Annotated in this window: 54 protein-coding genes, 3 tRNA genes and 1 riboswitch; of the genes, 25 read left to right on the top strand and 32 right to left on the bottom strand. The window is 61.3% G+C overall.

Going from position 1 to position 55,510, the window contains the following annotated elements; genetic code table 11:
- A partial coding sequence (locus NW848_RS09840; RefSeq protein ID WP_414511088.1) for a hypothetical protein occupies nt 1–941 on the bottom strand: 941 nt, incomplete at its 3' end.
- Nucleotides 942–1,180: 239 nt separating this feature from the next.
- Between NW848_RS09840 and ccsB the strand changes: the two genes are divergently transcribed.
- From ccsB to tig, 3 genes are all read left to right on the top strand, one after another.
- Entirely contained in the window at nt 1,181–2,188 is a 1,008-nt protein-coding gene (ccsB, locus tag NW848_RS09845; RefSeq protein WP_041438997.1) for a c-type cytochrome biogenesis protein CcsB, read from the top strand.
- An 84-nt stretch (nt 2,189–2,272) separates the two neighbouring features.
- On the top strand, nt 2,273–2,656 hold the full coding sequence (locus NW848_RS09850) for a lipopolysaccharide assembly LapA domain-containing protein (protein WP_011430103.1): 384 nt from the start codon (nt 2,273–2,275) through the stop codon (nt 2,654–2,656).
- Between the two features lie 88 nt (nt 2,657–2,744).
- Nucleotides 2,745–4,418: a trigger factor gene (gene tig / locus NW848_RS09855; protein ID WP_414402821.1), complete on the top strand. Its 1,674-nt coding sequence runs from the start codon at nt 2,745–2,747 to the stop codon at nt 4,416–4,418.
- A gap of 69 nt (nt 4,419–4,487) precedes the next feature.
- On the opposite strand, the gene NW848_RS09860 is transcribed toward tig, so the two are convergent.
- From NW848_RS09860 to hisG, 6 genes are all read right to left on the bottom strand, one after another.
- A complete protein-coding gene (locus tag NW848_RS09860) occupies nt 4,488–5,612 on the bottom strand; it encodes an extracellular solute-binding protein (protein ID WP_099812185.1) in 1,125 nt (374 codons plus the stop codon).
- Entirely contained in the window at nt 5,584–6,042 is a 459-nt protein-coding gene (locus NW848_RS09865) for a Holliday junction resolvase RuvX (RefSeq protein WP_049749742.1), read from the bottom strand. The genes NW848_RS09860 and NW848_RS09865 overlap by 29 nt, the downstream gene beginning before the upstream one ends.
- Complete coding sequence (locus NW848_RS09870) at nt 6,039–7,418, bottom strand: DUF3084 domain-containing protein (RefSeq protein ID WP_011430099.1); 1,380 nt, start codon at nt 7,416–7,418, stop codon at nt 6,039–6,041. Before NW848_RS09870 ends, NW848_RS09865 begins: the two co-directional genes overlap by 4 nt.
- 409 nt (nt 7,419–7,827) lie before the next feature.
- Nucleotides 7,828–8,028 (bottom strand): hypothetical protein, encoded by a 201-nt coding sequence (locus NW848_RS09875; protein WP_099812186.1) that lies wholly within the window; start codon nt 8,026–8,028, stop codon nt 7,828–7,830.
- 105 nt (nt 8,029–8,133) lie between these two features.
- Nucleotides 8,134–8,928: a photosystem II manganese-stabilizing polypeptide gene (locus tag NW848_RS09880; protein ID WP_011430097.1), complete on the bottom strand. Its 795-nt coding sequence runs from the start codon at nt 8,926–8,928 to the stop codon at nt 8,134–8,136.
- 199 nt (nt 8,929–9,127) lie between these two features.
- Nucleotides 9,128–9,877 carry an ATP phosphoribosyltransferase gene (hisG, locus tag NW848_RS09885; protein ID WP_414402822.1) on the bottom strand — a complete coding sequence of 250 codons (750 nt, stop codon included), beginning with the start codon at nt 9,875–9,877 and terminating at the stop codon, nt 9,128–9,130.
- Between the two features lie 262 nt (nt 9,878–10,139).
- Here hisG and NW848_RS09890 point away from each other — a divergent pair, with 262 nt between their 5' ends.
- The gene (locus tag NW848_RS09890; RefSeq protein ID WP_011430095.1) at nt 10,140–11,261 is read left to right on the top strand and encodes a sugar phosphate nucleotidyltransferase; all 1,122 of its coding nucleotides are present in this window, start codon (nt 10,140–10,142) and stop codon (nt 11,259–11,261) included.
- On the top strand, nt 11,239–11,985 hold the full coding sequence (locus NW848_RS09895) for a GvpL/GvpF family gas vesicle protein (RefSeq protein ID WP_041438253.1): 747 nt from the start codon (nt 11,239–11,241) through the stop codon (nt 11,983–11,985). Before NW848_RS09890 ends, NW848_RS09895 begins: the two co-directional genes overlap by 23 nt.
- Here the strand turns inward: NW848_RS09895 and NW848_RS09900 are convergent.
- On the bottom strand, nt 11,964–12,449 hold the full coding sequence (locus NW848_RS09900; RefSeq protein ID WP_414511089.1) for a hypothetical protein: 486 nt from the start codon (nt 12,447–12,449) through the stop codon (nt 11,964–11,966). The genes NW848_RS09895 and NW848_RS09900 overlap by 22 nt on opposite strands.
- 98 nt (nt 12,450–12,547) lie before the next feature.
- Between NW848_RS09900 and NW848_RS09905 the strand changes: the two genes are divergently transcribed.
- Nucleotides 12,548–13,189: an exopolysaccharide biosynthesis protein gene (locus NW848_RS09905; RefSeq protein ID WP_011430093.1), complete on the top strand. Its 642-nt coding sequence runs from the start codon at nt 12,548–12,550 to the stop codon at nt 13,187–13,189.
- Nucleotides 13,190–13,346: 157 nt separating this feature from the next.
- Here NW848_RS09905 and NW848_RS09910 read toward each other — a convergent pair whose 3' ends face one another.
- From NW848_RS09910 to NW848_RS09920, 3 genes are all read right to left on the bottom strand, one after another.
- Nucleotides 13,347–14,567 carry an S-layer homology domain-containing protein gene (locus NW848_RS09910; RefSeq protein ID WP_414508747.1) on the bottom strand — a complete coding sequence of 407 codons (1,221 nt, stop codon included), beginning with the start codon at nt 14,565–14,567 and terminating at the stop codon, nt 13,347–13,349.
- 500 nt (nt 14,568–15,067) lie between these two features.
- Nucleotides 15,068–15,982, bottom strand: coding sequence for a S1 RNA-binding domain-containing protein (locus tag NW848_RS09915; protein ID WP_011430091.1), 915 nt, complete (start codon nt 15,980–15,982; stop codon nt 15,068–15,070).
- Between the two features lie 153 nt (nt 15,983–16,135).
- On the bottom strand, nt 16,136–16,576 hold the full coding sequence (locus NW848_RS09920) for an RrF2 family transcriptional regulator (RefSeq protein ID WP_011430089.1): 441 nt from the start codon (nt 16,574–16,576) through the stop codon (nt 16,136–16,138).
- Between the two features lie 129 nt (nt 16,577–16,705).
- On the opposite strand from NW848_RS09920, the gene NW848_RS09925 reads away from it, so the two are divergent.
- A complete protein-coding gene (locus NW848_RS09925; RefSeq protein ID WP_011430088.1) occupies nt 16,706–17,701 on the top strand; it encodes an AAA family ATPase in 996 nt (331 codons plus the stop codon).
- 53 nt (nt 17,702–17,754) lie between these two features.
- Entirely contained in the window at nt 17,755–18,165 is a 411-nt protein-coding gene (locus NW848_RS09930; protein WP_099812188.1) for a hypothetical protein, read from the top strand.
- Between the two features lie 58 nt (nt 18,166–18,223).
- On the opposite strand, the gene NW848_RS09935 is transcribed toward NW848_RS09930, so the two are convergent.
- Nucleotides 18,224–18,655 (bottom strand): DUF1818 family protein, encoded by a 432-nt coding sequence (locus NW848_RS09935; protein ID WP_049749741.1) that lies wholly within the window; start codon nt 18,653–18,655, stop codon nt 18,224–18,226.
- A gap of 66 nt (nt 18,656–18,721) precedes the next feature.
- Here NW848_RS09935 and NW848_RS09940 point away from each other — a divergent pair, with 66 nt between their 5' ends.
- From NW848_RS09940 to NW848_RS09950, 3 genes are all read left to right on the top strand, one after another.
- Complete coding sequence (locus NW848_RS09940; RefSeq protein ID WP_011430086.1) at nt 18,722–20,461, top strand: SpoIID/LytB domain-containing protein; 1,740 nt, start codon at nt 18,722–18,724, stop codon at nt 20,459–20,461.
- 8 nt (nt 20,462–20,469) lie between these two features.
- A complete protein-coding gene (gene era, locus NW848_RS09945) occupies nt 20,470–21,546 on the top strand; it encodes a GTPase Era (RefSeq protein ID WP_011430085.1) in 1,077 nt (358 codons plus the stop codon).
- Between the two features lie 71 nt (nt 21,547–21,617).
- Nucleotides 21,618–22,220 (top strand): glutathione S-transferase family protein, encoded by a 603-nt coding sequence (locus NW848_RS09950; RefSeq protein WP_011430084.1) that lies wholly within the window; start codon nt 21,618–21,620, stop codon nt 22,218–22,220.
- Nucleotides 22,221–22,405: 185 nt separating this feature from the next.
- Here NW848_RS09950 and smpB read toward each other — a convergent pair whose 3' ends face one another.
- On the bottom strand, nt 22,406–22,870 hold the full coding sequence (gene smpB / locus NW848_RS09955) for an SsrA-binding protein SmpB (protein WP_011430083.1): 465 nt from the start codon (nt 22,868–22,870) through the stop codon (nt 22,406–22,408).
- A gap of 35 nt (nt 22,871–22,905) precedes the next feature.
- Complete coding sequence (gene der / locus NW848_RS09960; RefSeq protein ID WP_011430082.1) at nt 22,906–24,285, bottom strand: ribosome biogenesis GTPase Der; 1,380 nt, start codon at nt 24,283–24,285, stop codon at nt 22,906–22,908.
- A gap of 165 nt (nt 24,286–24,450) precedes the next feature.
- Here der and NW848_RS09965 point away from each other — a divergent pair, with 165 nt between their 5' ends.
- Complete coding sequence (locus tag NW848_RS09965) at nt 24,451–25,647, top strand: aspartate aminotransferase (RefSeq protein ID WP_414508748.1); 1,197 nt, start codon at nt 24,451–24,453, stop codon at nt 25,645–25,647.
- 22 nt (nt 25,648–25,669) lie between these two features.
- Here NW848_RS09965 and NW848_RS09970 read toward each other — a convergent pair whose 3' ends face one another.
- Together NW848_RS09970 and NW848_RS09975 are read right to left on the bottom strand one after the other, a co-directional pair.
- Nucleotides 25,670–26,878, bottom strand: a complete 1,209-nt coding sequence (locus NW848_RS09970) for a Coenzyme F420 hydrogenase/dehydrogenase, beta subunit C-terminal domain (protein ID WP_011430080.1) — start codon at nt 26,876–26,878, stop codon at nt 25,670–25,672.
- 199 nt (nt 26,879–27,077) lie between these two features.
- A complete protein-coding gene (locus NW848_RS09975; protein ID WP_099812190.1) occupies nt 27,078–27,710 on the bottom strand; it encodes a response regulator transcription factor in 633 nt (210 codons plus the stop codon).
- 380 nt (nt 27,711–28,090) lie between these two features.
- Here NW848_RS09975 and NW848_RS09980 point away from each other — a divergent pair, with 380 nt between their 5' ends.
- Nucleotides 28,091–30,142: a ribonuclease catalytic domain-containing protein gene (locus NW848_RS09980; RefSeq protein ID WP_414508749.1), complete on the top strand. Its 2,052-nt coding sequence runs from the start codon at nt 28,091–28,093 to the stop codon at nt 30,140–30,142.
- Between the two features lie 92 nt (nt 30,143–30,234).
- The gene (locus tag NW848_RS09985) at nt 30,235–31,248 is read left to right on the top strand and encodes a phosphate ABC transporter substrate-binding protein (RefSeq protein WP_011430077.1); all 1,014 of its coding nucleotides are present in this window, start codon (nt 30,235–30,237) and stop codon (nt 31,246–31,248) included.
- An 11-nt stretch (nt 31,249–31,259) separates the two neighbouring features.
- Here the strand turns inward: NW848_RS09985 and NW848_RS09990 are convergent, their stop codons facing one another.
- Nucleotides 31,260–32,381, bottom strand: a complete 1,122-nt coding sequence (locus NW848_RS09990; protein WP_240527680.1) for an LptF/LptG family permease — start codon at nt 32,379–32,381, stop codon at nt 31,260–31,262.
- A gap of 288 nt (nt 32,382–32,669) precedes the next feature.
- Between NW848_RS09990 and NW848_RS09995 the strand changes: the two genes are divergently transcribed.
- Nucleotides 32,670–34,100, top strand: a complete 1,431-nt coding sequence (locus tag NW848_RS09995) for a pyruvate kinase (protein ID WP_414511090.1) — start codon at nt 32,670–32,672, stop codon at nt 34,098–34,100.
- Nucleotides 34,101–34,112: 12 nt separating this feature from the next.
- Here the strand turns inward: NW848_RS09995 and lptB are convergent, their stop codons facing one another.
- Nucleotides 34,113–34,841: an LPS export ABC transporter ATP-binding protein gene (gene lptB, locus NW848_RS10000; protein WP_011430074.1), complete on the bottom strand. Its 729-nt coding sequence runs from the start codon at nt 34,839–34,841 to the stop codon at nt 34,113–34,115.
- Nucleotides 34,842–35,523: 682 nt separating this feature from the next.
- Between lptB and NW848_RS10005 the strand changes: the two genes are divergently transcribed.
- Nucleotides 35,524–36,015 carry a pentapeptide repeat-containing protein gene (locus tag NW848_RS10005; protein ID WP_011430073.1) on the top strand — a complete coding sequence of 164 codons (492 nt, stop codon included), beginning with the start codon at nt 35,524–35,526 and terminating at the stop codon, nt 36,013–36,015.
- A 72-nt stretch (nt 36,016–36,087) separates the two neighbouring features.
- On the opposite strand, the gene NW848_RS10010 is transcribed toward NW848_RS10005, so the two are convergent.
- Both NW848_RS10010 and NW848_RS10015 read right to left on the bottom strand, forming a co-directional pair.
- Nucleotides 36,088–36,168: transfer RNA gene (locus tag NW848_RS10010), tRNA-Leu, on the bottom strand.
- Between the two features lie 74 nt (nt 36,169–36,242).
- On the bottom strand, nt 36,243–37,175 hold the full coding sequence (locus NW848_RS10015; protein WP_414402366.1) for a PLP-dependent cysteine synthase family protein: 933 nt from the start codon (nt 37,173–37,175) through the stop codon (nt 36,243–36,245).
- Nucleotides 37,176–37,367: 192 nt separating this feature from the next.
- Between NW848_RS10015 and NW848_RS10020 the strand changes: the two genes are divergently transcribed.
- The 3 genes from NW848_RS10020 to NW848_RS10030 are packed head-to-tail and all read left to right on the top strand — an operon-like array spanning nt 37,368 to nt 40,032.
- Nucleotides 37,368–38,501, top strand: coding sequence for a cob(I)yrinic acid a,c-diamide adenosyltransferase (locus tag NW848_RS10020; protein ID WP_011430071.1), 1,134 nt, complete (start codon nt 37,368–37,370; stop codon nt 38,499–38,501).
- Between the two features lie 11 nt (nt 38,502–38,512).
- On the top strand, nt 38,513–39,256 hold the full coding sequence (locus tag NW848_RS10025; protein ID WP_011430070.1) for a lysophospholipid acyltransferase family protein: 744 nt from the start codon (nt 38,513–38,515) through the stop codon (nt 39,254–39,256).
- On the top strand, nt 39,244–40,032 hold the full coding sequence (locus tag NW848_RS10030) for an alpha/beta fold hydrolase (RefSeq protein ID WP_011430069.1): 789 nt from the start codon (nt 39,244–39,246) through the stop codon (nt 40,030–40,032). The genes NW848_RS10025 and NW848_RS10030 overlap by 13 nt, the downstream gene beginning before the upstream one ends.
- Here the strand turns inward: NW848_RS10030 and NW848_RS10035 are convergent.
- Both NW848_RS10035 and NW848_RS10040 read right to left on the bottom strand, forming a co-directional pair.
- Nucleotides 40,010–40,735, bottom strand: coding sequence for an HAD-IA family hydrolase (locus NW848_RS10035; RefSeq protein WP_414402367.1), 726 nt, complete (start codon nt 40,733–40,735; stop codon nt 40,010–40,012). The two genes, NW848_RS10030 and NW848_RS10035, sit on opposite strands and share 23 nt — an antisense overlap.
- A complete protein-coding gene (locus NW848_RS10040; protein WP_011430067.1) occupies nt 40,732–41,709 on the bottom strand; it encodes a PhoH family protein in 978 nt (325 codons plus the stop codon). The genes NW848_RS10035 and NW848_RS10040 overlap by 4 nt, the downstream gene beginning before the upstream one ends.
- 573 nt (nt 41,710–42,282) lie before the next feature.
- Between NW848_RS10040 and NW848_RS10045 the strand changes: the two genes are divergently transcribed.
- From NW848_RS10045 to NW848_RS10055, 3 genes are all read left to right on the top strand, one after another.
- Nucleotides 42,283–42,789: a hypothetical protein gene (locus NW848_RS10045; protein WP_228375466.1), complete on the top strand. Its 507-nt coding sequence runs from the start codon at nt 42,283–42,285 to the stop codon at nt 42,787–42,789.
- Nucleotides 42,790–42,895: 106 nt separating this feature from the next.
- A tRNA-Ser gene (locus NW848_RS10050) sits at nt 42,896–42,986 on the top strand.
- Nucleotides 42,987–43,034: 48 nt separating this feature from the next.
- A complete protein-coding gene (locus tag NW848_RS10055) occupies nt 43,035–43,793 on the top strand; it encodes a DUF92 domain-containing protein (RefSeq protein WP_041438244.1) in 759 nt (252 codons plus the stop codon).
- A gap of 257 nt (nt 43,794–44,050) precedes the next feature.
- Here NW848_RS10055 and NW848_RS10060 read toward each other — a convergent pair whose 3' ends face one another.
- From NW848_RS10060 to clpP, 4 genes are all read right to left on the bottom strand, one after another.
- Entirely contained in the window at nt 44,051–44,383 is a 333-nt protein-coding gene (locus tag NW848_RS10060) for a ribulose bisphosphate carboxylase small subunit (RefSeq protein ID WP_011430063.1), read from the bottom strand.
- An 8-nt stretch (nt 44,384–44,391) separates the two neighbouring features.
- Complete coding sequence (gene rcbX, locus NW848_RS10065; protein WP_011430062.1) at nt 44,392–44,799, bottom strand: RuBisCO chaperone RbcX; 408 nt, start codon at nt 44,797–44,799, stop codon at nt 44,392–44,394.
- A 70-nt stretch (nt 44,800–44,869) separates the two neighbouring features.
- Entirely contained in the window at nt 44,870–46,294 is a 1,425-nt protein-coding gene (locus NW848_RS10070) for a form I ribulose bisphosphate carboxylase large subunit (protein ID WP_011430061.1), read from the bottom strand.
- Between the two features lie 508 nt (nt 46,295–46,802).
- Nucleotides 46,803–47,405, bottom strand: coding sequence for an ATP-dependent Clp endopeptidase proteolytic subunit ClpP (clpP, locus tag NW848_RS10075; RefSeq protein WP_011430060.1), 603 nt, complete (start codon nt 47,403–47,405; stop codon nt 46,803–46,805).
- A gap of 326 nt (nt 47,406–47,731) precedes the next feature.
- Between clpP and NW848_RS10080 the strand changes: the two genes are divergently transcribed.
- Nucleotides 47,732–47,804, top strand: a tRNA-Glu gene (locus NW848_RS10080).
- A 118-nt stretch (nt 47,805–47,922) separates the two neighbouring features.
- On the opposite strand, the gene NW848_RS10085 is transcribed toward NW848_RS10080, so the two are convergent.
- From NW848_RS10085 to cobO, 3 genes are all read right to left on the bottom strand, one after another.
- Nucleotides 47,923–48,270, bottom strand: a complete 348-nt coding sequence (locus NW848_RS10085) for a DUF1815 family protein (protein WP_011430058.1) — start codon at nt 48,268–48,270, stop codon at nt 47,923–47,925.
- 750 nt (nt 48,271–49,020) lie between these two features.
- Nucleotides 49,021–50,427: a cobyrinate a,c-diamide synthase gene (locus tag NW848_RS10090; RefSeq protein WP_099812197.1), complete on the bottom strand. Its 1,407-nt coding sequence runs from the start codon at nt 50,425–50,427 to the stop codon at nt 49,021–49,023.
- A 17-nt stretch (nt 50,428–50,444) separates the two neighbouring features.
- Nucleotides 50,445–51,131, bottom strand: a complete 687-nt coding sequence (gene cobO / locus NW848_RS10095) for a cob(I)yrinic acid a,c-diamide adenosyltransferase (RefSeq protein WP_011430056.1) — start codon at nt 51,129–51,131, stop codon at nt 50,445–50,447.
- 189 nt (nt 51,132–51,320) lie between these two features.
- Here cobO and NW848_RS10100 point away from each other — a divergent pair, with 189 nt between their 5' ends.
- Together NW848_RS10100 and metK are read left to right on the top strand one after the other, a co-directional pair.
- Nucleotides 51,321–51,689, top strand: coding sequence for a hypothetical protein (locus tag NW848_RS10100; RefSeq protein ID WP_011430055.1), 369 nt, complete (start codon nt 51,321–51,323; stop codon nt 51,687–51,689).
- Nucleotides 51,690–51,757: 68 nt separating this feature from the next.
- A riboswitch (SAM riboswitch) is annotated at nt 51,758–51,868 on the top strand.
- Nucleotides 51,869–52,170: 302 nt separating this feature from the next.
- Entirely contained in the window at nt 52,171–53,430 is a 1,260-nt protein-coding gene (gene metK / locus NW848_RS10105) for a methionine adenosyltransferase (RefSeq protein WP_414508752.1), read from the top strand.
- A 284-nt stretch (nt 53,431–53,714) separates the two neighbouring features.
- Here metK and NW848_RS10110 read toward each other — a convergent pair whose 3' ends face one another.
- The 3 genes from NW848_RS10110 to NW848_RS10120 form a co-directional block, all read right to left on the bottom strand.
- Nucleotides 53,715–54,266: a hypothetical protein gene (locus NW848_RS10110; protein ID WP_099812198.1), complete on the bottom strand. Its 552-nt coding sequence runs from the start codon at nt 54,264–54,266 to the stop codon at nt 53,715–53,717.
- Nucleotides 54,267–54,433: 167 nt separating this feature from the next.
- Nucleotides 54,434–55,009: a tetratricopeptide repeat protein gene (locus NW848_RS10115; RefSeq protein WP_143596960.1), complete on the bottom strand. Its 576-nt coding sequence runs from the start codon at nt 55,007–55,009 to the stop codon at nt 54,434–54,436.
- Between the two features lie 89 nt (nt 55,010–55,098).
- Nucleotides 55,099–55,458, bottom strand: a complete 360-nt coding sequence (locus NW848_RS10120) for a methyltransferase domain-containing protein (RefSeq protein ID WP_143596959.1) — start codon at nt 55,456–55,458, stop codon at nt 55,099–55,101.
- Between the last annotated feature and the right edge of the window lie 52 nt (nt 55,459–55,510).

Genomic DNA, 55,510 nt, shown 5'->3' on the forward strand with positions numbered 1-55,510 from the left:
GCGCCGTGCCTGTGCCCGGCCGCGGGCGACTCGGGGCTGTGGCTCTGCGCGGGGTGGGTTGGTGTTGTGGGGGTGGGTGTTGGGGTCGGCGTGGGCTGAGGCTGCACAATGGCCAGGGCCTCTTCCGCTTTCAGCTCGCCGCGGATCAGCTTGGAGAGCGTGTCTTGGCCCCCGGGGGTGTAGGTGATCTCGCGGGCAGCGCTGTTGAACACATTGCGGATGGGATCCCCTTTGCTGTCCACCAGCTCCACCACCATCACGTTGCGACCGGGCCTCAAGCCCTTCAAGTAAAAAGACTCCCAGCGATCCAGCAGGCCGGACTGGCCGTTGAGGGTGTAGCGGATGCGCCAATCCCGCGGCAGGTCGGTCAGCAAACTTTCGCGCACCGGGGCGTTGGCCAGCCAAAAATCCACCAAGATCGGCTCGGCACCGTAGCTGCCGCTGGGCTGGTTGTAGGTGAGCAGGGGCAACTGCGGTTGCGGCACATATTCCGGTGTGGAGGCGAGCACGTGGAAGCTGACCTGGGCGTAGGCCTCGGAGTTTTTAAAGCTCTCGTGCCAGGGCTTGCCGGCAAACACCCGCAGAGTATGGGATCCCGGCTCCAAATCTTCGAAAACGAGGGGAGCATCGGCGTCGTAATGGGCGATATAGGGCCGGTTGTCCAGCACCACGTGCAGATGGGGGCCAAGGCCCAGTTGCGGATCTTTAAAGAGCGGGTACCCCTGCACCGCAAAGCGAACGGTTACTTGCCGCTCCGACAACACCTCTCCGGGTTGGGGGCTGAGGATCTGTACTCGCGGACGGCAGTGCTCCAAGTAGGCATCCAGCTTGGCGATCTCCGGCGGCACCGGTACCCGCTCGAGCTGAGGTAGCTGTTCCTGGGGCTGTTCAAGCGGGGATCCAGCGCAAGCGACCAGCACAAGAGCCGCCACCAGAGCCATCCACCATCCCCATCTCCAGGTTCTGGCCTTTCCCGCGTGTCTTTGCATGAGCCTCACATCCCAACACTTTCGGTATCCTGCCGAGCTGCAGATAAGCCATCCCCACATTACCAGCATGTGTCCTTTGGGGAAGATCCCCTCCCCCGCCCTAGAATGGGATCAGCGGTCTGGCCCAAGCCAGGTCAGGAGAACTTCTGAGGTCAGGTATGGCTGTGTTGGCGATAACGGCCCTTGCAGGCCTGGATCTAGCTCAGTGGCAGGCTTTGCTCAACAACGTGGCCTTTGCCGTTTGCTTAGGGGCCATGCTGTTTTATTGGGGCGGGGCAGCGTTTCCCCAGGTGCAGCTTCTGTCGGAGCTGGGCTTGGCGGGGATGATCGGGGCGAACTTGACGATCGCCGCCCTGCTGACGGCCCGCTGGATCGATGCCGGCTATTTCCCCTTGAGTAACTTGTACGAGTCTTTGTTTTTCTTGGCCTGGGGGATCACCGCCTTGCATCTGCTGGCTCTCCACTGGACTCGTAGCCGTTGGGTGGGGGTGACGACCGCCCCGCTGGCGACGGGCGTTGTGGCCTTTGCCGCCCTGGCCCTGCCGGCAGATATGCAGGAGGCCCAGCCACTGGTGCCGGCTTTGCAATCCAACTGGCTGATGATGCATGTAACGGTGATGCTTCTGGCCTATGCAGCCCTCTTGGTGGGATCCCTTTTGGCCATCGCTTTTCTCATCGTCACCCGCGGCCAGGAAGTTCAGTTAAAGGGCAACTCCCTCGGCCTGCAATTTGGACCCTCCCAGCCTGCAACCCACCCCGAATGGACAGAAGCCACCCTGCCATCGCCCGCTGCAGAACTGGTCTACGCCGGGATCCGCTCCCCCCGACCGGCTGAACCCCCTCCCCAACCGGCACCCGAAGGGATCCCGCTGCAACGGCTGAGCCTGGCGGAAATCTTAGACAACACCAGCTACCGGCTAATCGGGCTGGGGTTCCCGCTGCTGACCATCGGCATCATTGCCGGCGCCGTCTGGGCCAACGAAGCCTGGGGCACCTACTGGAGCTGGGATCCCAAAGAAACCTGGGCCTTGATCACCTGGTTGGTCTTTGCCGCCTATTTGCACGCCCGCATCACCAAAGGCTGGCAGGGCAAGCGCCCCGCTCTCTTGGCCAGCTTGGGCTTTGGGGTGGTTTGGGTGTGTTATCTGGGGGTGAACTTTCTGGGCAAAGGCTTACACAGCTATGGCTGGTTCTTCTGAGATCTCTTGGGCCAACAAATCAACCCCCGTTTGTGGGTATTCTGGTGCTGGCAAGCCGTCGTGGATCCCTCTGAGGAGAAAAGCATGCGACTGTTCAACTACCTGATCCTGTTCTCGGCCCTCCTGGGAATCGCTCTTTTCGCCATGCAAAACGCCAGCCCGGTCACGATTACCTTTGCCCCCGGCGTCAGCGTTGAAAGCCCGCTGGCGATCGAACTGTTGGCCTCTGCCGGGATCGGGGCCGCCCTTGCCTGGCTCTATAGCCTCTGGATGCGTCTCCAATTCAGCATCGAAGCCCGCGAGAAAAATCGGCAGTTGCAAGAAAAGGAAGTCACCATTAGCGAGCTGAAGGAAATGGTGGTGGAGCTGGAAGCCAAAGTCAAGCAACTGCCCCCCAGCAAGCGTGCCGAGCCCCAGGAAGACATTCAGGACGTTAAGGAAGTCACCACAGAGGGATCCCCTGCCTAGAACTGTTCCGAATGGATCCCGTCGATCTCCAAGCAGTTGGGGTAAAATTGAAATTCTGCTTGCCTCTTCCACTAGCCCATCACTTCCTATGCAGGTCACACAAGAAAAACGTCCTGGCAGCCGGGTTGGCCTCAAGATCGTGGTAGAAGCCGACCAGGTTAAGCGCTCCTACGAAAAAACCTTGCGCCAACTGGAGCGGAATATCCAGATCCCCGGATTTCGCAAGGGCAAAGCTCCCCGCAACCTGGTGATACGCCAGGTGGGCCGCGAGCGCGTCATGGCCAGTGCCGTCGATGACCTGATCAACGAGGCCATCCAACAGGCGCTCAAGGACACCCAACTGCATCCCATCAGCCGCTTCGAGCTGGACGACAAGGTGGAGCAGCTTCTGGATCGCTTCAACCCGGAGGCCGACTTCAGCTTCTCGGGGTATGTGGAGGTGTACCCCGAAGCCCGTGTCGGCCAATACAAGGGCCTGACCGTCACGGCCACCCGCGTCACCGTCAAGCCCGAACAGATCGACCAGCTCATCGACCGGTGGCGGGATCAGCGGGCCACCCTCTTGCCGGTGGAGGATCGGCCCGCCCAGTTGGGGGATGTGGTGGTGATCGATTTTCAAGCCCGCGATGCCGAGGGCAATCCTCTGGAGGAAATCGCCGCCCAGGACTTTCAGTTGGAGCTCAAAGAGGAGAACTTCATCCCTGGTTTTGTGGCGGGCGTGGTCGGCATGCAGCTCGACCAAACCAAGGAGATCACAGCTACTTTCCCCGACGATTACTTCAGAAAAGAGTTGGCCGGGAAAACGGTTACGTTCACCGTCTGCCTCAAAGAGATCAAGACCAAAGAGCTGCCGGAGCTGGATGACGCCTTTGTGCAGGAGATCAGCGAGTTTCAGACGGTGGCCGAACTGCGGGAACACCTGCAAAAGCGCCTCGAGCAAGATGCCCTGCGGCAATCTGAGGAGAACCTGGAGACGGCCATCCTCAATGCCATCTTGGAAACCACCGAGGTGGATCTGCCGGAGACCCTAGTCGAGCAAGAAACGACACAACTGCTGGCCCGAAGCCTTCAGTCGCTGCAGCAGCAGCAAGGGGTCACGCCGGGAGAGATCCGCAAGTTCTTGTCCCAACTGCCGCCGGAAACTCTCAACCAGTTGATGGAGCGCCACCGGCCCGAGGCCATCAACCGGCTGCGGCGCACCTTGGCTCTGAGCGCTATCGTCCGGCAGGAGCAGATTGCCGTAGGCCCCAACGAATTGGAAGTCGAGGTGGAAGAGGTGATGGCGGCCTATGCGCAGCAAGGGCAGAAGCTGGATCGGGAGCGAGTCCGCCAAGCAGTCCACGAAGATCTGCTCGCCAACAAGGTGATGGCCTGGCTGAAGTCCCAAACCACGGTCAACTGGGTCGATAGCGAAGGCAACCCCACCGAACCGCCCACCCTCTCGCCCCGCTCTGAGGGTGAAGACCGGCAGGAGAGGTCTGAGTCGGCTAGGGCAGGGGTGCCGGAGACGGAGTTTGAGGCCGAGAAGCCAGAGGGATCCGCGATCCCCGAGGCAGTTGAGCCTCCTGTCGATGCGAAAGCTGAGGGGGAGGTTGCAACAGAGCCGCAGGCAGCTCTCCCTTCTGTAGAAGCAGAGGCGTCTGGGATCCCTGAGGCGGTTGAGCCTTCTGCAGAGGCGGCCACAAACCCTGCTGGCTTGCAACTGGAACAGGCCGTCGCGGAGACACCCAAAGCGGGCAAAAAGAGCAAAAAGGACAAGTAGAGGGTCCTGGTTGCCTCCCTAGACTTGCCGGTTCTCACACCTTGGCCGCCGGGGTCGGAAAAAGCCGGGCTACAAGAGGCCGCGCCGCATCTGGTCCCAGAGGCGGAGGTAGGACTCGGCTTCGGCGGGGCTCAGAGGCCGCCAAATCTCGGCGCGCTCCCAGGTAGAAGGCTGAAAGTCAGCCCTGCGACGCAGCCGAGGAGAGAGTTGGGCCAAATCCAGCGGCCAAACCGAAGGGATCCCGCTCAAGTTCACCAGGCGGGGGGCGAACTCTGGGGTTAGGACGAAGTCAATCCAGTCGGCCAGCAGGGATCCTTCCAGCTCTGGGGAAGCGTTGTGAGCTCTATGCGGCCGCACCCAGACATCCCACCAGATGGCGGATCCCGAAGCCGGGATCGCCACCTCCAGCTCGGGGTAGTTGGCCTGGGTGGCATAGAGATCCTGCGACCAGCCCACAGCCACCCAGCTATCGGCCAGGCGCAACATGGGCAAGTAGTCGGCGGAAGTATAGGCCAGAACCTGGCGGTGCAGGGATCCCAGCTCTCGCCGCAGTTCGGCCTCTTCGGGATCGAGGGGATCGTTGTAGGAGCGGCCCAGCTTTTTGAGGACGAGCCCGATCACCTCCCGGGGGTGATCTGGCAGGGTGAGTTTGCCGGCCAGCTCAGGCCGCCACAGATCCGCCCAGTCCCGGATGGGGTCGCTCACCCGGTCGCGGCGGTAGGCAATGGCCGTTACCCCCCAGCGCCAGGGCACGCCCCAGATCTGCCCCTCTCGCCGGGCAGCAGCCTGCCAGCGGCGATCCAAGTGCTGCCACCGTTCTCCCAAGAGGTCAGGTGGCAAGGGATCCAGCCAACCGGCAGCAATGGCCCGATCCAAGGCGTCAGCTCCCAACAGGCTCAGGGCCGCTGCTGGCGGCTGTCGCCGGAACCATCTCCCCGGCTCCCACCAGGCCGGCTCAGGCGGCTGGACGCTCTGCTGCAGGTAGGCCAGCAACTGGGCCCGCTCGTCCAACAGTTGCAGCCGAAAGCGAACCTGGGTGCGGCGGCGAAACTCGTTCACCAAGCTGGCCGGGATCCCCTGTTTAAGGGCGAGAATGAGGGGCAGAGAGCCCCTAGGCCCGCCACAGCCGGCCACCGCCAGCCCCAGCAGGAGCCCGTACAGAAATTCACGTCGGCTCAGCCCTTGCTTGCCCACGCCAGTACCGCTCCACCAGAATCAGGGCCACCAGATCATCGTAAGCCTTGTCCGGCACCCGCATCCCCTTGGGCAACAGCCGCTCCCATCCCCGCGGTGGGTAAAAATCCCAGTAGCGCCGCCGGGCTTCTTCTGAGCTGTGCCTCTCGTCCACCAGAACAATCTGTTGGGGTGGGAGGAGCGACTCCAGTTGCCGTTTCCAGCCTCGCGCCGTTGTCTGATTTCCCAGGATGAGCCGCTCCGCCCCAAACTGCTGCCAGAGGGCCTGCAACCTGGCCAAGGCCTCCCCGGCTGAGACCACCTCCCGATGCAAGACCTGCCACGCCGGCTGAACTTGCACCACGGCAAGGCCGCACTTGTCCCGCCCCGGGTCAAAACCCATCAGCACTCGCCCCTCTTCCAGCCCGCCCAGATGGAGTGGATCCCTCATCCCCCAATCTGCCCCGCCTGCTGAACGGGGGTGGTGCCCTGCTGGCCAGAGGCCTCCGCCATCAGGAAACTCACCCGCAGCGGCCCCGCCGTGTAGATGTCGGTGTCAGCAACCAGCTTCACATCCAGGGGGGTAGTGCTCTGGCGGAGATGCTGCACAACTTCCAAGAACTTCACCTGCGAGAATTCTCCGACAGTGCCGGTGATGGGATCCGAGAGGAGGCCTTCTGCCTGGGAGCGCTGATTGGCCTGGTTGAGGAGCTCCAGCAGCCGCTGTTGGATTTCGTTCTCGCTCAAGCCTGGCTGGATTACACCCTGCGCCAGCACGGATCCCCTGGCGAAGATGCGCTGGTTGGGGTAAATCTCCACCAGCACAGGCACAGGCTCTCCCTTAAGCCGATTGGTGAGGGAGAGGATGCGCACTGCCCAGCTACCAGGTTCCTTCAACTTTTCCAGAGCTTGGTCGGCCTCCTCGCGGCGGATGAGGATGGCGTTCTCCAGAGGGGGGATGGGCCGGGAGCCGAGGGCAAGGGCCCGCTGTTCTGCCTGGGCCAAAACTCGCTCAAACTGCCGCCGGACTGCCGCCGGGTCTGCCCCTGCTGGCGTTTGCACAACTCCTGTAGCCAGGACTTCTCCCGCCAGAATGGCCAGCTCTCCCCGCCGCAGCCGCACCGCTAACTGGTTGAGCTGCGCGATCTCCTGCTCAAGCTGCTTTTTTTGAGTTTCCAGTTGGCTCAGGGCCGTCTGCGCCGTATCCAGAGAGCGCTCCAGTTGATCCCGATCCAGTTGCAGAGCCTGCTTTTGCGACTCCAGATCGGCAATCATCTTTCGGGCCGCCTCCACCTCTGCCTTCACCGCCTCCAACTCCGCCTGGGCCCGCTCCAGGCCGGGCTGCACTTGGGCCAGTTGCTCGTTGGCTGCCGCCAGCTTCGCCTCCGCCTCTTGCCGCTCTTGTAGCGCCATAGCCAGTTGATCCCGGACTTCGCTCAGGCGTGTCTGGGCTGCCGATTGCTGACTGCGAAATTGGTCGAGATCCAGCTTGAGGCGGTCTCGCTCGGCTCTGAGAGTGGCATTCTCCGCTTCCAGCAGAGCTTTCTGGCGGTTGAGGGCCCGCAGCTCCTGCTCTGCCTGGGCAATTTGGTTGGTGTAGCTGAACAGGGCTTCCGAAAGAGAGCGGTTGAGGAGCAGCAGCGTGCCCAAGGTCAGCGCCGAGATGCTCACGCCGGTAATCACGGCTACCAAAACGGCCGTGTGGCGGGGACGCAGGTTAAACCAGGTGAGGCGCTTTTTGCCAATCCGATACCCGACCCGATCCCCGACAACGGCAATCAGGCCACTGACAAACAACATGTAAAGGATCAGCAGTACGCCTTGCATAGCCCGGGATCCCTGCCATGGAAATCTTAGCAAGGTTACCCTGAAGGTCTGGGAAGTTGAGGGCAGGCCGAGCCAGAGAAGTGCGGCCCCGCGTAAGCGGATGGGGTTGAAGGACTCCGTCCGGCTGACGCGAACAGTAGCCCTGAAGCATGCTCGCTTAGAGAGCAAGCAAGCCCCGAACCCCCCCGTATACGCGGGGCAGGGGGGCTGGTTTATAGAACGCCCCAAAAGGGCGGTAACCTTTGCACCGTTCAGGTCGGCGTCACCCCTCCAGCCGCAATGTCCACAAGAAAACCCTTCCTACAAGACTTGCCTGGCTCTGGGTGGATGCGCAGACACCTACCTGCCGCCGCTACCTGCTGCACATGAGCCCCTTGAGAAGGCTTCCACCTGCTCAGCTAACGTCCGTTTAGAAATATCGACGCCGCAATAGGAGTAGCCACGCCGAATCAGTCCCAATGCCCACCTCGAGAAAATAGGTCTCAGGAGTGGCTCCCCCTGTCGCCAAGATGGCATCGGCGATCTCTTCCTCTACAGCGGGGAAAAAGCTGCGGGTAGCATCGTAAAAGTCGGCAGCCCGATCAAAACAAACGCTGTGGGATCCTGCCATCGCCGCCCTCTTCCCCAACAGGCAAACCCAGACAGACAGAGTATCAACAGGAGTGAGCAGGGATCGACCGGATCCCTGCCCCCTCAAGCCCAAAATTTGCTCTCTTCAAGACTCCGGCGCCAGGCGGGCATAGAACAAGCCCTGGACACGGACGGTGCGGGGTTCCAGTGCCCCTTGCTCGGTGCTGGACTGCTGAATGCTAACGAAGGAGCCGCCCATCTCTCCCGTGCTGGGATCCACGCGGGCAATGCGCAGCGACAGTTTCCCCCGCGAAACCTCGTCCACCTTGCGGTTGGTGGCGAAGTCGTCCTTGGCCGCCTGTAGCCCTACGGCTGTGTCGTAGCCGGTGTTAGAGCCGCGCCCGCGCGCGTCGAGGAAGGTGCTGGTGTGGTAGCCGGGCACCAAGAACTCCCCTTCAAAGTCGGTCGAGGGGTCAATGGCGGAGCCCTGAGCTGTGGCCACCAAATCTTTCACGCTAAACAAAAATGGCACCAGCTCGCGGCGGGGCAACTGACCGGTGGTCGGCTGAAAGGTGATCCCGTCCACCACTTTGAGCTCCAACCCGCCGTCTTTGGGGGTGACCTCAGCCTTAATCGGCCCCAGCGTGGCTGCCGAGATCATGATGTTTTTGGCCTTGATAAACTCTTTTTCCCCGTTCCGTTTCTCTTCTTCCACCTCAATTTGCACCGGCTGGAAGCAGACGTCTGTCAACTTTAGGGATCCCCCCTTGGGCACCTCGATGCGGCCGCGGGCATCGTCCGAGACGGAAGGGCATATGGCCGCCTTGCCGGTGTTGCGGATCTGGTCGTAGGTTAAGGGGGCCTTGGCCGCCTCCGCCGGCAGGGCGAAGACGCTCAAACAGAGCGCCAACAGGATGGCGAGTAGTGGACGGTACCGCATAATCAACCTCGAAAAACCTGTTTTAATCTCAATGCTGCTGGGGAAAATAAGCCCGAATGCCCCTATTGTACGCAATAGTGATCCCCTCTTTGGCCGGGCTTGCAGAAGTTTCCTGGCCAGGCAGAGCTGTCGGGTAGCTGCGTTTTCCTACTTCTTGGATTGCCGACCCCTGCCCTTCTACAAAGACCTCGCGGCCCCCTCAAAGCGGGCCACTCGCCACCAGGGATCCCAGCCAGCGCTCCCGAATCTGGTTCACCAGCTCGCCGATGGGCTGTTGGTTGACGCGGTAGCTGGTGGGATGGGCGATCAAGCGGGCGGTGCTCTCGAAAAGGCAGTCCCGTTCCACCAGGCCGTTTTCCCTCAGGGTACGTCCGGTGGCCACCAAGTCCACAATCGCATCGGCCATGCCGGTGATGGGAGCCAGTTCCACTGAGCCGTAGAGGGAGATAATTTCCACCGGCAAATCCAACCGGTCAAAATACTCGCGGGCGCAGCCGACAAACTTGGAAGCCACGCGGGCATGGGGAGGCAACTGGGCCGCCGAGGTGTAGGGACTTTCTTGGCGAAGAGCCACCGACATGCGACAGTGGCCGAACTTCAGATCCAGCAGGTGGGCCACTCGCACCTCGCTGCCGGCATAGCGCTCCCGCAAGACGTCGTAGCCGACGATGCCCAGTTGGGCCTGGCCGTACTCCACATACACCGGCACGTCGTGGTTGCGCACCAGCAGCGCCTCGTAGCGTTGCCCGTTGAGCTGGGTGGGCGATTCAATCCGCAGCAGGCGGTTGCCGGGATCCAAAAAGCGACTGAAATCGATCCCCACCTGTTGCAAGCAGCGGATAGCGTCGGCCAGCAAGGCTCCCTTGGCCAGGGCAATGGTGATCGGCTGGCCGGCGGAACGGCAAGCTGGGGTATCGGGATGCGGGGCGGGGCTGAGGCCGAAAGCCATCGACATAGAAGGATGTCCGGGATCCCTGCTCTTGCCAGGGCTAGATAGAGAGTAAAGCCTTGACAGCGGCAGAGCAGTTGCGGGCGTTGCTTCCCCTCGATTGTAGAGGATCGGCCTCTTGGCGGCGATTCCCCCCTCTATCCCCCCGTACACGGGGGGACTGGGGGGCCAGCCCAGAGCGAAAACCCTCTTCTGTTATCCAGACTGCCGATCCTGGGATGATAAAGTCAGGAGACGATAGACCCGGAGGAGAGAGGACGGCATGAAAGCCATGATCCTGGCAGCCGGCAAAGGGACGCGGGTACGGCCCATCACCTACATGATGCCCAAGCCGATGATCCCGATTTTGCACAAGCCGGTCATGGAGTTCTTGGTGGAGCTGCTGCGGGAACATGGGTTCGACCAAATCATGATCAACACCAGCCACCTCGCTCACCAGATCGAAGACTACTTTCGCGATGGCCAGCAGTGGGGAGTACACATCGGCTTTTCCTTCGAGGGCCACTTCGAGAACGGCCAGCCGGTGGCCGAACCCCTGGGATCCGCCGGTGGCATGCGCAAGATCCAGGATTTTTCCGGTTTTTTCGACAGCACCTTCGTGGTGCTCTGCGGCGATGCCCTGATCGACCTCAACCTGACCCAGGTGGTCAACTTTCACAAATCTAAGGGGGCATTGGCCACGGTGGTGTTGCGAGAGGTGGATCCCAGCCAAGTCTCCAGCTATGGCGTGGTGGTAACCGATGCGACGGGCCGGGTCACCGCCTTCCAAGAAAAACCCAGGCAGGAAGAGGCCCTCAGCAACACCATCAACACCGGCATCTACGTGTTCGAGCCAGAAGTCCTGGACTACATCCCCCCCGGCTGCCCCTATGACATCGGCAGCGATCTCTTCCCCGCCTTGGTGAAAGCCGGCGCCCCCTTCTACGGCCTCAAGGCCGACTTCCAGTGGGTGGACATTGGCCGTACCCCTGACTACTGGCTGGCGGTACAGAAGGTGCTGCGCGGCGAGATCAAGGGGGTCAAGGTGCCCGGGATCCAGATTCGGCCCGGCGTCTGGACGGGGATCAACATCCGCGCCAACTGGGATCGCATCCATATCGAGCCGCCGGTCTACATTGGGGCCAGCACTTACCTGGCAGACGGGGTGAAGCTCATCGGCCCCACAGCCATTGGCTACGGCTGTGTGTTGAACGAAGGGTGTACGCTGGATGGCAGCCTCATCTTCAACTACACCCAAATCGCTGCAGGAGTTACCCTGCGCCACCAGATGGTGATGGGTCGCTACTGTATTTCCTCCGATGGCAATGCCATCGACACGGAAGAGTCCAACCTCACCTGGTTGATCGGAGATGCTCGCAGCCATGCCAACGGCAAATCCCAATAGCACCCTCTATCTCTACGGGATCGTCGCTGCCCCCGGCCCGCGCCACCTGAATGTGGTGGGGCTGGACAAGCAGCCGGTGGGGATTCACGTGCTGGGATCTTTGGCCTTTCTCTATTCCCAGGCTCGCCAGGAGCGCTACTTGGCCAGCCGGGCCAATCTGCTGGCCCACGAAGCTGTCCTAGAAACCGTGATGAGCGAGGGATACCGCGCCCTGCTGCCGCTGCAATTTGGCCTGGTGGTGAGCGGCTGGGATCAGGTAGAGCAGGATTTGATCAAACCGCACCTGGCCGATCTGCTGGCCCTGCTGCAGCGCCTGGAGGGCAAACGGGAGGTGGGGGTAAAAGTCTTCTGGGATCCCCAGCAAGAGCTCCAATTGGGGCTAGAGGAAAACCCGGCCCTGAAAGCCCGGCGGGACGAGATGGCTGGCACCCCCTTGGGGCTAGATGCAGTAGTGGAAATTGGGCAGGCTCTGGAGCAAATGCTGGAGCAACGGCGCCAACACATTGCCCAAACCTTCACAGCCGCCCTCGGCTCTCTGGCCAGCGATCGCGTCGAGGGAGAGCTGCTTACGGAAAACATGGCCTACAACAGCTCGTTTCTCATCAACTGGGAAGATGAGCCGGCTTTTGCCCAAAAAGTGGAGGAGCTGGATCGAGCCTTTCAGGGACGGCTGCGCATTCGCTACAACAATTTCACCGCTCCCTACAATTTCGCCAAGCTTTGACCGGCCTGTACTCCCCCCCCTATATCCCCCCGTCTACGGAGGGACTGGGGGGCCAGCCGCTTGGGACAGGCAGCGCGGATGTGGGACTCGCTCAGGTCGGGCATGAGGGCCAGGGCCCGTTGGGGATCGATTTGCGCTTCGCACACCGCCTCCAGCACCTGCTCGGCCAGAAGGGAAAGGGGCATATCGGCGGTTTGCTCAGGATCGGTATCCTCTCTAATTTGTCGAACTCCCACCGGCGGGGGAGGCAACACCGGCGGCGCCGCCTGCGGGGGCAAGGTGGTGGAGGTACCCACCTCCAACTGCGCTTCGGCCAGGGCCACACCGCGCCCTGCCACCAACAGGGATCCCAGCAACAGCGTCCCCCCCAACCTGCCTATTCCCTTGCTGAGCGGAGCACGCTTCCCCAGACCTTCTCCAAGGCTACCGCTAGCCAACCTTTTGCCCAGCGCTTCGCCGCTCATCTTACCCCTCCAAGACCACCCCTTTGTTCAAGATATCCAACAAACCTTGGATTTGCAGTAGGCTATCGTTGGCTCCCAAACCGTTTGCAGCCCCCCCTATGGCTCGTCTATCGCAAGAGCTGGCCCGATTTGCCTGCCTTCCCGCCCATCCAGAGCAGCCCGAGCCTTACCCAGAGGGATCCCCACCCATCCGCCTTGAAGAGATTCTCAAACTGGCGGGCGAGCGCAGCTTTGGCTTGTTTTTGGCGGTGCTCTCCTTCCCTTCTGCTCTGCCTCTGCCAGCTCCTGGCTATTCCACTCCCTTTGGCGTGGTTATTCTGCTGCTGGCCCTACAAATGCTGGCGGGGCGAACCACCCCCTGGCTGCCGCCATGGGTGCTGCAGACATCCATTGAACGGAAGCAATTTCAAAAGTGGGTGCAGGCCGGGATCCCGTGGTTGCAGCGCATTGAAAAAGTTGCCTGCCCCCGTTGGCAACCAGTCTGCACCAGCCGCCTGGGCCAGGTCTGGCTGAGCACCTTGATCAGCTTGATGGGTATTTCCATGATCATTCCCGTGCCCGGCACCAACACCCTGCCGGCGATGGGGGTCTTCGTCACCGCCTTTGGCCTCCTCGAAGAGGACGGGATCCTGTGCAGCTTGGGATCCCTGATCTGTGTGGCGGCGGGGCTGCTGACCACTTCCATTTTGGTGGGCCTGTGGCTGGGGGGAACGACTCTGTTGGATTGGCTGAGAAGATAGCCTTTTGCCCTCACTCCCAACCCCGGCCCCCCCTATATCCCCCCGTGTACGGGGGGATACGGAGTTGGGGATCGAGGCAACGCCCAGCTTCACCGATGGAAAGACGGTGACGAAGTTGTATCGCCTGTGTCTTGTTGCAACGGACACCCCCGCGCCGCTAGCGGGATTGAGGGACCAGCGCCAGATCCTGGGTGAGGCGCAGCTCGATCACCTGGTTGGGATCCAAAACTACCACCTGTGGCGCCGTGACGTTGCCGATCACCGCTCCGGCCACCCCAGCCCCCAGCACTTCTTCTGTGGCAATGGCATTGTCGCCGGTCACCAAGCCGAGAATGGCGCCCGCTGCCGCGCCGATGGCCGCATCTTGGATGATTTTGCCCGTGGTGGTGTAGCGAGGATCCTTAACATCGTGGATCACATCCGATTGGGCAGCCAAGGGGAACAGTTGGTTGTTGGCGATGATGCTTTCTGCCACAAAGCGCGTGCCCCCCGGTGCCGGCTCAAAGCGGCCATCCACCCGCGAGCCGAAAGGCACCAGGATGTCCCCCTGGGCGTTGCGAATCGGGGTGCGGACGATCAAGGACAGGGGGCGAGTTTCGTTGGGGGCGATGAAGAGGCGCTCGTTGAAGGGGGTGGTGGTCTGCATCAGGGTGCCCGCCGCCAGCGTGGAAAGGTGCAGGTCAAAGCCCGCCGGGGGGGTGGAAACCCAACTGCTCGGGTTCTGGGCCACCAGGGATCCCCGATTGAGCAGGGCCTGGTGGGTAAAAGCGGCCACCTCGGCACGGGTGGCAGGGCGGTTTGGCTCCAAAAGCATAGGATCCGGGTAATTGACAATCAGGCCGGCACGGTTGGCGGCTGCAAGTTGTGCCAGGGCCCAGTTGGGAATGGCTGCCGCGTCGCGGTAGCGGCTGAACAGCTCGCTCGGCTGAGCCGCGGGGATGGCACTCGTGTTGCCAAGGGCGTTAGTCAGGATCACCAGCGCCTCGGTGCGAGTAACGGGCTGTTCGGGTCGGAAGGTGCCGTCTGGGAAGCCGGCCACCAAGTTGTTGGCTGCCGCCGTGGAGATAGCATTGGCCGCCCAGTGGCTGGGAGGCACATCCCGAAAGCCGATGAAGGTACCAGAGGTGTTGCGAAGGCGAAAGGCAGTGGTGACAAGGGTGGCAAACTGAGCGCGGGTCACCGGCTCGTTGGGACGGAAGGTGCCATCCGGGAAGCCGTTCAACACCCCTTGAGAGGAGAGGGTCTCGATATAGGCTTGCGCCCAGTGGCCAAAGGTGTCGCGAAAAGGAGCGGCCATGGCCACCTGGCAGTGGATGCCCAGTGCGGCTCCCGATAGGAGTAGGCCGGCTGTGCGTGGGGTCAACAGAGAGGGAAACATCGTGCATTCACCAAGTTGTCGTAGCGCCCATTGCTGGGTCAATAGCTACTCTTATTCTGGCTATTTCCTCAGTGGCGGCAATAGCTAAAACCCTTGCTGTGTCCTAATTTGAGCATTTCCAACCTAAGATTTGCATGGAAACGCAATAGCGGAGGATTGGTAAGGAAATCTCTTCATCTCTGTTGCGCCAGCATCGCGTATAGACAACACCCCAGCCTCAGTTGCTGTTCACGGCATTGCCACTCTGTACAAGTTTGAAACAGCCCCCCAGGGCTCCGCAGTGCCAGGGAGTTGATGCTGGCAGGACATAGGATCCAGCCCCCCTCCCAGAAGGAGAGGGAAGCTGAGCATCAGGGATAAGGGGTGCTGTTTCCACAGCCGGTGGCTACGAAAGGTCCCCTGCTGCTGGCGGGATTGGGGGATCGGCGCCAAGTCTTGGGTGAGGCCCAGCCCAGGGATCCGGAAGGCTCGCCCAGGAGCGCCTTGGCAGTCGGTATGGGTTAAATGACCTTGCCCTCGGACGTGATTCTCCCCTTCAGTTTGCCGGCCCGCTCTTCAGCTTCCTCGGTAATGAGGGCCAGTTGCTCTAACACCTCGCCGGGGTATTTTTCCAACACCCGCAGAGAGAGCGCTACCCGCCCTTTGGCCTCATCCACATCGATGACCACGGCCTTGAGCGGCTGACCGGGCTGGAACAAGTCGGATAAGGAGGCGACAAAGCTTTGGCTGACCTGCTTGATGGGCAACAGCCCGCTGCCCCCCTCCTCCAGCTCCACGAAAACGCCGAAGGGCTTGAGGGCGCTGACCTTGCCCCGCACCACCTGACCGGTGGTGTAGATTCCCAGGCTCTCAGCTTGTCGCGCTACTCGCTGGGAGAGCACCAGCTTGTTGGCAGCGGGGTTGACCTCCAACAAACTGGCGGTCAGCGATTGGCCCACCAGCTCTTCTAGATTTTCCCGTTGGTTGAGATGCGAGCGAGGAATAAAGCCCCGCAGCCCCTGCACGTCCACCAGAACCCCGCCCTTGTTGGTGCCGATCACCAGGGCAGTTACCGTCTGGCCGTTGGTCTGTTTTTCGGCCAGCTCCTCCCAAAGTCGCTTCAGCCGCAGCCGCCGCGCCGAGAGTACGATTTGCCCTTCCGAGTCCTCTCGCAAGATGAGAAAATCGGCTTCGCTTTTGAGGGGAAAAAGCTCGCTCAAATCCTCTCCTGAGCGGATCCCGGCTTCTTTCAGGGGCAAAAAGGCCGGCGACTTGCCGCCGATATCCACCAGCGCCCCATCGTTCTGGTGCTGGAAGATGCGGCCTCGCACCACCTGTCCCGGTCGAAAGTCAAGGCTTTGCGCCTCCAGAGCCTTGGCAAAATCTTCCGAAGAAAACGTATCGGCAGCCTGAGAGCGAGGGGAGCGAAAGGTCATGGAATGCAAAGGAAGCAATTCAAGAGGCAATGGGTTTCAGGATAACCCAAAACTTGACAGGGATCCCAGCTCCTCTCGTCCGCCTCGGCGGGAAGAGGTACTCACCCTCTTGAGAGGAGGCCAAGCCCAGGGCATCGACACCGGCAGCTTCCTCTAGATGTAGTACATCAACCTGGCCTGTTGCTGTTGCGCCTGCCGGTCGCAGAGGTCTTGCAAGGTCGTTTTTTGGAGAATGCCCACCGCTGCCGCCTGGGCATCTTGCCAAGCCTGCCAGAGCACCTGGCGCTCCGGCGAGAGATCGCCGCTGGGCAAGTCGCGGGGGCGGGTGAGATCTTCTCCCTCGATGGCCTGAATGATGTCCAATAGGGAGATCTGCCAGGGCGGTCGAGCCAGAGAGTAACCTCCTTTGGCGCCCCGCTGGCTGCGTACCAGGCCCTGCCTGCGCAGCGTGGCCAGCAACTGCTCCAGATAGCGGTCGGGAATCGACTGGTGGGCTGCGATCTCCTTAATCTGCAATACCCGGCCGTCATGGTAGTGCTGGGCCAACTCCAGAAGGGCCAGGAGAGCGTACTCACTTTTACAAGACAGTTCCAAAATACCCATCCTTCCTGCAAGGATCAGGTCTATGATACTCCGGTTTTCCACCGGGGTTTTGTGGGATCCCCTTTGGGTTGCCGGTGGGTTGGGCCTGTATGGTGGAATAGGCCCCTTTGGGAGTGGTTTATGGCAAGTGTTGGCACCCTGTCCGGTTCAGCGCGGATCCCGGCGGAGCGATTGCAAACTTTGCGGCAGCAGATCGGCAAGCTGATCGCCAACGTCGAGTCGGTGTTTCAAGGCAAGCCACGGGTGGTGCAGGCCGTGGTGACGGCCCTGGTGGCGGAAGGCCATGTCCTCCTGGAGGACGTGCCGGGAGTAGGCAAAACCACGTTGGCGCGGGCCATTGCCCGCAGCTTGGGGGCCAAGTTTCAGCGAATTCAATTTACCAGCGACCTCTTGCCGACTGACATTCTTGGCCTCACCCTTTTCAACAAAGAGAAAGGGGAGTTTGAATTTCGCCCAGGCCCCATTTTTGCCCATGTCATCCTGGCCGACGAGATCAATCGCACCTCTCCCCGCACCCAGAGTGCCCTGCTAGAGGCAATGGCGGAAAAGCAGGTTTCGCTGGACAACCGCACCTACCCGCTGCCCAGTCCCTTTATGGTGTTGGCCACCCAAAACCCCTTGGAGTATCACGGCACCTATCCCCTCCCGGAAAGCCAGTTGGATCGGTTTCTGGTGCGGCTGTCCATCGGCTACCCCAGCCCTGAGGTGGAGCGGGCTTTGCTGCTGCAGCGACAGCAGGCAGAGCCGGTGGAGGCTCTCCAGCCGGTGCTTTCCCTGGCGGAGCTGCGGGAGATCCAGGCGGCGGTGGATCAGGTGTACCTGGATGGATCCCTGGCCGACTATCTGCTGCAGGTGGTGCAGGCGACGCGTGCCTCCAGGCTGTTGCGGGCCGGCGTGTCCACCCGCGGGGCGTTGGCCTTGGCAAGGGCAGCACGGGCGCAGGCGTTGGTGAGAGGGCGGAGCTTTTGCCTACCGGAAGATCTGCAAGCTTTGTTTGTGCCGGTGCTGGCCCATCGCATTTCTTTGGCCGGATCTGGGGACATGACGAGCAACCGACGGCAGGAGGCAGAGGCCGTCATCCGCGACATCGTGGCAACGGTTGAGCCGCCAGTTTGAGGAGGGATCCCTTAGGCGATAATAGGAGCCAGCGGTCTTGGGCAGAACTGCGGATGTCGGATCCCAATCAAGAAATTAAAGACCTCATCCTGGCTTTGGACAAAAAGCTGGAGGGAATCGACCGCAAGTTGGAAATCCAGGTGACGGAGATCAAAAGCGAGATCCGGCTGGTCAAAACCGACCTGGAAGCCAAGATCGACCTCACTCGCAACGACCTAGAGAGCAAGATCCAAGGCGCTCGCAACGAGCTGGAAGCCAAGATCGACCTCACTCGCAACGAGCTGGAAGCCAAGATCGACCTCAGCCGTAGCAGCCTGGAAGTGAAAATCGCGGAGCTAAGCGGCAAAATGGATGGCTACAGCAAGCGGCTTGACCAACAGGAGTTCATCAGCCGCGGCGCGATCGTGGCCCTAGTCGTTGGGGTGGCCTCAGGGTTTATCAAGTATCTTTTCTTCAGCAATTGATTGGAGTTTGACCTGAGTTGCCTTGGGTTCCTCCCCAAAACCTGCAAGCGGCGGCGGGTCAGCACTCCTGGAATTGGTCGAGGGCACGACACAGCTCCGGGACAACTTCTGCTGGCCAGAAACCCTCACCCCGCCGGCCCTGGTGCAACTGGAGATAGAGGCCCCAAGCAGTGGCGCTGCCACTGGCAACCAACGTGAGGGCAGGAAAGGTCTGCTCCAGCGTAATGCTCTCCTCGGCCATCAGTTGGGAGGCGACAGCTTCCATATCCTGCTGCAGACGATACACCCCCTGCACAAATGCTTGCCATTCTTCTAGGGTTAGCTCCAACGCCCAAGTCTCTCCTCCCACCAGGGCCACAAAAGGGGAGCGCCCAGGATCCCAGCCCAACCGCCAGCCGGATCCCTTGCGTAGAGCAGGAGGAGGCAGGTTCGAGAATCCACCGTCGTTTCCGGTAAAAAGCAGGGAGGTAGAGGGGAGAGGAGCATCCATCGCTGCGGCTAGGCCAGAAAAGATGCGGGTACAATCGACAGGGTGTGTTGTCAGGATAAAGCGGCCATGGCCAGTTGTCAGTCTCCTACTGCCCAACCTCGCCGGTTTTTAAGGACTCCGCTCCGCTGGCGCAAACAGAGCAGCCTCATTTCCGGCTTGGGCCTGTTGCTGACAGCCTTGGTGCTCCGTGCCGCTGACGCGACCGGGGTTCGCAAAGAGGCCGAAGATCCTGTCTTGCCAGCGCAATTGTCTGCAGCGGCCACCCCCGAAAACCCGATCCTGCACGTGGGCATTGTGCAACGCTTTGGCCGTTCTGAGCAAGATCAGGTGGAGCTGGCAGCGCCGCTGGGGTCTTTCCTCACCCTGGAATTTGCCCAGGCAGACGGCAGCACCCAGAGGCAGCGGCTCCCACAAGTTACGGTTGGGATCGTCAACCGCGCCCTGGCCAGCCCGGAAACCGTGTACCGCCTCATCCTCAGCAGCCACAAAAGCTTCGAGAGCGCCGAGGCCAGCGCCAACTCCTGGGAATCTCTGGGCATCCGCACCGAGATCGCCCAACCGCAGGAATGGCAGGTGTGGGCCAGCCGCGCCTACACTCCCCAACAACTGATCCAGATTCAGCAGTATGCCCAGAAAGAAGGGATCCCTCAGGTGCGGCTGGAGGTGCAGGAGCGGCGCGAACGGGCGGAGCTGAGCTGGGTACATGAGCATTTTCGCTACCATCGCACCCGCCTGAGGGTAACCTCCGATGCCGGCTATCTGCGGGTGAACGACCGCTACTATGCCGGATCCATTACCATTCAGCCCAATGCCTACGGCAGCTATACGGTGGTCAACGCCGTGCCCCTGGAAACCTATTTACGGGGGGTGGTGCCCCATGAGGTGGGGCCAGGGGCCCCCTTTGCCGCCATGGCCGCCCAGGCAATTTTGGCGCGCACCTACGCCCTCAAGAACCTGCACCGCTTTCAGATCGACGACTACCACCTCTGTGCCAATACCCACTGCCAGGTTTACAAGGGGCTGAGCGGCACCCATCCGCGGGCCGACGAAGCGATTCGCCAGACCAGCGGCCTGGTGCTCACCTACAAGGGCGAGCTGGTGGATGCCGTTTATTCTTCCACCAACGGCGGCATCTCGGCAGGCTTTGAAGAGGTTTGGGACGGAGAGCCGCGCCCCTACCTGCGCCCGCAGGTGGATATCGCCCACCAGCCCGATCAGCCCTTCGATTTGCGGCAGGAGAGCGACTTCAAGGCCTTTCTGGCCCGGCGGGAGGGTTTCAACGAAGCAGGGGTATCGCGCCTCTTCCGCTGGGAGTTTTCTCAGTCGCTGGAGGAGCTAAACGCCCAACTGCGGGCCGCTCAAGAGTACCTCGGGATCCCTCTCCCCGAGTGGATGACCATCCAGGGGCTGCACGTCCTGGAGCGCTCGGTCAGTGGTCGGGTGCAGGCGCTGCACGTGGACTTGCAGACGCCCCAAGGGCTCCACTCGATTCTTTTGCGCAAGGATCAGGTGCGCCTGGCTTTTCCCCGCCTGTACAGCACTCTGTTTCGCGTGGAACCCCTGAAACAGAGCGGGCGGCTGACAGGCTACCGCTTTATCGGCGGCGGCTTTGGCCACGGGGTGGGGCTGAGCCAGTACGGCGCCTACACCCTGGCGCGGCGGGGGTTGAACGCGGCGCAAATCCTCGCCTTTTACTACCCCGGCACCACCCTGGCCGAGCTGGGATCCCTCTCCCTGCAGTTGCCTGAGGTTTCCCTGGCCTTTGACAGTAGCCAGGCGCAGTCCTGGTCCGGCTACCAGAGATAGGGGGCACGATGGAAGAAGAGCGACGGGAACGCGGCCATCCCCCTCTTCGGGATCCCGCTCCAGAGGAAGGGTGGCAGGAAGGGGCGGCCCAAGCGCCGCCAGAGCTGGCCCCCCCCTACATCCCCCCGTACACGAGGGGACAAGAGGGTGGCCGGGGGGAGGCGGGGCTGTCGGGGATCCCGGTCGCCCCACCGGGGTTTAAGTCGGGATTTGCGGCGCTCATCGGGCGGCCCAATGTGGGCAAGTCCACCTTGATGAACGCTCTGGTGGGCCAGAAGATCGCCATCACTTCTCCCGTGGCCCAGACCACCCGCAACCGCCTGCGGGGGATCCTCTCTTTGCCGCAAGCCCAGATCATCTGGGTGGACACCCCTGGCATCCACAAGCCCCACCACCGCCTGGGGGAGATCTTGGTACACAACGCCCAGGCTGCCATTGGGAGCGTGGATGTCGTCCTCTTCGTGGTGGATGGCTCGGTGCCGGCAGGGCGGGGGGATGCTTTTATCGCCGAGCGGATCCCCAGCGCGACCCCCTGCATCCTCGTCTGCAACAAAGCCGATCTGCTGCCCAAAGAGTCTGCCGCGCGCCAGGCCCACCAAGAGAGCTACCAAGCCCTGCGCCCCGGTGCCCCCGTCGTCTGGGTGTCGGCGTTGGATCCCGGCAGCTTGGCGCCCCTCATCCAGGCCACCGTCGACCTGCTGCCCCCTGGGCCCTACTACTATCCCCCGGATCTGGTGACGGATCAGCCGGAGCGGTTTATCATGGCGGAGTTGATCCGCGAGCAAGTTCTCTTGCACACCCGCGAGGAGGTGCCCCACTCGGTGGCCGTCACCATCGACCAGGTGGAAGAAACCCCCACCGTCACCCGCGTCCTGGCCACCCTCTACGTGGAGCGGGACTCGCAAAAAGGGATCCTCATCGGCAAAGGGGGGGAAAGGCTCAAGCAAATTGGCCAGGCCGCCCGCCTCCAGATTCAAAAGCTCATTGCCGGCAAGGTGTACCTGGAGCTGTTCGTCAAGGTGCGGCCCCACTGGCGGCGCTCCGAGCACCTGCTGCGCGACTTCGGCTACCGCGTTGAAACGTGAAGGGGTTTTGTGGCTGAGGTTGAGCTATCTGGTGGTATTGATGGGGATGCTGCACGTTGAGGTTAACGGCAATGCTGCGACTGTATGGGATCCCGACCTCCGGGAATTGCTACAAAGTAGAGCTGCTTCTCAAACAGTTGGGGATCCCTTACGAGACGGTTGAGGTCAACTCCAGGGTCGGAGAAAATCGCCGCCCCGAGTACCTGGCCAAGAACCCCCTGGGGCAGATCCCGGCTTTGGAGCTGGAAGACGGCACCGTCTTGGCCGAGTCAGCCGCAATCTTGGTTTACCTAGCAGAGGACACTCCCCTCTATGGCCAGACGCGGCTGGAGCGGGCCGAGATCTTGAAATGGCTCCTTTTTGAACAAACCCGCATTGCCCGCTACATTGCCACCACCCGCTTTTGGGTGCGAGCCGGCCAGGCCGAGGCCAATGCCGAGCTAATTGCCCAGAACCTGAAACTCGGTACCGAGGCTCTGGAGATCATGGAAAGCCACCTACGGGAGAAGGAGTTCTTCGTGGGCAACCGCTACACCATCGCCGATCTGGCCCTGTTTACCTATACCCATGTGGCCGAGCAGGGCGGGTTTGACCTCAAGCCCTTCCCCAACATCCGCGCCTGGTGTGAGCGGGTCAAGGCCACCGACCGCTTCTTTCCTCTCCCCGGCGCCTAGAATTTCCCAGTGGTGCCTTTGCAGCCGACCGAGTCGGATCTCGCTTCCAATCCTAGCGGAGGATTTCTCACTCCCAGCCCCTCTCCCTGAGGGAGAGGAAAACTGGAAATTGTTGCCACGAAGGGCTCCAGCGGCTTTGGGCCACCCCCCTCGGAAAATAGGAGCTGCCAGGAGCTTGTCGGGCCCTAGCGCCCCTTGAGCTCCCGCTGGATCTCCCGCCGCGTCTCCCGTTCCTTAATTGCTTGTCGCTTGTCGTGGAGCTTTTTGCCGCGGGCCACGCCCAGGTGAGCCTTGATCCAGCCGCGGTTGAGCACCAGCCGCAGGGGAACCACAGTCAGGCCTTTTTGCTCCACCAGGCCCCGCAGCCGGTCGATCTCGCGGCGGTGCAACAACAGCTTGCGGCGGCGGGTCGGGTCGTGGTTAAACACCTTGCTGGCAGTTCCGTGGGGGGCAACATGCAAGTTGTGCAGCCAGGCCTCGCCATCGCGAAAGAGGGCAAAAGCGTCTTGCAAGTTGGCTTTGCCCGCTCGGATGGACTTTACCTCTGTGCCGGTCAGTTGGATCCCGGCTTCGTAGGTCTCCAAGATCTCGTACTCGAAGCGGGCGCGGCGATTCTCCACCAGGGTTTTGACGTTGGGATCCACAGCCATACGCTTTCAGAAGAGAGCTTCGTCCACCAGAGGGCCTAACGAGAGGCCAGGGAACCCTCCAATTTTTGCACTGCCCGTCCCACCAGGCGCTCGGATTTGCTGCGCCAGCGAAAGCGAATGGGGGTACCGGTGAAGTCGAGGTTTTGCCGGAAGTGCTTTTCCAGGTAGCGGCGGTAGTTCTCTTTGAACAGATCGGGATCGTTGACAAACAGGAGAAAGGTGGGAGGCCGCTCCGCCACCTGGGTGCCGTAGTAGATTTTGCCCTGCTTGCCCTGGCGGTTGGCGGGGGGTGACTGCCAGGCGAGGGCATCCTGGAGAACTTCATTGACCACGGAGGTGGCGATGCGCTTGCGATGGGCGGCTACCGCTGTGTTGACCTCGGCAAAGATCTTGTGGGTGCGCTGCCCCGTGAGGGCGCTGACAAACAACAGGGGTGCCCAGTCAATGAAATAAAGCCGCTCGCGGATCTCGCGGGTGTACTCGTTAATGGTGTGAGTATCTTTGTTTTCCACCGCGTCCCACTTGTTGACAACGATGATGCAGGCGCGGCCTTCTTCTTCGATGCGGCCAGCCAACCGCTGATCCTGCTCGGTTACCCCCTCCAGGGCGTCAATGACCAGCAGCACCACGTCCGAGCGCTGGATGGCTTTGAAGGCGCGGTTAATGCTGAAAAACTCCACCCCATATTCCACCCGGCTTTTTCTGCGGATCCCAGCCGTGTCGATGAGACGATAGCTCTGCCCCTCCCACTCCACCAGGGTGTCAACGGCATCGCGGGTGGTGCCAGCAATGGGGCTGACAATGGCCCGCTCGGATCCCACCAGGCGGTTGAGCAGGCTGGACTTGCCTACGTTGGGCCGCCCTACAATGGCCACGGCGATGGGATCCGGCTCATCTGCGGCTTCTTGGGCCACTTCGGGCAAGTGAGGCAGCACCGCCTCCAACAGCTCGGCTACCCCATTGCCGTGGACGGCAGAACAAGGGATCGGCTCCCCCAGCCCCAACTCCCAAAAAGCCGCCGCCTGCGCCAGGCCCAGTTGCCCCGACTCGCACTTGTTGACGGCCACCACCACCGGCAGGGGTTGTCTGCGCAGCCAATCGGCCAATTCTTTGTCAGCAGGGGTCAGCCCCTCGCGGCCATCCACCACAAAGATTACAGCGTGGGCCTCGGCCATCGCCGCCATGGCCTGCTGACGGATGTGGGGCAAAAACTCGCTGTCGTCGCCGAAGACCAGGCCGCCGGTATCCACCACCCGCAGGCGGCGCCCGTTCCACTCCACCTCTTGGTAGAGGCGATCCCGCGTGATGCCCGGCTCGTCGTGGACAATGGCCGAGCGCACCCCCGCCAGGCGGTTGACGAGGCTGGATTTGCCCACGTTGGGGCGACCCACAACGGCTACAAGGGGTAAAGCCACTGCTCCGCTTGCCAAAAAGCCGAACCCAGACTTCTATCCTAGCCTTTGGGATCCCAGATGCCCAAACCCGCTGATCTCAATCATTGCCCTGAAGGCAGCTCTGGCGGTAAGTTAGGTAGCTAACCTCCCATCAGACACCGGCTGCACTCGTTTCCCCTCCTTGCTATGAACCGTGCCCTCGCCCCTGCCCAGCGGCTGAACAAACTGCCTGCCTATGTCTTTGCCCGCTTGGATGAGCTGAAGGCCCGCGCCCGCCAGCAGGGGTTGGATTTGATCGATCTGGGCATGGGCAACCCCGATGGCCCCACCCCCCAGCCGGTGGTGGAGGCGGCCCAGGCCGCCATTGCCGATCCCGCTCACCACGGCTACCCACCCTTCGAGGGCACGGCTAGCTTTCGCCAGGCAATTGCCGAGTGGTATTGGCGCCGCTACGGGGTGGAGCTGGATCCCAATGGCGAGGTGCTGCCTCTATTGGGATCCAAAGAGGGCCTGACCCACCTGGCCTTGGCCTATGTGGATCCCGGGGATCTGGTGCTGGTGCCTAGCCCTGCCTACCCGCCCCATTTTCGCGGTCCCCTGATTGCCGGCGGGCAGATCTACCCACTGCTGCTGCGCCCGGAGAAAGGATGGCTCATCGACCTGCAAGAGATCCCGCCGGAGGTGGCCAAGCAGGCGCGGCTGCTCTACTTCAACTACCCCAACAACCCGACAACAGCGGTGGCGACCCGCTCCTTTTTTGAAGCAGTGGTGGCGTTTGCTTGCCGCTACGACCTCCTCCTGGTGCACGACCTGTGCTATGCCGAGCTGGCCTTTGACGGCTACCGGCCCACCAGCCTGCTGCAGATCCCTGGCGCCAAGGACTTGGCCGTGGAGTTCCACACCCTCTCCAAAACCTACAACATGGCCGGTTGGCGGGTAGGCTTTGTGGTGGGCAACCGCCAGATTATCCAGAGCCTGCGCACCCTGAAAACCAACCTCGACTACGGCATTTTTGGCGCCCTGCAAAAGGCGGCCGAGACCGCTTTGGCCTTGCCAGATAGCTACCTACAGCAGGTGCAGGAGCGCTACCGCCGCCGACGCGACTACCTCATTGCCCGCCTGGCCGAGTTGGGCTGGCAGATCGAGCCGCCGCGGGCGACGATGTACCTCTGGATCCCGACCCCCCGCACCGCCGACGGCACCCCCGAAGGCTCGACGGAGTTTGCCCTGCGGCTTTTGGAGTCCACAGGCGTGGTCGTAACCCCTGGCAACGCTTTTGGAGAAGGGGGAGAGGGCTACGTGCGGATTAGCCTCATTGCCGATTGCGAACGCCTGGGCCAGGCCATCGACCGCTGGGCAGAAGCCGGGATCCGCTATTGCTGAGCTCTAGGGTTGGCCCTCTCCCCTAGGGAGAGGGGAGTTGGTATTGCTCCACGATGCGCCGGGCAAAAGGAGGCACATGCTGCTCCAGCTTGTGGGGATAGTGGCGGCGGACGTAGAGATAGTTGCGGACAAAGTGGGAGTCGATGGAAAAGCGGGCATATTCTAGTCCGCGCGGCCCAAAGCGCTGGATGGCCACCGCCAGGAGCTGGGCCAGCCACATGGGCAAGCTCAGGGCCTGCTCGTAGGCTTGGATCCCCTGTTGCACCGCCGCCCGCCGCGAGCCCCGCGAGATCACCGGCTGGGTTTCCAGCTCTTCCCAAACCAGATCCAAGAGCTCCCGCCCGCGCGCATTGCGCACCAGCAGCCATTGCCAGCCAAAGGGGGATCCCATATAGCCCACCACCAGATCGGCCAGGCTGTTGACGTAGTCAAAACAGGTAAGGCAAGAGGGGGCAAACACGTCTTTTAGTTCTTTGGTTTTGAGGCCAAAAAAAGGCACCTTTTCCACCGAGCCGTCTTCGTGCTTGAAGTGGACGTGGAAGTCCTGCATGAACTCGTAGTGCACCACCGTTTGCGGGGAGCGGCTGGTGGTTTCAAGAAACTTTTGCAGCCCGGCGCGGCTGACGTTGTCTACGCAGGGCGTGCCCAACACATAGAGCTTCTCCAGGCCCAAGTTTTTCTCCACCGCCCGCAAAGCCTGGATCTGGCAGCCCACCCCGATCACCAGCAAGCGCTTGAGGCCGCTTTGCTCCACCTGCTCCAGCACGGAGAGATTGGGCGATAGCGTTGGCTTGTTGACCCGCGCCGCCAAGACCGCTTCTGGGGTACGCGCCAAGACAGGCCGTGGCTGAAAGCGATCCCGGGGATCCGCCTGCACGCACACCACCCCTTCTACTAGGCCGCTGCTGAGGGCCTTCATGCCGATGCTGCTGACGATGCCCGTCCACTGGGCACCCGGGATCGGATCCCGCCGGCGGGCCGTGTACATTGCCTCGTAGACGCCGAAGTAGTCGCTGTCGCTGACGGCATCCGATTTGGAGCGCAGCGATTCCCGCGATCGCCCGTGGGTTTGCTCTTCTAGGCGGGTGAACTGCTGGTTCAAAAAGGCACAGGCTTCCTTGACGTGGGCGACGTAGCGGGTATCGCAGAGGCCGCACTGGCTGCACAGCTCCTTGGCCGGGTAGTGGCCGGAGCGGATGGGCCGGGCCGGACGCGGTAAACGGGATCCCATAAGGTCTAAACCGTAGCCGTGGCGGGGTACCTTCTTCAGTTTGCCGCCAAAACCGCAGACGGCGGGCAGAGGAGTTGAAAGATCCCCGATCCTGCCCAACGCTCGCCCGCCCCTCCAGAGTTGCCCCCAGACAGAGAGGAAAAGCCAGATCCCCTGAGTTGCCCTTTTGTCGGCAAGCGGCGATGCAACAAAGGCCCCCTCAGCCTCTGCCCAAACCACTTTCGAGGGCCCAGCGGGCCAGTTCGGTGCGGTTGTGCAGGCCGGTTTTGCTCAGCATGTTGCTGACATGGCTTTCGACGGTGCGCTGGCTCACTCCCATCACCTCGGCAATCTCGCGGTTGGACATGCCCCTGGCCACATACTGGATCACCTTGGCTTCCGTAGGGGTGAGCTCGATTTCCCGATCTAACTTGATGACCGGCTGAATGCCCGCATTCTGCATTTGCAACAGGCGCTCGGTGTGCTTGAGGACGGACTCCACCTGAGCCACCAGCTCTTCCGGCTCAAAGGGCTTGACCAGGTAAACATCTGCCCCCGTGTTGAGGCCGCGCACCCGATCTGCCGTTTGCCCGCGGGCTGACAAAAAGATCACCGGAATCCAGTCCGTCGCGCTGTTGGAGCGAATGGTCTGGACAAACGTGTAGCCATCCATCTCCGGCATCATCACATCACAGATGATCAAATCCGGAGTAAAGTGGCGCATCGCCTCTAACCCTTCCAGGCCATTGCTCGCCGCAACCACCTCGTAGCCGCGAAACTCCAGGTAATCCTTCACCAGAAGGATCAGGTTTGGATCGTCGTCAATCAGCAACAATCGCTTTGGGTTGTCCACTGCTCATCCCTTTGCTGCAAGAAAGCCCAAGGAAAAAGGATAGCCCGCTTAGCAAACCTTTGGACAAATCGGCAAATCTACAGCCCAGGTGGCGCCAAGAAAAAACCTGCCAACCTCTAGCCGGTTCGTCAGTTTCCCCTAAACCTGGATAATAAGGTATCACATACAGACGGAGGTGGCGGCATATCCAAAGAAACACGAAGAGGCCGGGTACCTCCTCTGGCCGGCTCGGCAACTGCCTCCGCCCTGCCTTGGGATCCTCCCGCTGGCAAGCGCTCGCCCTCTGGGGCTGGTTTGGCTTGTCGGGTTTTCCCCATGGGCAGGAGAAGTAGAGCCAGGAGAAAATACAATTCTGGCGGCAACCTACATGGGGAAAGAGGGTGGAAAAGGGCACGCTGGTCGAGTTTCGCCACAACAACGAGCGGGTACTGGCAGTAGTTGAGGGCACCGAGGGCAAAAAGAACCTGCTGCTGGGCGTGGCTTCGGGGCAGGTGCACAGCGTTCACCCTCGCCAAATTACGTTTGCCTTGAACGGCAATTCCAGCTTTACGGTGTCCGATATCCCGGGCTTTTGGCAGGCGGTGCAGGCAAAGTTGGATCCCGAAAGTTTGGCTTTGGCCTGGGAATTGGTTCAGGAGGAGCGGCGGCCCCTGAGCCTGTCGGAGATGGCCCAGTTGTTGTTTTCCGACGATTCCCCGGTCTCCACCTATGCTGCCTACCGTCTTTTGAGCGAGGATTACGTCTACTTTAAGGCAAAGGGGGAAGGCTACGAGCCGCGTACTCCGGCTCAGGTGAAGGAAATTCTCCATCAAATTGCCGTTACCCAGCAGCGGCAGCAGGAACAGGCCGAGTTTGAGGCCCGCCTAAAGGCAGCGGTGGCCCAGCCTGGGCAAAAGTACACTTGGAGCCCAGCGGAACGAGCTCGTCTGGAGGTGCTGGAGCGCCTAGCTTTGCAGGGAGCGGCGGCCAGCATTCGCAGCCACGAGGATCTCTCCCACAACCTCACCCCCTCGGATCGGGAGCGGGTCTCGCAACTGCTGCAACTGATGGGATTTCCCGACACTCCTCAAGGAGCCTTTGACGCCCTGGTAGCCCTGGGCCTGTGGAGCCGCCACGAGAACCTGGCCCTGCGCCTTACGGGGATCCCCACCCAATTTCCCAAGGAGGTGGAGCGCTACGCCCAAACTTTGCTTGGCGGGCCTCCCCCCTTCTTGGATCTGCCTCTGCGCCGGGATCTCACCCATCTTCACACCTACACCATCGACGATGCCAGCACCCGCGACATCGACGATGCTCTCAGCGTCGAGTTTGAGTCGGATGACGAGGTGAAGCTCTGGATCCACATCGCCGATCCCAGTTGTTGGGTGCGGTGGGGGGATCCCCTCGACTTAGAAGCCCGCAAGCGGGGCACCAGCGTCTATTTGCCGGAGCGGGTGATCCCGATGTTTCCATCGGAGTTGTCCACCGGCCCGATGAGCTTGGTGCAGGGGGAGGTGCGGCCTGCCCTTAGCTTCGGCATCCGGCTGGGATCCGACGGGGCCGTGCGCGACTACGAAATTTGCCTCAGCCAGATCCGGGTCAACTACCGCCTCACCTACGACGATGCCGACGAGATGCTGGAGTTGGGGGCGGAGGCCCAATTGACAGCCATTGCTCGGGCAGCGCGCTGGCGCTACGCCTGGCGACTGGCGCAAGGGGCGATCCCCATCGGCCTGCCGGAGCAGGACATTAAGGTCATCGACGAGATCCCCCACCTGCGGGTGATCGAGGATACGCCGGCGCGGCAGATGGTGGCGGAGATGATGGTGCTGGCCGGTGAGGTAGCCGCTCGCTTTGCCCGCCAAAACGGGATCCCGGTGCCCTATCGCCTGCAGCCGGCTCCTGAGCTGCCCCCGCCGGAGGTTTTGGATCTGTACCCCCAGGGTCCGGTTCGGTCGTTTGCCATCATGCGCTGTCTCTCGCGGGCGGAAGTGGCCACCCAACCGGGGCGACATACGGGGCTAGGGCTCGATGCCTACTGTCAGGTGACCTCTCCCATTCGCCGCTACCTGGATCTGGTGGCCCACTACCAGATCAAGGCTTTTTTGCGCGGGGATCCCTTGCCCTTGACAGAAGCCAAGGTGCAGCAATTGTTGCTGGGGATCGAGCCAGGCACCGCCGAGGCCAACCAGGTGGAGCGCAAGTCCAAGCGCTACTGGAGCATCGAGTACCTGCGTCAGCGACCGGGGCAGATTTGGCAGGCCTTGGTCTTGGGCTACCTGCGCGAGCAGGAGAACCTGGTGATGGCCATGCTGGATGAGATTGCCTTTCGCGTGCCGGTGCGCTTGGAACGGCAGGTGCCGCTGGGGGCCTGGATCGAGTTGGAGGTTCTGCAGGCAGATCCCCGCGCCGATGTCATTGAGCTGCGGGAGGTGGGACAGAATGCCCTTTAACCTGCGGCTTGCCCAGTCCGGGCAAACAGTTGATACAACAGAGGGGGAAAGTCCGCCAAAGTCTGGACTGCGAATTTCTCGAGGGGGATCCCATGACCGTACGACCTTCCGGCCCACCTCCGATTGTCTACATTCTTTTGCTGGCGATACTGGGGGGAGGCGGCTGGTATGCCTATCGTTCCGGCCTGCTTGACTCTTTCCTGAAGCGAGGGAACGCGCCTTCTGTCCCTGGCCAGATCCCGGCTGCCCAGCCGCAAGCGCCAACGGCCCCCAATCTTCCTCCAGCCCAGGCCCCCAACCAGCCACCCAGCGCGGTTAATCTGGATACTTCCCTGCCCAACCCGGCGGTGCTGCAGATGGACGGCAGCGTCACCATGATCCGCATTGTCTTGGCCTTGAAGTCAGGCTACAGCCAGCGCAACCCCGCCATCCCCATCACCTACGGGATCCCCGACGGCAAGCCCAATGGATCCAACGCCGGCCTCAAGGCCCTGATGGAAGGTCGCATCCAGCTTGCTGCCAGCTCTCGCCCCCTCAATGCCAGCGAAGTCCAGGCGGGTTTGCAGGCCATCCCGGTGGCCAAAGATGCCCTGGCGGTGGCGGTGGGGGTAAACAACCCCTACAAGGGCGGCCTGACGCTGCAGCAGTTGGCCGACATCTTCCAGGGCCGGATCACCAACTGGAGCCAGGTAGGCGGCCCCGATCGTCCGATTCGCGTTCTCAACCGCGCCCCTCAGAGCGGCACCTACAGCGTTTTCCAGGAGCTGGTGCTGTTGGGGCTGCCCTTTGCCCCCGATAACCCGCCCTACTTCACCACTGCCACCCAGGATGCCACCACCCCTCTCCTGCGGGCTTTGGGAGAAGACGGCATCACCTACAGCACCGTGGATCAGGTGCAAAACCAGCAAACGGTGAGGATGGTGCCCATCGACGGCCAGATGCCCACCCGCGAGGCCATCCAAAGTGGCCGCTACCCGCTGGCCCGCAACGTGTTTTTGGTGGTACCGCAAAAAACCAGCCCCGTGGTGGCTGATTTCATCAACTATGCCCTCTCCGACCAAGGCCAGCAAATCATTGGCCGCACCGAGTTCATCCCGCTGCGGTAGCTGGCCTTTGCCTAGCGATTGGCTCGGTAAAGTAGTCCTAGCCCCACTGCGGAGCAGATGAAGTTGGGCAACCAGGCCGCCACCTCCGGCCCCAAGGTTCCAATCTGGCCCAGCGCCTGGCTGACAAACAGCAGCACGTAGTAGGCGAAGATAATCAGCACGCTGAGGCCCAGGCCCAGAGAAGAACTGGTGCGCTGGGGGCGCAGCGCCAGGGGCGCCCCAATCAAGGTGAAGGCCAGACAGGCAAAGGGGATGGCGTACTTTTGGCTGAGGCTAACCTGAAGGCGGCGTACCCCCTGCAGATCCCCCGAGCTGGCGATGACCTCGATGTAGCGGCGCAGCTCTTGAATGTTCATCTCCTCGGGGCTGCGGACCTCCTGGGCCAAATCCAGCGGCGCGCGCGGCAGGCGCAACTCCTGGCGGGCAAAGGTGGCGATGTTGCTGTAGGTGCCATCAGGGGAGACGATGTAGTTGGTGCCCTCCTCAAACACCCAGAGGTTCTCCTGGGGATCCCAGCGCCCCTGCTGCGCCAGCAGGATCTGGCTGAGAGCCTCGTTGGAAAGATCCAGCACGATCACGCCGCGCATCTGCTGGCCATCGAAGCTGCGGGCATAGAACTGACGGGTTAGCCCTTGCCGGCGGGAAAAAGTGCCGTCTGGCTCGGGCGCGAGGATCTCGCCGAACTCTTGGTAGAGGATGTTCTCGCGGCGGAACTCTGGACTTCGGTTCAAAGCGCGGTTTAGAGTCAGGGCCGCCTGGCGGTTGCTCACCGGCACCACCAGCTCGTTGAAGAGAAACGTTAACGTCGTCACCAAGAGGCTGAGAAGGAGGGCCGGCACCACCAGACGATAGAGGCTCACGCCGCAGCCGCGCAGGGCAGTGATCTCGTTATCAGCAGACAGGCGCCCATAGGCCAGCAACGTCGCCAGCAACATCGACATGGGGAACGTCAGGACGATGATCCCCGGCGCCCGCAACACAAACACTTGCAACGCTGCTGAAAGGGACAGCCCCGCCTCTACCACTAGCCGCACCAGCTCAAACAGGGATCCCACTGCCATCACCAGGGTGGTGAACGCTCCCACCCCAAAGAAAAAGGGCAGGAGCATCTCGGAGATGATGTAGCGATCCATCAGGCCCACCGCGCAAACGATGGAGAGCCTGTTGCAAGACTGCTTGATTGAAGGAGGAGTAGGGGGAGAATGAAGTTTCACAAAACCAAGGGAAGTAGCAGTCAGGACAACCCGAAGGCTGTTAACGACTCTAGACCGGAACGCTGGCCAACAAAAGGTTAATCGCCTCCCTTTTTCACCCTAACTTGCCTATGATCGACCCAAGGCGGGCTTGGGCCGGGCGTTGGGCTTGTTTGTCTTGAGATAGCTTTCAGCATGGCTTCCTCTTCCCCCTCTTCGCCTAAGCGTTTGCTAGAGCAGCTCCTGGAGCTGCGACAGCAAGTTGTGGAGGGATCCCAGAACTACCTGGCCGCCTGGGGCTGCCTTGGGAACCCTCCTGCAGCCCTCTGCAACCTGGCGCGCTACCTGGCGCTACGCCAACACGATCTGCGCAACCTGCAATTGGAGCTGGCTGCGGTGGGGCTGTCCTCGCTGGGACGGTGTGAATCGCGGGTCTTAGAGACCCTGGATGCGGTGATCGCCACTTTGGCAGCCACGCAGGGCCTAAGCCACAAGGGGCCCAGCTATGAGGAGTTTTACGCTGGGGACATGGCCCTAGAGCAGCACACCGAGGCTCTTTTTGGCCCTCCTTCTCCCCACCGCCGCGCCCGCATCATGGTGACCTTGCCCGGCGAAGCCGCCGAGCAGCCCGAGCTGCTGCTGCAACTGTTACAACGGGGCATGAACGTGGCCCGCATTAACTGCGCCCACGACGATCCCTCGGTGTGGGAAAAAATGGTGGCCCACTTGCGCCGGGCCGAAGCCCAGACCCAACGGCGCTGCAAGATTTTGTTCGACCTGGCCGGCCCTAAGATCCGCACTGGCCCGGTGGCCATGCCACCCGGCAAAGCCAAGGTGTACGGTGGGGATCGCATCCTGCTCACGGCAGCCATTCCGCCGGTCGACTCTGACATCTGCTGCCAGGTGGCTTGCACCCTGCCGGAGATCTTGGCCCACCTCAAGGTGGGGGCAACTGTTTGGATCGACGACGGCAAAATCGGCGCTCGTGTAGTGGGGATCGAGCCGGCAGGGGTGGTGCTGGAGGTGGACAAAGTCGCCCCGCAGGGCAAGAAGCTGCGGGAGGAAAAAGGCCTCAACTTTCCCGACAGCCAGCTCTCGATCCAGCCCCTCACCGAGAAAGATCGCCAAGACCTGGACTTCGTGGTGCGGCATGCCGACCTGGTGGGCTATTCCTTTGTCCAGCAGCCGGCGGATTTGCAGTTGCTGTTTTCTGAGCTGGAGCGGCGCCAGGCCCGGCCCGATCTGGGCTTGATCCTCAAGATTGAAACGCAGCGAGCGGTGCAAAACCTGCCCACTCTGATCGCGGCCGTCGACGGCTGCCGGCCCCTGGGGGTGATGATTGCCCGGGGAGATCTGGCCGTGGAGATTGGCTGGCTGCGCCTGGGCGAGATCCAGGAGGAGCTGCTGTGGATCTGTGAGGCCGCCCATGTGCCGGTGGTCTGGGCCACCCAGGTGCTGGATCAGCTCACCAAGGAGGGCCTGCCCTCCCGGCCTGAGCTTTCCGATGCGGTGATGTCGGCCCGGGCCGAGTGCGTCATGCTCAATAAGGGCCCCTATCTCCTGGAGGCGGTTGCCCTGCTGGACGAGCTGCTGGCCCGCATGCAGGCCCACCAGCACAAAAAAAGCCAACGCCTGCGAGCTTTGTACTCCTGGCGATGAGATGGAGCGGCATCAAAGACGGAACTTCTCCCCCAGGTAATACTTGCGCACCAAGGGATCCGCCGCCAGCTCCGCTGGTGTGCCCTTGGCCAGGATGGCGCCGTCGTTGAGAATATAGGCCCGGTCGGTAATCTCCAGCGTCTCCCGCACGTTGTGGTCGGTAATCAAAACACCGATGCCCCGCTGCTTGAGCTTGGCCACCACCTCTTGAATATCCGCCACCGCAATGGGATCCACCCCCGCGAAGGGCTCATCCAGCAGCAGGAATTTTGGCCCGTGGATCCCGGCTGCCAGGGCGCGGGCGATCTCGGCGCGGCGCCGTTCTCCCCCCGACACCTGCAAACCCAAACTGTGGGCCACATGGGCAATGCGAAACTCCTCCAGCAGGTGGTTGAGCCGCTGCTGCCAGAGGCGGCGAGGCACCCCCGTCTGCTCCATGATCAGCAGCAGGTTGTCTTGAATGCTGAGGCGACGAAAGATGCTCGGCTCCTGAGCCAAGTAGCCGATCCCCAAGCGGGCCCGGCGATGCATCGGCAGATGGGTGATGTCCTGGTCATCCAGCCAGACATGGCCTCGGTTGGGCTGGATCAGGCCGGTCATGATGTAGAAGGTGGTGGTTTTCCCCGCCCCATTGGGCCCCAGCAGCCCCACAACTTCTCCCTGCTGAATGTGCAAGCTGACGTCGCTCACCACCTCACGGCGGCCATAACGCTTACAGATGTTTTCCAGTCGAATCTGCATAGGATCGGCACAGGGTTGCTGTTCGATGCTGACTGATTCTGGAGGGCTAGTTCCACAGAGGCTTCTCTCCCAAGGCTGCCCCGAACTCGACCCCTGATCTAGAGGGGGACGAGCAGAATTGACCACCTGCATGGGAATTGGGAAGATCTTCAGATACGGTTGCCGGATGCCGCAACTGCTCGCGCTGCCCCCGGATGGGATCCCTGGCCTTTCCCATGCTCCGCTGTCCAGCTTGCCATTGGCTCAACCTCGACTCCGATCGTCGCTGTCGCCGCTGCGGTTGCTTCCTGCGTTGTCGCCCTCTCCCCCCCTGGGAAAGCTTGCCCGTTGCCCGGCCCGGCCGGAGGAAACGCCAGCCGAGCCATCCTTCTCGGCTGGCAACCCGCTAGGATTGCGTCTTGGCTGCCTCGGCGATACTTTCGGTTTTGCTGGGACTGGGGCAACTGTCTTGGCATTGGGTGGATCCGCTGCTGAAAGATCCTCCCCCGCCCGGCGATAGCCCACAAGCTCTGGGGCGATAAGGCCACAACGTCATCACACCTTGGGAGCGTCTGTCGATCCACAAAACCAGGCAGATCTGTGCAGTGGCCGAAGCCGGCAGATGCCACTATCATGTGACCAACGCAAAACAACCCCGCTCTGCCGGATTGTCTCAGTCAACTTTTTGTGAGGCTCGGTTACCATGAACTTTCATCTCAAAGCTTCCGCCATTTTGGCCCTGCTGGCCACGACAGCCGTCGCTTCCAATGCCGCCGCCACAACCCCCAACGCCTGCTTCCTGCGCTACCTGCTGGCCTCCAGAACCTGTCCCAATTGCCGGCTGGGATCCCTTGAGCTGAGCAACCTGGATCTGGCAGAGGCTAACCTCCAGGGTGCCGACCTGATCGAGGCCAACCTGGAGCGCACCATCCTCACTGGCGCCGATCTCAGCCAGTCCTACTTGGTGGGAGCCAATCTGCGGCGCGCCCAGTTGCGTGGCGCCGATCTCAGCGGTGCCTACCTGGAGGGAGCGGACTTGCGGGGTGCTGATTTGCGGGGTGCCGATCTCTCTTCTGCCTCCCTGTACGGCGCCGACTTGCGGGGGGCCGATCTGCGCGATGCCAATCTGACCGGGACTGACCTGAGCTTTGCCCGCACCTGGGGCACACGCCTTCAGGGCGCCGTTCGGGAATAGTGCAATCGGCTGGTTGACCACTGCCCGCTTCCCCTCTCCTCCTTGGGAGAGGGGCTGGGGGTGAGGGCCCAGTGCGGATGGCGAGACTCGAACTCGCATGGCAAAGCCACACGCCCCTCAAACGTGCGCGTATACCAGTTCCGCCACATCCGCATTCCAGGTTTAACCATCATAGCGGCAAAAGGGCGGGGCTGTTAAGAGGAGGGGCCATTGCGGTACGGGCTAGTTTAATCTTCTGTCCAAAACCGCTCTGAGAGATACTTATCGGCCCCGTCGCACAAGATGGTCACCACCACGCCGGAGGAGAGCTGACAGGCCACCTGTAGAGCCGCCACCACATTGGCTCCGGCAGAGATGCCCACCAACAAGCCTTCCTCCAAGGCCAAACGCTTGACCATTTTCTGGGCTGCTTCGGTGGAGATCTCGATGTGCTGGTCGGGCAGGGTGGGATCGTAAATCTCGGGCTTGAGAGCAGTGGCCATGTGCTTGAGGCCTTCAAGGCCGTGGAAGGGGGAGTCCGGCTGCATGGCAATGATCTGGATATCGGAGCGGTACTCCCGCAAGCGCCGCCCCACCCCCATGCAGGTGCCGCTGGTGCCTAACCCGGTTACGAAGTGGGTGACCTGTCCCTGGGTTTGCTCCCAGATTTCTACCCCCGTGGTCTCGTAGTGGGCCTGCCAGTTGGCGGGGTTGCTGTACTGGTCGGGATAGAAGTAGAGATCCGGGTTTTCGGCATAGAGGGCGCGGGCTTTCTCGATGGCCCCATCGGAGCCGAGGGCCGGATCCGTGAGCACTACCTCCACCCCGTAGGCGGCGAGGATCTTCTTGCGCTCTGGGCTGGCGTTGGCCGGCAGGGCCAGCTTCACCTTGTACCCCAAAGCTGCCCCGATCCAGGCGTAGGCGATGCCGGTGTTGCCGCTGGTGGCATCCAGGATGATCTTGCCAGGCGTAAGCTTGCCCTCGCGTTCGCCAGCGCGGATCATATTCAGGGCCGGGCGATCCTTGACCGAGCCGCCGGGGTTGTACCACTCTGCTTTGCCATACACTCGCACCGACGGCGGCAGGTCGGCGGTGACCCGCCGCAGGCGAATGAGCGGCGTCCGTCCCACCAGCTCGATGGGGCTATCGACCGCAGGGGGCAAGGGGCGAGAAGAAAACACGGTTGGATACAAGGGGGATCCCTCGCTAGATAAGCACTGGGCTGGACAACCATTGCTCATCTTATCCCGGTGTTTATCGGCTCTTGCCGGCTTTTTCTGGCCCTCTCCGCGCTTCCCCGAAAACCTCTGGCTAGACTCTAAGATGGGGGTAGGGAAGCACGAGTTCTGGACAGCGGCGTGATGCGGAGGGGCATGGCAGAAATCGGCATTGTAACCGCGCAACAATTTGACCGCCGGCGAGGCCAGATCCATGTTTACGACGGCGAGGGCAAGGGCAAGTCGCAGGCGGCGCTAGGGGTTGTGCTGCGTTCCATTGGGCTGGGGATTGAAAACTCGGCCCCCAGCCGGGTGTTGCTGGTGCGGTTTCTCAAGGGGCCGGGCCGCACCTATGCCGAGGATGCCGCGATTGCCGCTCTGCAGCGCGGCTTCCCCCACCTTATCGATCAACTGCGCACGGGGCGAGGAGAGTTCTTCGGCCCCGACGAGATCACTAAGTTTGACCGCCAAGAGGCCCGCCGCGGCTGGGATGTGGCCAAGGGGGCGCTGGCGTCGGGGTTCTACTCGGTGGTGGTGCTGGACGAGCTGAACCCGGTGCTGGATCTGGGCCTGCTGCCTGTGGACGAGGTCGTCAGCACCCTCAAGCAAAAGCCAGAGGAAATGGAGGTCATCATCACCGGACGGGGCGCCCCTAAGGAAATTATCGACCTAGCAGATTTGCACTCGGAAATGCGCAGCGTGCGGCGGGCGGCGGATCCCCAGGACGGCCAGCCCCTCCTCAGCGGCATCGAGATCTATACCGGCAACGGCAAGGGCAAGTCCACCAGCGCTCTGGGCCGGGCTCTGCAGGCCATTGGGCGCGGCATCAGCAAAGATCTCTCCCACCGCGTCCTGATTATGCAGTGGCTAAAGGGGGGAACGGGCTACACAGAAGATGCGGCCATTCGGGCTTTGCGGGAGAGCTATCCCGATCTGGTGGATCACCAGCGCTGCGGCCGCGACGCCATCGTTTGGCGGGGCAAGCAGCAGGAAATCGACTACGTGGAGGCGGAGCGGGGCTGGGAGCTGGCACGGGCGGCCATCGCCTCTGGGCTTTACAAGACCATTATTCTGGACGAGCTCAACCCAACGGTGGATCTGGAGCTATTGGATGTGGAGCCGATTGTTGAGGCTTTGCTGCGCAAGCCACGCGATACGGAGATCATCATCACAGGGCGCTGCCATGCGCCTTTGCCCTACTTTGAGCTGGCCTCTGTCCATTCGGAAATGGTGAGCCACAAGCATTATGCCGAACAGGGGGCCGATCTGCGGCGCGGGGTGGACTATTGAGCAGGGTGGCGATGCTGGATCAACTCCTGCAGCAAAGCGGGTTCCCCGACGCGAGGGCGCTGGCGCAGGTCTTGCTTGGCCTTTTCCAGACGGAGGTGTGGGTGGAGGGCAAGGAGCGGGTTCCCCAGGGCCCCCTGCTGGTGGTGAGCAACCATCGCAGCTTTTTGGATGCGCCGGTGCTGATTGCTGGGCTGGATCGACCGATTCGTTTTGCCTGCCACTACTACCTATCGCAAGTGCCCCTCTTGCGGGAGGTTGCCTTGGCCCTGGGTTGTATCCCCCTCCAGCAGGGATCAGGGCCGCAGCTTGCCTTTTTTCGCCAGGCGCAGGCCACTCTGGCGGCAGGCGGAGGGGTGGGGATCTTCCCGGAAGGGGCGGAGCAGATTACTCGCGAGACCTCGCCCCAAGAGCTGGGCTGGTTTCAGCCGGGCTTTGCCCATCTGGCCTTGGCTGCTGGCGTGGATCCCCTGCCGATCCTGCCGGTGGCCGTGTGGGCGCAGGAAGAGTGGCGGGCGATGGATATTCCCATGGCTTTTTTCCGCTGGTTTGATCCCACGGAGCCCAGGTTTCAGCGGCCGGGGGGGCATCCGGTGGTGATCTACCGTCAGGTGGTGGTTCGAGTGGGATCCCCTCTTTGGGTAGGGGGAGCAGGGCGCTCTACCTGCCGCCAGGAGCGGCTGCAGCTAATTCAGGAGTTGACGGCAGCCGCTCGCGAACAGGTGCGCTTGGGGTTGGCAAGGAGATGGAAACATTGAAGGGCAAGCCCATTGCCTCTAGTCCAAGCCGCCAGAAGCGGCCCTTGCTGCTCTATTTGCCGGGTATGGATGGCACCGGCAAATTGTTTTACCGGCAGGCACAGGCTCTGCAAGCCGAGTTTCACGTCCGCCCTTTGAGCTTAAACCACCCCGCAGCAGGGCAGAGCTGGGAGAGCCTGGCCGATTGGGTGGGATCCCAGCTGGACGAGGGAGCCTACCTGTGTGGCGAGTCCTTCGGAGCTTGCCTAGCCCTGGCTGTGGCTGCCCAGCAGCCGGAGCGCTGTCGCGGCCTGATTCTGGTTAATCCGGCCTCGTCGCTGCGGCGCCGGCCCTGGTGGTGGGCAGGTCATGTTCTCCTGCCTTTTTTGCCGCCGGCGCTCTACCACCAGATGGCGGAGCGGGGGCTGGGATTTTTGGCGGAGCTAAGCCAAATGGAGCCGCCGGATCGGGAGCGGCTGCGCCAGGCCGTTCACAGTGTTGAGCCCACGGTGGCCGCCCAGCGCCTGGCCTTGCTGGGATCGTTTGTCGTGGAGGAGCTGCCCCTGGAGTCGATGACCCTGCCGACGTTGCTGGTGGCGGGGGGGCGGGATCGCCTCCTGCCCTCGGTGCAGGAGGTGCAGCGTCTGGCGGAGCGACTGCCCCAGGCCCAGGTGGAGATCTCGCCTTTGAGCGGCCATGCCTGCCTTCTGGAGCGGCAGATGAACCTGCGGCGCTACTTGCTCAAGCCCGATGGGGTTTTTGCCCCGCTACTGCTTAATTCCGCTCCAGCGCATTGAGCAGGGAGAGGGATCCCCCCAAGTTTTCGATTCGCTCTTGGCAGGAGGGATCTTGTCCTTCTCGATCCAGCCAAAGGGCCCTCAGGCCTGCTGCCTTGGCCCCTTGATAGTCTTCGCGGCGGCTGTCGCCGATGTGCCAGGCAGCGGCAGGCGGGATCCCCTGGGCCGCTAGGGCAGCTTGGAAGATGCGGGGATCGGGCTTGGCATAGCCCACCTGGGTAGAGAGAGTAAGGCTGGAAAAATAGCCCCCTAGCCCCAGCGCCTGCAGCACCCTGGGCAGGCGGCTGTCGAAATTGGAGATCACCCCCAGCCGGATCCCTTCCTGTTGCAGAACCTGCAGAACCGGCAGCGTCTCGGGATAGAGCTCCCAGGGATCCGACGTGGCAAAATACTCGAAAAGGCGGGCAAAAAACGCCTCAAACCGTTCCTCCCCAAAAGCAGCCAGGGATCCCACCCCCGCAAAGGTCTGGCGCACCACCTGGCGCCACCAGGCCCGCTCCCATTCCTGGAGGGCGGATCCCAGAAGACCGGCACAGGCTGGCGGCGGAGCGCTGGCAAAAGCTTGGGCAAAGGCGCGATCCAACGCCTGCGGATCCACCGCCACTCCATACGCTGCTGCCACCTGGCTGTAGGCCTGGCCGACGCTGCCCCGCACCCGAAACAGCGTGCCCACGGCATCGAAGAAGATTACCCTCGGTCTCACTGCTGGCTCTCGTAGCGGGCGTAGGCATCCACAATCCGCTGCACCAGGGGGTGGCGTACCACATCCCGCTGGTCAAAGTAGCAAAAGGCAACCCCCTCTACCCCCGCCAGGATGCGCTCTGCAGCCGCCAGGCCCGACAGGCGATGCTTGCCCAGATCCGTTTGGGTGAGATCCCCGGTAACCACCATGCGGGAGCGGAAGCCCAGCCGCGTGAGGGCCATCTTCATCTGCTCCGGGGTGGTGTTTTGGGCCTCGTCCAAGATGATGAAAGCGTTGCTGAGGGTACGCCCCCGCATGTAGGCCAGCGGCACCACCTCGATGACTCCCTGGGCCATAAGCTGGGGCAGCTTGGCCGGGTCGATAAACTCGAACAGGGCATCGTAGAGAGGCCGCAGATAGGGATCTACCTTTTCCACCAGATCCCCTGGCAAGAAGCCCAGCTTCTCCCCTGCCTCTACCGCTGGTCGCGTCAGGATCAAACGCTCGTACTCGCGGTTTTGCAGGGCTGTGATGGCCACAACGGCAGCCAGATAGGTTTTCCCGGTGCCTGCCGGCCCGATGCCGAAGCAGAGATCGTGGGTGCGAATGGCTTGCACGTACTCCTGTTGGCGGGGTGTCTTGGGCCGGATCAACTCTCCCTTACGGGTGCGGGCCAACACACCTGCTTGCGCTTGCTGATAGGCCGTAGCCTCCTGGCCGGAGAGGGCGCGAAAAGCTTGCTCCGCATCAATCACCGTGACAGGGTGTCCAGTTTGCCAAAGCGGCTTCAGCAATTCTAGCCACTGCCGCACCTGCTGCCGCTGCTGAGGGGTGCCTTTCAGGTACAGGTCTTGTCCGCGCAGCGTTACAGAGGCACCACTGGAGCGACTGATCCACTTCAGGTTGGCCTCCTGAATGCCCGCCAAGGACATGGCCTGCCGAGGGCTTGACAAAGAGATGATCTCCAGATCGGTGGCGGCAGAAGTGTCGTGCATGCCGTGGGCGCCGGGCACCCCGCGAGACTTGCAATGGTGATCTTATCAAAAACGGTTGTCAAAGCGCTCCGGGTTGCGGAAAGCTGCTGCAGAGACCAAACGAGCGCAAGAGTGCTTAACAGGGGCATTGCACAAATTAATGTGTTTTGGAATACGAGGTCCCAGAAGATCTGCGCTGAGTAAGGATCTGGGTTTCGGCCTTGGTTGGCAATCAAGTCTTGGGGAATTAACAGATTCCTATGGTTCCCTAAAAAAGTATTGCAAAGGTCTATTTCTCTGGGAATAGCCGCCATCCATCAAGTAAAGTTGACCTATTACAAAGAGCTTGAGACCTTAATCTCTTGCCCGATCGAGGAAGAGCCTGAGGTTCTCAGCCCCGATGTCACAGTTCATCTGAGATTCTCCATCCAGCAGCAGGGAGAGGAATAGGTTTGTCTTTAAAACCTTTCCCCGGCTCATTTTTGGGATCCCTGTAAGCTCTTTACAGCTTCTCACTTCTGGAGTCATTTTGAAGAAAAGGAGAGATAGATGTTTACCCAATCGGCTACACCCGCTACGTCAGGGCTGCCACAAATGGATTTGACGCAAGTCCCGCCAGAGATTACCTGCGATGGCAGCGACTTAGACTGGAGCCAAGCCGCAGCGATCGAGGGCACCCAACCCCAAGAGGAGAACTTGCAGGGCTGGATCGCCTTTTACGGCCTGCGGGTCAACCAAGAACCGGGCAACATCCTGCACTGGCAGGGGCAGCCGCTGCGGGCCAGCCGCATTCGCTTTTTTGTGAAAAATGTGGCTTGGCGCTATGGCTTTTCTTTCTCCACCAGCATCCGCTCTCCTCTCGGCAAAGGGATCCCCACGCCTTCGGAGTGGCGCTACCCCGGTCTTTGCCGCTACGGCCTGGTGCTGTTCCAGCCCAACGCCCGGTTGGTGGCCCGGCAGGTCTGGGAATCCTCGCCGGAGCAGCCGCAAGAGGTGGATCTGGATCCCAACTTGGATATCGCCTTCAACGTCAATGACGCCAAGGGCAGCTACGGCGACAACAGCGGCAGCTTCGATATCTATGTGCAGGTGGTGAACTGAGCTGCAGCAGGGATCCCGCTCGAGAACAGTTGCCGGGTGGGATCCCATCTTCTACAATAGGTGAACCGGCGGCTGGATCCCAGCTTGCTGAGGTCTCTGCCGCTCTGGAGAGGTGGCTGAGTGGTCGAAAGCGGCTTCCTGCTAAGAAGTTACGGGGCCCAAAAGCTCCGTCGAGGGTTCGAATCCCTCCCTCTCCGTTGTTGTGGCCAGTTCCTAGCCGCCCTTGCCGGTGGTGGAGGGCACCCATGGGTCAGGCGTGGCTGCTGAGTCAGTGGGGGGTGGCGCTCTGGCTCAATCTGGCCTTGGTGGCGCTGGCCCTGCTGAGCCCCCAGAAGGCGCTGACGCGAGCTGGGGTTCTCCACGCGGGCCTGCTGGGCCTGTTGGTGTGGGGGGGCCTGGGAGGGCGGGGTTACCTGGTCGTAGCCGCCTATTTTTTAGTCGGCACCGCCGTAACCAAGCTGGGGATCCGCCGCAAGCAGGCCCAGGGGATCGCCGAAAAGCGAGAGGGGGCGCGAGGGCCGGAAAATGTCTGGGGATCTGCCCTGACGGGAGCTGCCTGTGCGGTGGGATATGCGCTTTTTGCCCATCCCCTCTGGTGGTTGGGGTATAGCGCCAGCTTCGCCGCCAAGTTGGCCGATACCGTCAGCAGCGAGGTGGGAAAAGCCTACGGACGTCAGACCTTTTTGATCACCACCTTGCAGCCGGTGCCAGCAGGCACTGAGGGAGCCGTCAGCCTGGAGGGATCCCTGGCGGGGGTGGCGGCAGCAGGAGGGATGGCCGCCTTGGCCTGGGGCATTGGCGGAGAATGGGTGGGAGGGAATCTCCTATGGTTGGGAATCTGCTGGCTGGCCGGGATCCTGGCCACTTTGGCAGAAAGCTGGATGGGGGTGGTGTTGCAGCCTCGCTTGGCTTGGATGAGCAATGAAGTGGTGAACGGCATTCAAACGACCCTAGCAGCTCTTTTAGCAGTGGGTCTGGGGGCGCTTTTGGGGATCGGATCCTAAAAAGATGCCCAAGCGCTCCGCGCCGCTGCCCTCACCCCCAGCCCTTCTCCCTCTGGGAGAGGGGAGTTAGAGCGTTGCGTAGCAATAACGAGGCAAAGAACCGTTTCGTTGCTGTTTGAAATGACTGTATTTTTGAGATTGAGAATGGCGCCGTTGCCATTGGGAATGGCTATGCAAAGCAAGAAATAAATAAAGAGGGAGAAGCTCTCCCTCTGCGCCGATTGGCTGGGAACTAGACCGATTGCTCTGGACCTCTCCTAGCGCAGGCCGCTGGGCTTGTAAACCAAGAAGCTGAGTACCTGGCACTGCTTAATGTTGTCGAAACCCACCACACGGATGAAGCAATTGGGGTAGGCGCTGCGGCAGGCCTGTACCTCGGTCAGCACCTCCTGGGGAGAAGTGGCGCTGAACAGGGGCAATTTCCACAGCGTCCAGTAGTGGTCGGTGGGCTGCGAAGACTCGTTGAATTCGATGGCAGGAATGTAGCCTTGATCCAAGATGTACTGCACCTGCTTGAGGATCTGCAGATCCGTCATCGGAGGCAAGTAGGAAAAAGTTTCGTAGCGGCGCTCTTTCGGCAAGGTTTGCATGACTGAAGTTACTCCGTTTCAGGTGTAGGGTTCTGAAGAGGGGATCCCGCTTCCGGGTGCGTGGCCAGCGGGGATCCCGCTGCTGAGGTAAGCCGTTCCAGGTGGCTACGGCGGTGTTCCATGTTGGCTTGCTGGATGCCGGTCTTGGCCATCTCCGGCAAGTAGTCCACCACCTCCGCCGCAATGTGCTCGCGAACGGTCATGATGCGATAGGCCAGGTCAGGACGCTCTGCCAGCAAAGCCCGCAGGTAGGTTTCCCCCTCCTGAAGGTTTTGCCGAGCCGAGAACTGCTGCAGCCACAGGGCCCTGGGAGGATCCGTCTCGCTCAGTTGGGCCAGCACCGTGCGCATTGCCTGATAGGTCAGGTAGCTGATCAAGGTTTTGGCCGTATCTTTGGCGATCTGTTTCAGATCCATGGCCAGTCCAGGGGTAAGCCGAAGCAGCGGGGCAAGAGAACTCTGGGGATCCCTTGCCCCCGGCAGATCTCTAGAGCGTATCGACGGGCTTGAACTCGAACTTGATCTCCTTCCACAGCTCGCAGGCAGCCGCCAGTTCCGGCGACCACTTGGCCGCTTCGCGGATGATCTCGTTGCCCTCACGGGCCAGATCCCGACCCTCATTGCGGGCCTGGATACAGGCTTCTAGGGCCACCCGGTTGGCAGTGGCGCCTGGCGCGTTCCCCCAGGGGTGTCCCAGGGTTCCGCCACCAAACTGCAGCACCGCGTCGTCGCCGAAGATCTCCACCAGCGCCGGCATGTGCCAGACGTGAATGCCACCGGAGGCCACCGGCATCACCCCAGGCATGGAGGCCCAATCTTGGGTGAAGAAAATGCCGCGGGAGCGGTCGGCCTCCACGTAGTTTTCCCGCATGAGATCCACAAAGCCCATGGTGATGGCGCGGTCGCCCTCCAACTTGCCCACCACCGTACCGGCATGCAGGTGGTCGCCGCCGGACATGCGCAAGCACTTGGCCAGCACCCGGAAGTGGATGCCGTGGTTTTTCTGGCGGTCAATCACGGCATGCATGGCGCGGTGAATGTGCAGCAGGATGCCGTTGTCGCGGCACCACTTGGCCAAGCTGGTGTTGGCGGTAAATCCGGCAGTCAGGTAATCGTGCATGATGATGGGGGCACCGATCTCCTTGGCAAACTCCGCCCGCTTGAACATCTCCTCACAGGTGGGCGCCGTCACGTTCAGGTAGTGCCCCTTGATCTCGCCAGTCTCTGCCTGCGCCTTGTGGACAGCCTCCATCACAAAGAGGTAGCGATCCCGCCAGCGCTGGAAGGGCTGGGAGTTGATGTTTTCGTCGTCTTTGGTGAAGTCCAACCCGCCCCGCAGCGCCTCGTACACGGCCCGTCCGTAGTTTTTGGCGGAAAGGCCCAGCTTGGGCTTGATGGTGCAGCCCAGCAGCGGACGGCCGTACTTGTTCAACTTGTCCCGCTCCACCTGAATGCCGTGGGGAGGGCCCTGGAAGGTCTTCAGGTAGGCCACCGGGATCCGCACATCCTCCAGCCGCAACGCTTTCAAGGCTTTGAAGCCAAAGACGTTGCCTACAATCGAGGTGAGCATGTTGGTGACCGAGCCTTCCTCGAACAGATCCAGCGGGTAGGCGACGAAGCAGAAGTATTGATTCTCTTCGCCCGGGACCGGCTCGATGTCGTAGCAGCGGCCCTTGTACCGATCCAAGTCGGTGAGCAGATCCGTCCACACGGTTGTCCAGGTGCCGGTCGAAGATTCAGCCGCCACAGCCGCCCCGGCCTCTTCGGGGGGAACGCCCGGCTGAGGAGTAACCCGGAAACAGGCCAAGACGTCGGTATCCTTGGGCGTGTAATCGGGCGTGTAATACGTGAGTCGGTAATCCTTTACGCCGGCTTGATAGCCCTTTTTGGTTTGGGTTGCTGAGTAGGCCACGTTGATCTCCCTCTAAACGAATCACAAAACCAGAAAATGCCATTCACGGATGCAATCAAGAGGCAAAACTCAGGGCCAAAACCACAGACCACCGAGTTTTCGTGAATGAACTCGCCTCACAACTGTGAGGCCCTACTTGGGCTTCGAGACAGTCTTCATCCAAGCGGATGTAAAGTCCTAAACCCTCCTTTTCAAGCGCTGCCAATCGCTAGCCTCAACCGCCTGGATTTTGGAAATCCAGTGGCGAGATTTCTATACACTGTCTAGGCTAGAACTTTGACAAACACAAGCCTACATTGGTTTAATCCTAAGCTATCATCCGCAAAGACAGGCTGATCGTTACTTTCTTTATGAGTTCGATTAGTTTGATTAAAGTAAGCCCCCTTGGTTGGCGCCGAAAATATAGATTTCTTTGGCTTTCTTAATATCCCTGGGTGGGATCCCTGGAAAAGGCAAAAGCTCCCTTGAGAAGGGAGCTGGGTGGGTTTGTCTGCAGCGGCCAGAGGGGCTAAGAAACGGCGGCCAAGGATGGTTGGGGTCTCCTGGTGATCACCTGGTCGATGAGGCCGTATTCTTTGGCCTGCTCTGGAGTCATAAAGTTGTCGCGGTCGGTATCGCGCTCGATGCGCTCCAGGGGCTGGCCAGTGTGGTAGGCCAGCAGGCTGTTGAGACTGTTTTTGATAAAGAGGATCTCTTTAGCCTGAATCTCGATATCGGTGGCTGGCCCCTGGGCTCCACCGAGGGGTTGGTGAATCATGATGCGGGCGTGGGGAAGGGCAATGCGTTTGCCTTTGGCACCTCCTGCCAGCAAAAAGGCTCCCATGCTGGCGGCCAAGCCAATGCAGATGGTGGAGACATCCGGCTGAATGTGCTGCATGGTGTCGTAGATGGCCATACCGGCATAGACGGAGCCGCCGGGAGAGTTGATGTAGAGGTAAATATCTTTCTCGGGGTCTTCAGATTCCAGGTAGAGCATCTGGGCCACGATCAGGTTGGCAATGTCGTCGTCCACCTGGGTGCCCAAGAAGATGATCCGATCCCGCAATAGACGCGAGTAGATATCAAAGGCGCGCTCGCCGCGTGCAGATTGCTCAATAACGGTGGGAATCATGCCAGTCCAAGCGATGGGTTGTTACTTTTTAGTGTAGTGTAAGCCACTGGACGGCTGCTCCGCCTAGGACGGTTTGCCGCCCTGAGGCTGTGCTGCGTTGCTCGGAGCCAGCAGCCTGTAAAGTTGACAGCTTGAGGCCTAGCATGGATGTGATCCCGGATGAACCCCTCGTGATTGCCGGCTTGCTGGGCCTGGCTCTGCTGGGGATTTTGATCCTGAACTTGGCAGAACGGGACTCGGGAGACGCCGACTAGGAGAGGACATAAGTTTAAGTTGACAAAATTACACCTCTCTCTTTACAATCAGGATCGCGTCATTTCTGGGATGCCCCCATCGTCTAGAGGCCTAGGACACATCCCTTTCACGGATGCGACAGGGGTTCGAATCCCCTTGGGGGTATGAAGGCCGGTGACAAGTGTTGGAGGGGGAAGGTGCTCGGGAGGCGCCTTGAGTCTAGCTTAGCTTCGGCTAGGCCCAAAGGGCCGTAGGCTAGGCTTCTCATCCAACTGCATGGGAATCAACTGCTGGCAGCTAGAGCTTCTGCCGGCGCGGCAGCAGCAACCAGATCGTCTTTGATCAGCTCTGCCAGATCCTGGAGTTGGCGAATGGCTTCTGCCCCTTCTAACTTCATTAGCTCCCGGTCATCCCGCATCTCCGTCCAACTGATGGAGCATTCGGAAACCAAAAAGCGAATCAAGTGCCCCTCCCGTAAGCTGACCATGAAGGAGGCGCTCTCAAATGAGGTGCCGCAGGTGTAGCAAGAAGCCGGGTAGCCCCGCTTCTCCAAAACAATGGCCAGAGCCTGCAAACTCATCACCAGGTCTTGAACGTAGCTGCGGTATTGTTCCGCCAACCGTGCGAACATCACACTCCTCCCATAGCGAGTTGGCCCATCGGGGCGCGTTCTAGTAATTTATGCCTAGTCACTTAGAGTCATATCTAGCATAACGATCGACAAATCCTCAAGAAAGGGATCCGTTTAGCATCTCTCCAGAGACTAAGCAAGACTACTGAAGGCCAAATAGCATGCTAGGCAAAGTCTAAGGCAGGAGGATGTTGTATTTAATTTAACACTCCTCTCAGAACAGACATTAAAGTTTACCCTAATTCAAAACTCTTGCCCGCTGGGATCCGATCCCTGCCGAGAACCGGTCAGTTTTCCTTTGGCGGGGCTTGGGCCTTGATCCCGAAGTGCTTTATCGGTGAAGATTTTGCCCACCCTTTGGCCAGGACGATTGTGGCACGTCTAGAAAGGGTTGACCCGTTTGCGAGGTCAAGTGGGCTAGGTCTTACAGACGGATGGAGGTAGGGTAGGTTCCCGAGGAATTGTGGTGGGAAAAGGCTGAGGAATATCACGGATAACTAGAGGGAAACACTCGATGCTGTGGCCTGGGGATTGGGAAGAAGGGAGACTGATTGCTCAAAGAGTCTCAAAGCAGTTGGGGATCGCTGAAGCCTGCTATCGGAGCGGATTTTGAACCCTGAATGGCGATCTTTTCACTGATCTGCTTTGAATCTGCTTCCAGAGCAGGGCGGCAGCTTTTTTAGACAATTGCCGGAAAGCGGCTAAGGCGGACGCAGCAACGGGAGACTGGGGCTGCATCGCTGCTTTATTTTAAGCGGGATCAGGAGCGCCTTGAGCAATTCTTAAGAAATTCTGGAGTAGCCGCACTGCCAGATCGGGACGGGATCCCCAGTGAAGGTGCAGATAGGAGGCGTGCAGGCGCTGGCCGGCCCAGCCTTCCCGGTGGGGCGGGGATCCCCAGCTGTAGATTGGGCTGGGGGAGGTGGGGGTGCTGCGGGAGCGGTGAAATTCGTGCCCGCGTAGGCGATCCCCGGCCTCGACCAGCAGGGTGGGGCGCAAAACAGTGGCCTCGCGGTAGCCCAGACACAGCCGGCTGCCCATGTCCACCGTGATGGGCAGCAGCCCGGCCATGGGGTAGGTCTTTCCCTGCAAATCGGTGAGAGATCGTCCCAGCACCATCAGTCCGCCGCATTCGGCATACAGGGGTGGGTGGGCGGGCGGCGGTGGCTGTCGGGCTATTTTCTCAGAGAGGGTGGCGGCAAACAGTTCTGGGAACCCGCCCCCCAAGAGCAGGCCGTCGCAGGGATCCGGCGGCCACAGCCCCACCTGCAGGGGAGAGTACGCCAGCAGCTCGGCGCCACAGGCCCGCAGCAAGTCCAAGTTGTCGGCGTAGTAGAAGTTAAAGGCGGCGTCTTGGGCCACCCCTACCCGAACCCGTTCACGGTGGCGGGACGGAGTCCTTTCCGCGAGAGAGGGGATCCCTGGCCATAGCTCTCCTGCTGCCGGGGGAAGCGTTCGAATCAGCGGCAGCAGCTTGTCCCAATTCAGGTGCTGCTCGGCCAGGTCGGCCCAGGCCTCCTGCCAGTGGGGGAAGTGATCCAGCTCTGAGACGGGCACCAGCCCCAGGTGGCGGCTGGGCAGGCGCAGATCCTCACGGCGGGGCAATTGGCCCAAAACCGGGATCCCTACCGCTGCCGCCGCTTGCTGTAAAATCTGGCCGTGCCGCTCCGAGGCCACCTGGTTGAAAATGACGCCGGCGATGGCCAGGCCGGGATCGAAGCGGCTCAGGCCGTAGAGCAAAGCGGCCACTGTCATTCCCATGCCGCTGCCGTCGATGACCAGCACCACGGGGATCCCCAGCAGGCGGGCCACATGGGCGCTGCTGGCAAAAAAGGGCTCCGTTCTGCTCGTGGGATCTGGCGGGGATGCGGGCGCCCGCCCATCGAAGAGGCCCATCACCCCCTCTACAATTGCCCCATCTTTGCCCTGGCAGTGGTGGCGAAAGCAGCGCTGCACAAAGTTCTCATCGGTTAAAAAGGGATCCAAGTTACGACAGGGGATCCCGCTCACCGCCGTGTGGAACAGGGGATCGATGTAGTCAGGCCCCACCTTGAAGGGCTGGATGCGCAGGCCCCGCCGCCGCAGGGCGGCCAACAGAGCCAACGTGACGGTGGTCTTGCCGCTGCCGCTTGTGGCTGCCGCCAGCAGAATGGCCATCTTGCCCCACCCAAGGACTAGAACTCGATGCCGATTTGCGCTTTGATCCCTTGGTCGCGAAAGGGATGCTTGATCAAGGTCATCTCGGTAACCAAGTCGGCCCGCTCGATCAGGCCTGCCGGCGCGCCCCGCCCAGTTAGGATCACGTGCACTCGCTCCGGTTTCTCGGCCAGGCCGGCCAACACCTGCTCCAGGGAGAGATACCCCAGCTTGAGGGCAACATTGATCTCATCGAGGAGCACCAGGTGGTACTCGCCGCTGCTGAACAGCTCCCGCCCCTTTTCCCAGGCCGCCTGCGCGTGGGCGATATCCCGCTCCCGATCCTGAGTTTCCCAGGTAAAGCCCTCCCCCATGGCGTAAAAGGCAATTTTCCCCAGCTCCAGCTCGGGATGGGCGGCCAACTTGCGCAACAATTTGGCTTCGCCCGGATCCCAGGCCCCCTTGATAAATTGCACCACCCCCACCGATAACCCTTGGCCGAGGGCACGGAAGAGGGTGCCGAAGGCCGCTGTGCTCTTGCCCTTGCCCTGCCCCGTATAGATGATCACCAAGCCCTTGTCGTCGCGCATGCTCGCCAGGCGCTGCCGCTGGATCTGCTGGCGGCGTTGCATCCTTTGGCGGTGTCGCCGGTTTTGTTCGGCTTCCGGCTCGGGGGCCGAGGTGGGCAGGGATCCGGGCGTTTCCGGCAGGGGAGAGGGGGGCATGGCTATGGAGGGTTGGGAAGCCGCAGGAGGGGTCTGGCAGGCCGAAGTTTTCGCTCAGCAGACTGCTCTTCATCCTAATCTGGCTTTCAGGTTTTCAGGTTTCAGGAGAGTTGGGGCAGATGGGTTAGGATCCCTGTCAAGCCAGAAGTTGGGTTTTGCTGCATACTCATCCCCAATTGGGCTGGGATCATGAAAGAGCCGGCTGCCGCTTTTCGAGATAGCCTGCTGATGTACTCTTTCATCTGGGCCGTGCTGGCGATAGGGTGTTTTCAAGTCTTGCCACGCCTGGAAATTGCCTCTGCTGCCCAGTTGCAGCCGTGGCTGGGGCCCGCCTATCTGGCTGGGCTGGGTGGATCCCTGTTGGCGGCTTTGGGATCGATGTTGGCCGTCTTGGCAGAAACAGCCGCGGGCGCTGCCAGCAAAAGACACCTGCATCGCCTAGCTTGGGCGCTGGGGACGGTCGGTTTTCTCGGCGTCCTCTTTCCCTTGGGCTTGGCCAGCGTCTTTTTTCTCAGGGCCGCCCAGTCCACCGACTGGTGGCAGAAGCTGTTGGACTGAGGCTCACTCAGCAACCATTTTTTTGACAAATGCGTCGAGGTTAGGGGTACGATAAGGACAAGTTCCGTTCTTTATCCAGAGCAGACTGAGGGATCAGGCCCAACGAAGCTGCGGCAACCGGCGGAAGCCTCCGCTACGGTGCCAACTCCTGCGGTTAGTCAGTAACCGAAAGATAAAGGAATAAAGCTTTCTCTAGAGGACAGTCCTCTTGCCAGGGGGACTTTTCTGACGACTTCGCCCTTTAGCGCTTCCCAATAGCTCTGGTTGCAGCAGCGGAGCGAGGCTCTATTGCTTCGGCGGCAAAGTCCTCGGTGCGATACGGCGCTCTTGCTCCTGCGTCGGCCACGGCCTAGGTCTGTTCTTCTGCTCGGCTGAGGTGGAAGGGATCCCTGCTCAGGCCGGCGGATGATGAACGGCAGCAGCAGGCTCTGCTTTCTGGGCAGTTCTTGGTTGTATCTGTTTCGTCTTAAGGAGAGGTTCGTTGTCCAAGTCGTTTTTGTTTTCCTCAGAGTCGGTGACAGAAGGGCACCCCGACAAAATTTGCGACCAGATCTCTGACGCCATCGTGGATGCCCTCTTGACGGCGGATCCCTTAAGTCGAGTGGCGGCAGAGGTGGTGGTGAATACAGGCATGGTGATCCTGACCGGGGAGATCACCTCGCAGGCGCATGTCAACTTCGCCCGACTGGTGCGGGACAAGGTGGCCGAAATTGGCTATACCGACGCCAAGAACGGCTTCTCTGCAGAAAGCTGCGCGGTGTTGGTGGCTTTCGATGAACAATCCCCCGACATCGCCCAGGGGGTGAACTTGGCTCTGGAAAGTCGCACATCTCAGGAAGATGAATTCGACTTGATCGGGGCCGGGGATCAGGGCTTGATGTTTGGCTTCGCCTGCGACGAAACCCCCGAGTTGATGCCACTGCCCATCAGCTTGGCCCACCGCCTCAGCCGCCAGTTGGCCGCGGTTCGCAAAAACGGCACCCTGCCCTACCTGCGTCCGGATGGCAAAACGCAGGTGACTGTGGCCTATGAGGAGGGGCGGCCGGTGGGCATTCACACCCTGCTGATCTCTACCCAGCACACGCCGACCATCGGTGCCATTACAGAAGAGGCAGCGGTGCAGGAGCGGATCCGCGCCGATCTCTGGGAGGCGGTGGTGCAGCCGGTGTTTGCCGAGCTGCCCATCAAACCCGATGGCAACACCCGCTTCCTCACCAATCCCACCGGCAAGTTCGTCATCGGCGGACCCCAGGGGGATGCCGGCCTGACCGGACGCAAGATCATCGTCGATACCTACGGCGGCTATTCCCGCCACGGGGGCGGGGCCTTCTCCGGCAAGGATCCCACCAAGGTGGATCGCAGCGCCGCCTATGCCGCCCGCTATGTGGCCAAGAACATCGTGGCCGCCGGCCTGGCGCAAAAATGCGAGGTGCAGGTCAGCTACGCCATTGGGGTGGCTCGTCCCATCAACCTTTTGGTGGAAACTTTTGGCACCGGCCGCATCCCCGATGAAGCTCTGCTGCGGCTGGTGCAGCGCCACTTCGACCTGAGGCCGGCGGCCATTCTGGCGCAGTTCCAACTGCGAGAGTTGCCCCGCCAAAGGGGAGGGCGCTTCTATCAAAACGTGGCGGTCTACGGGCACTTCGGGCAAACCCATCTGGATCTGCCCTGGGAGCGCACGGATAAGGCTGCCCTGCTGCGGGAGGAAGCTTTCGCCGGGGCGACCGCCATCCTAGGCTAGGGGGATCAAGGGGGACAGGCTGGGCTCAATGCCTGCCCTGGTGCAGTTGCTCGACAAGTGGGATAGCTCCGGCAGGATAGGCTGTGCACAGCCAGTTCACTGCCGCCGTGGAGCCTGGCGTCGAGAACTCCCGCTCAGCCCTGATAGGCTATGGCGGGAGCTTGACCTTCAACGCCAGTCTTGACTAGACCTGACACTCCTATCCCCCATCCCGCCAAGCTCTGCTGGGGTGGGAGCAGGCCGGAGTTTGTGATGGCAAGGATCCCTGAGGCAAAATCGCAAACTCACCCAGGCTGCCCTTGGGATGGCTGGTCAGGATCCACAGGGTCGGCAAGCTGCAGCTCCAAAGTTACCAAAAGCTCCGTCCCACCAGCGCGAGCCGCCGAGGAGGTCGGCGGGGCAGGATGAACATGAACGAGCAGGTGGCGCAGCTTGGGCGGGAGATCCTGCAGCTCATCCAACAACAAGTCGAGAGAAATGGCCGATTCTCCGGAGAAGAGGGATCCTCTCCTGAGCGGGGCTGGGAGCGGTGAGGGAGGGCGGGCAAAAGAGCTGGCGGCAGTCGAGACCAAAGACCGGATCAGCTCCTGTTGTTCCCGCCACAGGGATTGGCTGATTTCGGGGGGAAAGGTGAGGTGAGGAGCGCCACGGCGCTGCCAGAGGCGGAGGATCTGTTCCACAGAGGTGGCCTTGTAGCGACCCTGGTAGAGGGCTTCCAGCAGGGCCGCCGGGATCCAAGAGGCTGGGAACTGTTTGCTCCAGCGCTCCACCCAGGCCTGACTGGCTTGCCCCTCTAGCTCAAACCCGTAGCGCTCCAAAAAGGTCGCGGGATCCATCAGGGCCCAAGGACACTCAACCCAAGGCTAACCCAGATCCGGCGAGATAAAAGGGAGATAAAGCCTTATCCCCGGATCCCGCAAGACAGCTCCCGTCAGAGGATGCCGCTGTTGGCCTTCCATGCAGGCTCTGTGAAGAGGCCATGAAGCTGCAGTACGGTGAAGACTCAGTGGTCAACAGGCCCCAGCCCCAGCGCTGCCTCCAGAGCGCGATCGCTGTCGGGAAATTGCGCCAGCAGCCGCCCTAGGAAGGCAGCCTCTCCCGTCAGGCCGTCCAGACTCATGAGCACATCCCCGGCATAGCGGCTCTGCGGGAAGCGGGCCAGCAGCTCATTGCCGGCGTAGATTGCCTGGCGGGCATAGCCGTCCCGCAAGGCTTTGGCTTCCAGAAAGTAGCGATCTCCAGGGTCGCCGGGATCCACGTAGTCGGGCAGCGGCGTGTCAAAGGCGTAGCTGCGGCGGCTTGGGTCGGCGGATCCTCCCCAGCGAGCCAATACGGGGTAGGTGAGCGGAAACCAGCGGTCGCTTGGGCCGGGATCGAACGCTGTCACATCTCCATAGCCGGAGAAAGCGGCGTACCGATAGAGGATCAGATCCCGGTGCATCTGCAGCCGTAGCCGCTGCAGAAGGGCGTAGGCCCCGCCAGGAGGCCGGCGGCGAGGGCCAGCGTTGCCACAGGACGAACGGGGAAGCGGCGGGACGAGGGCGCAGCAGGCGGGGTGTCCGGATTCATAAAAACCCAATCCAAATCCAGGCGGGCGCCCCCACTCTACTCGATTCTTTCCGGGCGCGGATAGAGGGCCTACAGCCATTTCGGGCCAGCCGCTTTCGATCACGGCTGCCGACGTAAACACCACACGGCTCCGGGCACGTCGGTTTCTCCCTCTCGCCGCAGGGTAAAGTTCTGGTGATAGACGGGATCCAGCCCTGCCCGTTCTGCCTGCTGCAGCACGTAGGCGGCGGAGTGGGCAGAGCGCCCCGTGGTGGATCCCAGCTCGTAGCCGGGGGCGGATCCCTGCTCGACGGTGAAGGCCAAAAGCCCGCCGGGATTGAGCACCCGCCCACAGGCCGGCAAGACCTGGGCCAGATCCCCCAGATAGATAAACACATCTGCCGCCAGGAGCAAGTCGTAGCGCTCTGAGGTCTGCTGCAGCAGCTCCAGCAAGTCCCCCTGAATCAGGTGGTCGTAGATGCCGCTCCGAAAGACTTATGCAACGCTGAACAAAGCAGAACTTTGCCCAGCA

This window comes from Synechococcus sp. RC10A2, assembly GCF_047502605.1.

Bases quoted from the DNA above. Each gene is read 5' to 3' on its own strand.
- NW848_RS09850 (WP_011430103.1), top strand. From the start codon at position 2,273: ATGCGACTGTTCAACTACCTGATCCTGTTCTCGGCCCTCCTGGGAATC.
- tig (WP_414402821.1), top strand. From the start codon at position 2,745: ATGCAGGTCACACAAGAAAAACGTCCTGGCAGCCGGGTTGGCCTCAAG.
- NW848_RS09865 (WP_049749742.1), bottom strand. From the start codon at position 6,042: ATGAGGGATCCACTCCATCTGGGCGGGCTGGAAGAGGGGCGAGTGCTG.
- NW848_RS09870 (WP_011430099.1), bottom strand. From the start codon at position 7,418: ATGCAAGGCGTACTGCTGATCCTTTACATGTTGTTTGTCAGTGGCCTG.
- NW848_RS09875 (WP_099812186.1), bottom strand. From the start codon at position 8,028: ATGGCAGGATCCCACAGCGTTTGTTTTGATCGGGCTGCCGACTTTTAC.
- NW848_RS09880 (WP_011430097.1), bottom strand. From the start codon at position 8,928: ATGCGGTACCGTCCACTACTCGCCATCCTGTTGGCGCTCTGTTTGAGC.
- hisG (WP_414402822.1), bottom strand. From the start codon at position 9,877: ATGGCTTTCGGCCTCAGCCCCGCCCCGCATCCCGATACCCCAGCTTGC.
- NW848_RS09890 (WP_011430095.1), top strand. From the start codon at position 10,140: ATGAAAGCCATGATCCTGGCAGCCGGCAAAGGGACGCGGGTACGGCCC.
- NW848_RS09895 (WP_041438253.1), top strand. From the start codon at position 11,239: ATGCCAACGGCAAATCCCAATAGCACCCTCTATCTCTACGGGATCGTC.
- NW848_RS09900 (WP_414511089.1), bottom strand. From the start codon at position 12,449: ATGAGCGGCGAAGCGCTGGGCAAAAGGTTGGCTAGCGGTAGCCTTGGA.
- NW848_RS09905 (WP_011430093.1), top strand. From the start codon at position 12,548: ATGGCTCGTCTATCGCAAGAGCTGGCCCGATTTGCCTGCCTTCCCGCC.
- NW848_RS09910 (WP_414508747.1), bottom strand. From the start codon at position 14,567: ATGTTTCCCTCTCTGTTGACCCCACGCACAGCCGGCCTACTCCTATCG.
- NW848_RS09915 (WP_011430091.1), bottom strand. From the start codon at position 15,982: ATGACCTTTCGCTCCCCTCGCTCTCAGGCTGCCGATACGTTTTCTTCG.
- NW848_RS09925 (WP_011430088.1), top strand. From the start codon at position 16,706: ATGGCAAGTGTTGGCACCCTGTCCGGTTCAGCGCGGATCCCGGCGGAG.
- NW848_RS09930 (WP_099812188.1), top strand. From the start codon at position 17,755: ATGTCGGATCCCAATCAAGAAATTAAAGACCTCATCCTGGCTTTGGAC.
- NW848_RS09935 (WP_049749741.1), bottom strand. From the start codon at position 18,655: ATGGATGCTCCTCTCCCCTCTACCTCCCTGCTTTTTACCGGAAACGAC.
- NW848_RS09940 (WP_011430086.1), top strand. From the start codon at position 18,722: ATGGCCAGTTGTCAGTCTCCTACTGCCCAACCTCGCCGGTTTTTAAGG.
- era (WP_011430085.1), top strand. From the start codon at position 20,470: ATGGAAGAAGAGCGACGGGAACGCGGCCATCCCCCTCTTCGGGATCCC.
- NW848_RS09950 (WP_011430084.1), top strand. From the start codon at position 21,618: ATGCTGCGACTGTATGGGATCCCGACCTCCGGGAATTGCTACAAAGTA.
- smpB (WP_011430083.1), bottom strand. From the start codon at position 22,870: ATGGCTGTGGATCCCAACGTCAAAACCCTGGTGGAGAATCGCCGCGCC.
- NW848_RS09965 (WP_414508748.1), top strand. From the start codon at position 24,451: ATGAACCGTGCCCTCGCCCCTGCCCAGCGGCTGAACAAACTGCCTGCC.
- NW848_RS09970 (WP_011430080.1), bottom strand. From the start codon at position 26,878: ATGGGATCCCGTTTACCGCGTCCGGCCCGGCCCATCCGCTCCGGCCAC.
- NW848_RS09985 (WP_011430077.1), top strand. From the start codon at position 30,235: ATGACCGTACGACCTTCCGGCCCACCTCCGATTGTCTACATTCTTTTG.
- NW848_RS09990 (WP_240527680.1), bottom strand. From the start codon at position 32,381: ATGGATCGCTACATCATCTCCGAGATGCTCCTGCCCTTTTTCTTTGGG.
- lptB (WP_011430074.1), bottom strand. From the start codon at position 34,841: ATGCAGATTCGACTGGAAAACATCTGTAAGCGTTATGGCCGCCGTGAG.
- NW848_RS10005 (WP_011430073.1), top strand. From the start codon at position 35,524: ATGAACTTTCATCTCAAAGCTTCCGCCATTTTGGCCCTGCTGGCCACG.
- NW848_RS10020 (WP_011430071.1), top strand. From the start codon at position 37,368: ATGGCAGAAATCGGCATTGTAACCGCGCAACAATTTGACCGCCGGCGA.
- NW848_RS10025 (WP_011430070.1), top strand. From the start codon at position 38,513: ATGCTGGATCAACTCCTGCAGCAAAGCGGGTTCCCCGACGCGAGGGCG.
- NW848_RS10030 (WP_011430069.1), top strand. From the start codon at position 39,244: ATGGAAACATTGAAGGGCAAGCCCATTGCCTCTAGTCCAAGCCGCCAG.
- NW848_RS10040 (WP_011430067.1), bottom strand. From the start codon at position 41,709: ATGCACGACACTTCTGCCGCCACCGATCTGGAGATCATCTCTTTGTCA.
- NW848_RS10045 (WP_228375466.1), top strand. From the start codon at position 42,283: ATGGATTTGACGCAAGTCCCGCCAGAGATTACCTGCGATGGCAGCGAC.
- NW848_RS10055 (WP_041438244.1), top strand. From the start codon at position 43,035: ATGGGTCAGGCGTGGCTGCTGAGTCAGTGGGGGGTGGCGCTCTGGCTC.
- NW848_RS10060 (WP_011430063.1), bottom strand. From the start codon at position 44,383: ATGCAAACCTTGCCGAAAGAGCGCCGCTACGAAACTTTTTCCTACTTG.
- rcbX (WP_011430062.1), bottom strand. From the start codon at position 44,799: ATGGATCTGAAACAGATCGCCAAAGATACGGCCAAAACCTTGATCAGC.
- clpP (WP_011430060.1), bottom strand. From the start codon at position 47,405: ATGATTCCCACCGTTATTGAGCAATCTGCACGCGGCGAGCGCGCCTTT.
- NW848_RS10085 (WP_011430058.1), bottom strand. From the start codon at position 48,270: ATGTTCGCACGGTTGGCGGAACAATACCGCAGCTACGTTCAAGACCTG.
- NW848_RS10090 (WP_099812197.1), bottom strand. From the start codon at position 50,427: ATGGCCATTCTGCTGGCGGCAGCCACAAGCGGCAGCGGCAAGACCACC.
- cobO (WP_011430056.1), bottom strand. From the start codon at position 51,131: ATGCCCCCCTCTCCCCTGCCGGAAACGCCCGGATCCCTGCCCACCTCG.
- NW848_RS10100 (WP_011430055.1), top strand. From the start codon at position 51,321: ATGAAAGAGCCGGCTGCCGCTTTTCGAGATAGCCTGCTGATGTACTCT.
- NW848_RS10110 (WP_099812198.1), bottom strand. From the start codon at position 54,266: ATGGATCCCGCGACCTTTTTGGAGCGCTACGGGTTTGAGCTAGAGGGG.